The 57671-nt window shown below is 63.6% G+C and carries 51 protein-coding genes (1 of these 51 only partly in view); 26 read left to right on the top strand and 25 right to left on the bottom strand.

All coding sequences use genetic code 11. The features are described 5' to 3' along the window. Positions 1–1541, top strand: partial view of a methyl-accepting chemotaxis protein gene (locus GJ699_RS06550; RefSeq protein WP_154374339.1) — the 3' portion only. The gene continues 79 nt to the left of window position 1, outside the view; the window shows 1541 of its 1620 coding nt (coding positions 80–1620); the start codon falls outside the window, past its left edge; it ends in the stop codon at positions 1539–1541. Between the two features lie 44 nt (positions 1542–1585). Beyond that, complete coding sequence (locus GJ699_RS06545) at positions 1586–3178, top strand: tetratricopeptide repeat protein (protein ID WP_154374337.1); 1593 nt, start codon at positions 1586–1588, stop codon at positions 3176–3178. Between the two features lie 24 nt (positions 3179–3202). Here the strand turns inward: GJ699_RS06545 and GJ699_RS06540 are convergent, their stop codons facing one another. Both GJ699_RS06540 and GJ699_RS35270 read right to left on the bottom strand, forming a co-directional pair. Continuing rightward, complete coding sequence (locus tag GJ699_RS06540) at positions 3203–3682, bottom strand: hypothetical protein (RefSeq protein WP_154374335.1); 480 nt, start codon at positions 3680–3682, stop codon at positions 3203–3205. Continuing rightward, positions 3679–4068, bottom strand: coding sequence for a polymorphic toxin type 43 domain-containing protein (locus GJ699_RS35270; protein ID WP_195763475.1), 390 nt, complete (start codon positions 4066–4068; stop codon positions 3679–3681). The genes GJ699_RS06540 and GJ699_RS35270 overlap by 4 nt, the downstream gene beginning before the upstream one ends. Positions 4069–4187: 119 nt before the next feature. Here GJ699_RS35270 and GJ699_RS34115 point away from each other — a divergent pair, with 119 nt between their 5' ends. After that, positions 4188–4334, top strand: coding sequence for a hypothetical protein (locus GJ699_RS34115; protein ID WP_195763474.1), 147 nt, complete (start codon positions 4188–4190; stop codon positions 4332–4334). A 24-nt stretch (positions 4335–4358) separates the two neighbouring features. Here GJ699_RS34115 and GJ699_RS06530 read toward each other — a convergent pair whose 3' ends face one another. Next, positions 4359–8372 (bottom strand): EAL domain-containing protein, encoded by a 4014-nt coding sequence (locus GJ699_RS06530; protein WP_154374330.1) that lies wholly within the window; start codon positions 8370–8372, stop codon positions 4359–4361. A 203-nt stretch (positions 8373–8575) separates the two neighbouring features. Between GJ699_RS06530 and GJ699_RS06525 the strand changes: the two genes are divergently transcribed. Further along, the gene (locus tag GJ699_RS06525; protein ID WP_229261975.1) at positions 8576–9901 is read left to right on the top strand and encodes an MATE family efflux transporter; all 1326 of its coding nucleotides are present in this window, start codon (positions 8576–8578) and stop codon (positions 9899–9901) included. Here the strand turns inward: GJ699_RS06525 and GJ699_RS06520 are convergent. Beyond that, positions 9898–13002, bottom strand: coding sequence for a ligand-binding sensor domain-containing diguanylate cyclase (locus tag GJ699_RS06520; protein ID WP_154374326.1), 3105 nt, complete (start codon positions 13000–13002; stop codon positions 9898–9900). The two genes, GJ699_RS06525 and GJ699_RS06520, sit on opposite strands and share 4 nt — an antisense overlap. A 98-nt stretch (positions 13003–13100) precedes the next feature. Further along, on the bottom strand, positions 13101–16652 hold the full coding sequence (locus tag GJ699_RS06515; protein ID WP_229261974.1) for a CHASE domain-containing protein: 3552 nt from the start codon (positions 16650–16652) through the stop codon (positions 13101–13103). A 116-nt stretch (positions 16653–16768) separates the two neighbouring features. Between GJ699_RS06515 and GJ699_RS06510 the strand changes: the two genes are divergently transcribed. The 5 genes from GJ699_RS06510 (at position 16769) to GJ699_RS06490 (ending at position 22397) form a co-directional block, all read left to right on the top strand. Further along, positions 16769–18442, top strand: coding sequence for a PAS domain-containing sensor histidine kinase (locus tag GJ699_RS06510; protein WP_229261973.1), 1674 nt, complete (start codon positions 16769–16771; stop codon positions 18440–18442). 81 nt (positions 18443–18523) lie between these two features. Then, on the top strand, positions 18524–18943 hold the full coding sequence (locus tag GJ699_RS06505; protein WP_154374322.1) for a DUF2141 domain-containing protein: 420 nt from the start codon (positions 18524–18526) through the stop codon (positions 18941–18943). A 12-nt stretch (positions 18944–18955) separates the two neighbouring features. Next, positions 18956–20425, top strand: a complete 1470-nt coding sequence (locus GJ699_RS06500) for a carotenoid oxygenase family protein (RefSeq protein WP_154374320.1) — start codon at positions 18956–18958, stop codon at positions 20423–20425. A gap of 17 nt (positions 20426–20442) precedes the next feature. Continuing rightward, entirely contained in the window at positions 20443–21609 is a 1167-nt protein-coding gene (locus GJ699_RS06495) for a sensor histidine kinase (protein WP_229261972.1), read from the top strand. A 20-nt stretch (positions 21610–21629) separates the two neighbouring features. Continuing rightward, entirely contained in the window at positions 21630–22397 is a 768-nt protein-coding gene (locus GJ699_RS06490; RefSeq protein ID WP_229262003.1) for a LytR/AlgR family response regulator transcription factor, read from the top strand. A 2-nt stretch (positions 22398–22399) separates the two neighbouring features. Here GJ699_RS06490 and purT read toward each other — a convergent pair whose 3' ends face one another. Together purT and GJ699_RS06480 are read right to left on the bottom strand one after the other, a co-directional pair. Next, on the bottom strand, positions 22400–23611 hold the full coding sequence (purT, locus tag GJ699_RS06485; protein WP_154374313.1) for a formate-dependent phosphoribosylglycinamide formyltransferase: 1212 nt from the start codon (positions 23609–23611) through the stop codon (positions 22400–22402). 16 nt (positions 23612–23627) lie between these two features. Beyond that, on the bottom strand, positions 23628–24380 hold the full coding sequence (locus tag GJ699_RS06480; protein WP_154374311.1) for a DUF481 domain-containing protein: 753 nt from the start codon (positions 24378–24380) through the stop codon (positions 23628–23630). 169 nt (positions 24381–24549) lie between these two features. Here GJ699_RS06480 and GJ699_RS06475 point away from each other — a divergent pair, with 169 nt between their 5' ends. Beyond that, a complete protein-coding gene (locus GJ699_RS06475) occupies positions 24550–24897 on the top strand; it encodes a DUF4124 domain-containing protein (RefSeq protein WP_195763473.1) in 348 nt (115 codons plus the stop codon). A gap of 8 nt (positions 24898–24905) precedes the next feature. Here the strand turns inward: GJ699_RS06475 and GJ699_RS06470 are convergent, their stop codons facing one another. The 8 genes from GJ699_RS06470 to GJ699_RS06435 form a co-directional block, all read right to left on the bottom strand. After that, complete coding sequence (locus GJ699_RS06470; RefSeq protein WP_154374307.1) at positions 24906–25256, bottom strand: DUF3325 domain-containing protein; 351 nt, start codon at positions 25254–25256, stop codon at positions 24906–24908. After that, complete coding sequence (locus tag GJ699_RS06465) at positions 25253–26842, bottom strand: PepSY-associated TM helix domain-containing protein (RefSeq protein WP_154374305.1); 1590 nt, start codon at positions 26840–26842, stop codon at positions 25253–25255. The genes GJ699_RS06470 and GJ699_RS06465 overlap by 4 nt, the downstream gene beginning before the upstream one ends. After that, a complete protein-coding gene (locus GJ699_RS06460) occupies positions 26839–27087 on the bottom strand; it encodes a DUF3649 domain-containing protein (protein WP_154374303.1) in 249 nt (82 codons plus the stop codon). The genes GJ699_RS06465 and GJ699_RS06460 overlap by 4 nt, the downstream gene beginning before the upstream one ends. A gap of 13 nt (positions 27088–27100) precedes the next feature. Beyond that, entirely contained in the window at positions 27101–29551 is a 2451-nt protein-coding gene (locus GJ699_RS06455; RefSeq protein ID WP_154374301.1) for a TonB-dependent siderophore receptor, read from the bottom strand. 92 nt (positions 29552–29643) lie between these two features. Then, complete coding sequence (locus GJ699_RS06450; RefSeq protein WP_154374299.1) at positions 29644–30600, bottom strand: FecR domain-containing protein; 957 nt, start codon at positions 30598–30600, stop codon at positions 29644–29646. Next, the gene (locus GJ699_RS06445) at positions 30597–31106 is read right to left on the bottom strand and encodes a sigma-70 family RNA polymerase sigma factor (RefSeq protein WP_154374297.1); all 510 of its coding nucleotides are present in this window, start codon (positions 31104–31106) and stop codon (positions 30597–30599) included. The genes GJ699_RS06450 and GJ699_RS06445 overlap by 4 nt, the downstream gene beginning before the upstream one ends. Before the next feature lie 62 nt (positions 31107–31168). Then, positions 31169–31972 carry a beta/gamma crystallin-related protein gene (locus GJ699_RS06440; RefSeq protein ID WP_154374295.1) on the bottom strand — a complete coding sequence of 268 codons (804 nt, stop codon included), beginning with the start codon at positions 31970–31972 and terminating at the stop codon, positions 31169–31171. Between the two features lie 73 nt (positions 31973–32045). Continuing rightward, a complete protein-coding gene (locus tag GJ699_RS06435; protein WP_154374293.1) occupies positions 32046–32504 on the bottom strand; it encodes an Lrp/AsnC family transcriptional regulator in 459 nt (152 codons plus the stop codon). Between the two features lie 119 nt (positions 32505–32623). Between GJ699_RS06435 and GJ699_RS06430 the strand changes: the two genes are divergently transcribed. Continuing rightward, positions 32624–32908, top strand: a complete 285-nt coding sequence (locus tag GJ699_RS06430) for a hypothetical protein (RefSeq protein ID WP_154374291.1) — start codon at positions 32624–32626, stop codon at positions 32906–32908. Here GJ699_RS06430 and GJ699_RS06425 read toward each other — a convergent pair. After that, positions 32893–34191: an NCS2 family permease gene (locus GJ699_RS06425; protein ID WP_154374289.1), complete on the bottom strand. Its 1299-nt coding sequence runs from the start codon at positions 34189–34191 to the stop codon at positions 32893–32895. The genes GJ699_RS06430 and GJ699_RS06425 overlap by 16 nt on opposite strands. 129 nt (positions 34192–34320) lie before the next feature. Here GJ699_RS06425 and GJ699_RS06420 point away from each other — a divergent pair, with 129 nt between their 5' ends. From GJ699_RS06420 to GJ699_RS06410, 3 genes are read left to right on the top strand one after another with little or no spacing between them, the layout of a single operon-like run. Then, positions 34321–34668 (top strand): STAS domain-containing protein, encoded by a 348-nt coding sequence (locus GJ699_RS06420; protein WP_154374287.1) that lies wholly within the window; start codon positions 34321–34323, stop codon positions 34666–34668. Further along, positions 34665–35630 (top strand): MBL fold metallo-hydrolase, encoded by a 966-nt coding sequence (locus tag GJ699_RS06415; protein WP_154374285.1) that lies wholly within the window; start codon positions 34665–34667, stop codon positions 35628–35630. The genes GJ699_RS06420 and GJ699_RS06415 overlap by 4 nt, the downstream gene beginning before the upstream one ends. Before the next feature lie 8 nt (positions 35631–35638). Further along, positions 35639–37747 (top strand): CHASE2 domain-containing protein, encoded by a 2109-nt coding sequence (locus GJ699_RS06410; protein ID WP_154374283.1) that lies wholly within the window; start codon positions 35639–35641, stop codon positions 37745–37747. Between the two features lie 3 nt (positions 37748–37750). Here GJ699_RS06410 and GJ699_RS06405 read toward each other — a convergent pair whose 3' ends face one another. After that, the gene (locus GJ699_RS06405) at positions 37751–38344 is read right to left on the bottom strand and encodes an OmpA family protein (RefSeq protein ID WP_154374281.1); all 594 of its coding nucleotides are present in this window, start codon (positions 38342–38344) and stop codon (positions 37751–37753) included. 2 nt (positions 38345–38346) lie between these two features. Next, a complete protein-coding gene (locus GJ699_RS06400; RefSeq protein ID WP_371867477.1) occupies positions 38347–38808 on the bottom strand; it encodes a FecR family protein in 462 nt (153 codons plus the stop codon). Between the two features lie 40 nt (positions 38809–38848). On the opposite strand from GJ699_RS06400, the gene GJ699_RS06395 reads away from it, so the two are divergent. Then, a complete protein-coding gene (locus tag GJ699_RS06395) occupies positions 38849–39277 on the top strand; it encodes an ATP-binding protein (RefSeq protein ID WP_154374279.1) in 429 nt (142 codons plus the stop codon). Between the two features lie 32 nt (positions 39278–39309). Continuing rightward, the gene (locus GJ699_RS06390) at positions 39310–39948 is read left to right on the top strand and encodes an FABP family protein (protein WP_154374277.1); all 639 of its coding nucleotides are present in this window, start codon (positions 39310–39312) and stop codon (positions 39946–39948) included. Here the strand turns inward: GJ699_RS06390 and GJ699_RS06385 are convergent. Next, a complete protein-coding gene (locus GJ699_RS06385) occupies positions 39945–42674 on the bottom strand; it encodes a sensor domain-containing diguanylate cyclase (protein WP_154374275.1) in 2730 nt (909 codons plus the stop codon). The genes GJ699_RS06390 and GJ699_RS06385 overlap by 4 nt on opposite strands. Positions 42675–42798: 124 nt before the next feature. Between GJ699_RS06385 and GJ699_RS06380 the strand changes: the two genes are divergently transcribed. Further along, positions 42799–43455, top strand: coding sequence for an HAD family hydrolase (locus tag GJ699_RS06380; protein ID WP_154374274.1), 657 nt, complete (start codon positions 42799–42801; stop codon positions 43453–43455). Position 43456: 1 nt separating this feature from the next. Further along, the gene (locus GJ699_RS06375; RefSeq protein ID WP_154374272.1) at positions 43457–44635 is read left to right on the top strand and encodes a glycosyltransferase; all 1179 of its coding nucleotides are present in this window, start codon (positions 43457–43459) and stop codon (positions 44633–44635) included. Here GJ699_RS06375 and GJ699_RS35120 read toward each other — a convergent pair. Further along, positions 44577–46247: a methyl-accepting chemotaxis protein gene (locus GJ699_RS35120; protein WP_154374270.1), complete on the bottom strand. Its 1671-nt coding sequence runs from the start codon at positions 46245–46247 to the stop codon at positions 44577–44579. The two genes, GJ699_RS06375 and GJ699_RS35120, sit on opposite strands and share 59 nt — an antisense overlap. A gap of 252 nt (positions 46248–46499) precedes the next feature. Here GJ699_RS35120 and GJ699_RS06365 point away from each other — a divergent pair, with 252 nt between their 5' ends. From GJ699_RS06365 to GJ699_RS06355, 3 genes are read left to right on the top strand one after another with little or no spacing between them, the layout of a single operon-like run. Beyond that, on the top strand, positions 46500–47261 hold the full coding sequence (locus GJ699_RS06365; RefSeq protein ID WP_154374268.1) for a DNA/RNA non-specific endonuclease: 762 nt from the start codon (positions 46500–46502) through the stop codon (positions 47259–47261). Positions 47262–47272: 11 nt separating this feature from the next. Then, positions 47273–47521, top strand: coding sequence for a hypothetical protein (locus tag GJ699_RS06360; protein WP_154374266.1), 249 nt, complete (start codon positions 47273–47275; stop codon positions 47519–47521). Positions 47522–47581: 60 nt separating this feature from the next. Then, complete coding sequence (locus tag GJ699_RS06355) at positions 47582–49288, top strand: DUF4214 domain-containing protein (protein ID WP_154374264.1); 1707 nt, start codon at positions 47582–47584, stop codon at positions 49286–49288. Here GJ699_RS06355 and GJ699_RS06350 read toward each other — a convergent pair whose 3' ends face one another. Further along, positions 49289–50284 carry a sensor domain-containing diguanylate cyclase gene (locus tag GJ699_RS06350; protein WP_229261971.1) on the bottom strand — a complete coding sequence of 332 codons (996 nt, stop codon included), beginning with the start codon at positions 50282–50284 and terminating at the stop codon, positions 49289–49291. 17 nt (positions 50285–50301) lie between these two features. After that, positions 50302–51078 carry a sensor histidine kinase gene (locus GJ699_RS06345; RefSeq protein ID WP_154374263.1) on the bottom strand — a complete coding sequence of 259 codons (777 nt, stop codon included), beginning with the start codon at positions 51076–51078 and terminating at the stop codon, positions 50302–50304. Between the two features lie 143 nt (positions 51079–51221). Between GJ699_RS06345 and queE the strand changes: the two genes are divergently transcribed. The 5 genes from queE to ldcA all read left to right on the top strand — a co-directional run bounded on the left by queE (position 51222) and on the right by ldcA (position 54720). Beyond that, a complete protein-coding gene (queE, locus tag GJ699_RS06340; protein WP_371867476.1) occupies positions 51222–51857 on the top strand; it encodes a 7-carboxy-7-deazaguanine synthase in 636 nt (211 codons plus the stop codon). Beyond that, a complete protein-coding gene (gene queD, locus GJ699_RS06335; RefSeq protein WP_154374259.1) occupies positions 51858–52307 on the top strand; it encodes a 6-carboxytetrahydropterin synthase QueD in 450 nt (149 codons plus the stop codon). It begins immediately after the preceding gene. Beyond that, the gene (gene tadA / locus GJ699_RS06330; RefSeq protein ID WP_154374257.1) at positions 52297–52779 is read left to right on the top strand and encodes a tRNA adenosine(34) deaminase TadA; all 483 of its coding nucleotides are present in this window, start codon (positions 52297–52299) and stop codon (positions 52777–52779) included. Before queD ends, tadA begins: the two co-directional genes overlap by 11 nt. A gap of 65 nt (positions 52780–52844) precedes the next feature. Further along, the gene (locus GJ699_RS06325) at positions 52845–53789 is read left to right on the top strand and encodes an alpha/beta fold hydrolase (protein WP_154374255.1); all 945 of its coding nucleotides are present in this window, start codon (positions 52845–52847) and stop codon (positions 53787–53789) included. A gap of 10 nt (positions 53790–53799) precedes the next feature. Continuing rightward, entirely contained in the window at positions 53800–54720 is a 921-nt protein-coding gene (gene ldcA, locus GJ699_RS06320; protein ID WP_154374253.1) for a muramoyltetrapeptide carboxypeptidase, read from the top strand. Here ldcA and GJ699_RS06315 read toward each other — a convergent pair. From GJ699_RS06315 to GJ699_RS06305, 3 genes are all read right to left on the bottom strand, one after another. Beyond that, entirely contained in the window at positions 54698–55939 is a 1242-nt protein-coding gene (locus tag GJ699_RS06315; RefSeq protein WP_154374251.1) for a cytochrome-c peroxidase, read from the bottom strand. The genes ldcA and GJ699_RS06315 overlap by 23 nt on opposite strands. Then, on the bottom strand, positions 55939–57210 hold the full coding sequence (locus GJ699_RS06310; RefSeq protein WP_154374249.1) for an alkaline phosphatase family protein: 1272 nt from the start codon (positions 57208–57210) through the stop codon (positions 55939–55941). Before GJ699_RS06310 ends, GJ699_RS06315 begins: the two co-directional genes overlap by 1 nt. A gap of 84 nt (positions 57211–57294) precedes the next feature. Beyond that, positions 57295–57618 carry a CCDC90 family protein gene (locus GJ699_RS06305; protein ID WP_154374247.1) on the bottom strand — a complete coding sequence of 108 codons (324 nt, stop codon included), beginning with the start codon at positions 57616–57618 and terminating at the stop codon, positions 57295–57297. Positions 57619–57671 lie beyond the last annotated feature (53 nt).

The following is a 57671-nucleotide window of genomic DNA, read 5'->3' as shown; positions in this document are numbered from 1 at the left end:
CCGGCGTGTCGCTGTGGCGGCTGCAGTCGGCCAACGATACGGCCTCGAATCTGGTCAATGAAAAGCTGGCGCGGCAGCAGCTGACCTCGGAACTGCTGGGTGTGACCGAGTTGAATGGTTTGCGCGCGGTGTCGATCGGGCGCAGCGATAGTCTGGAAGTGTCGGATATCTTCCAGGCGCAGCTGACGGCGGGCGACAAGCTGGCTGCCGACACCGAGCGCAAGCTGGCAGCGTTGCCGGCATCCAGCGATGAAGCGGCGCTGCTAGTTGCGGTGGCGACGCGCAAGGCGGCCTTCATGGCCATGCGCGGCGAACTGTTCAAATTCAAGGACATGGGACGGGTGCAGGAAGTGGGCGATCTGCTGGATAACAAATGGCCGGGCGTATTCAAGGCTTACAGCGGCGCGCTGGAGCAGCTGCTGGCGTATCAGACGGCGCAGGCCAGGGCCTTGGCCGAACGCTCGGCCAGCCAGTACGCTGGCAGTCGCGCCTTGCTGATCGGACTGAGCGTGGCGACACTGGCGCTGGGCGCGCTGCTGGCATGGTTGCTGACGCGCAGCATCGTGCTTCCTTTAACGCAGGCGGTGACCTTGGCCGAACAGGTGGCCGGCGGCGAACTGCGGGTGGCGATCGCGCATGGCCGTAGTGACGAGATCGGCCAGTTATTCGATGCGCTCAGCCATATGACGGCGCGGCTGGCCGATACCGTCGGCCGGGTGCGCGATGGCGCGGTGGCGATCGACTCGGCCTCGCATGAGATCGCCAGTGGCAATATGGATTTGTCGCGTCGCACCGAGCATCAGGCCGGGGCGCTGGAAGAGACCGCGTCGGCCATGGATGAGCTGACCATGGCGGTGCGTCAGAACAGCGGCAATGCGCAGCAAGCGAATCAGCTGGCGATATCGGCGTCCGAGGTGGCGGGCAAGGGCGGCGCGGTGGTGGATGAGGTGGTGCGCACCATGGCCAGCATTAACGACTATGCGCACAGGATTGTCGACATCACCAGCGTGATCGACGGCATCGCGTTCCAGACCAATATCCTGGCCTTGAACGCGGCGGTGGAGGCGGCCCGCGCCGGCGAACAAGGGCGTGGCTTTGCCGTGGTGGCGGGTGAGGTGCGTAACCTGGCGTCGCGCTCGGCGGAGGCGGCGAAAGAAATCAAAAAGCTGATCAACGATTCGGCCGAGCGGGTGGCCAGCGGTAGCGAGCTGGCCGAGACGGCCGGCGCGACCATGCAGGAGATCGTGGCCAGCGTGCAGAAAGTCACGGCCATCATCGTCGCGATCAGCACCGCCAGCGCGGAGCAGGAGCGCGGCATCGAACAAGTCAACAGCGCGATCAGCGAGATGGACGACGTGACGCAGCAAAACGCGGCACTGGTCGAGGAAGCGGCGGCGGCCGCAGCGGCGATGCAGGCGCAGGCGCGCGAGTTGGCCGAACTGGTCGGCGCCTTCAAGCTGGATGCCGCCAGCGTGCAGCCGCTGCCGGTGCGAGTGGCGCTGCCCATGGCCACGAATTCAGAATTGCGTCGCGTGGCCTGAGTGTTATAGTTAGCGTAACTAATAACAGGGAGAGGCTGCGACGATTGGATAACGCGACCCAAGGCCAGTTTGACGAGAGCGAGGCAGCATACTATTTGCTGGAGCAACGGCAGGCATTTTCCAGCTCGAAGTTATGGGACATGCAGCGCGCTTACTTTGCCGAGCGTGGCGCTGCCGCGTGGCAATCTGGCGAAGTGCCGCACTACGTCACCAGCAATCCGACCATCGCGCAAACCTACGCGGACATCGTATTTGCCTTTTATCAGGACCGGCAGCGCCTGCAGCCGAGCGAGCAGGCAATGGTAATCGCGGAGCTGGGCGCGGGATCGGGCCGTTTCGCGTTTCACTTCCTGCTGCGCCTGGAACAACTGTGTGCTGACCACGAGACGCCCATTTCCGCCTTTTGTTATGTGCTGACCGATTTTACCCAGGCGAATCTGGATGCCTGGCAGTTGCATCCACGCTTCAAGCCGTGGTTTGAAAGCGGTCTGCTGGATTGTGCGTTGTTCGATGTGACGGACTCCGATCGCTTGCATTTGCAGCGCAGCGACGAGCTGATCGAGGTCGGCACTTTGCAGCATCCGATCGTGGTGATTGCGAATTATGTGTTCGACGGCGTGCCGCAGGATCTGTTTTTCCTGCGCGATCAGGTCATGCAGGAATGTCTGATTTCGCTGGCGACCAAGCAGCCGCCGCAGGAAGTGGATGTGGCAAGCTTGTTGCGGCAACTGTATATTCGCTACGACTATGTGCCCTTGACGGCCGCCGTCTACAGCGAACCGGTGTTGCAGGAGCTATTGGACCGCTATCGGCAGCAGTTGCCAGAAGCCCATATGCTGTTCCCCGCATGCGCGCTGCGTTGTCTGACACGTCTGCAAGCGTTGTCTCATCACGGCATGCTGTTGCTGTCGGCAGATAAAGGCACCCATGATTTGCAGTCGGTTGCGCTGTCCGAGGCGCCACAGCTCTCGCATCACGGATCGTTCTCGCTCAGTGTCAACTACCATGCTTTTGTGGCCTGGAGTGAATTGCAGGGTGGGATGGCGCTGGTGCCGGAAAACCGGCATCGCAGCATCGCGGTGATCGCTTTGTTGATGCTGGCGCAACCGCAGCAGCATGTGCGCACCTGTCAGGCATACCGGCAACGGATTTCCGTGTGCGGGCCGGATGACTTTTATACGTTGACCAAATGTTTGCAGCCGCAAATGCCGGAAATGCAGTTTGTCGAGATACTGGCGTATCTGCGTTGGACCCGCGCGGATGCCCATCAGTTGTGCGCGGCGATACCACGCCTGGCGGCGCTGGCGCCGACCTTGAGCGCCGGCGAGGTGGCGGAGCTGAAGCGGATGCTGGATCGGGTCTGGGATGCCTACTTCCCCTTGGGCGAGGAGCGCGACCTTGCCTTCGATATTGGTTGCCTGCTGTATGAAGTGGGCGATTATCGCCATGCGCTACATTACTTCGACTGGTCGGTCGCGATCTATGGGGAGCATGGCGGCACGATGTTCAATATCGCAGCCTGTTACGACCAGCTAGGCCAGTTCCCCGCAGCGCGCACTGTGCTTGAGAAACTGATGGCTTCCGAGCCGGAAAATGAGGAGGCACGGGCCTTATTCGCTGCATTGCCCGCAGTGTGACAATGCCGGACACGGCATCCAGCTTCAAGTCGTCAATTCAGCGGTACGTTGCAAGTTGCGGAACATCCGGCGAGCGCGGTGGCGCAGCGATTGAGACATCGCCTTGTTGTTCACCAAATGTTCAAACTCAGCCAGAAGGAGTGGCTGTACTTCGGGATTAGCGTCGAGCCAGTCAATTGCCTTGTCGGGCCAGTAGTCGGACACGGAACTATGAAACGCATGGCGCAGCAGCAGTGCTAGCGGAAACCGCTGTATGCTGGCGGCATATTCCGGTGCAGCTTCGCAGACAGTGTCCAAGTGTTTTTTGAACTCAGCGAACTCGATCTCCAACAAAATAAGGAGAACCATGCATTTGCTTTCGGTGTCGAAATAAATGGGAGTTTCGCTTCTGAGTCGAGTGCACCAGCCGAGCGTTTCATGTACGCCAATTACCCGCTCGTCTTTTTCAAATATCCAGAAAAATACTTGATCGGGCAACGGTGGTTGCAAGAAATGTGCTTTCATGGCTGTTCCTCGTAGTAGTGAATTACCGGTAAGCCTGTACGAGCCATCAGCCAGATCGTGAATTGAATACGAATGACTGGTGTCCATTTGTCTCCATAGTGACCGCTTTGTTCGCTAGTCAAAAGTGCTCCTGTTGCATCTCGCGAAAGCGTTCCTCCCACCAGTACCGAGTTTGGAGTCGCCTTTATGGATGCCGCTAGTTGCTGATGTGTTGATCCACATAGCTGCACATGCCTTCTAGGCTTTCCCGCTGCCAGTCTGTTGTTTTTGGGCGCGTAAACAAATTCTACTCCCCCGCGCGGAAAGTAGTTTTTCAGCGCCGCGACGGAGCTGGTGTCTGTAATTCCAATGACGCCAGCTACTGGGCCGGATGTGCGTTGACGCAAGCACAACGCTTTGCCAGGCAAAGCAGAAGGAAGCTGTCCAATGTGTGGCTGTTCGCTGTATCAAAGGGCGGGGGAAGAGCGGAAGATAGCCTGGTCGTATCTGGATTCAGGAGGCCGCCATGCAGCCACCCCGCACGCAAACTACACATCCCAGCAAGGAAGCGGTCCGCCGCCATTTGCAGCAGCGCCGTGATGAACACACGCCGCCACCCACGCCCGAACGTATAAGGGAGGAGCTGGGCTGGCGACTGCTGAAAAGCCTGTAAGACGGTCTCGCTGGCGGCATCGCCTCAAATGGCGGTCGCCACTGTTTTTATCGATTTCTTCACCAGCGCCTGGAATTGATCGGCCGGTACTGCTGGGCTGAGGCGGTAGCCTTGCATCAGATCGCAGCCGCGATCGGCCAGGAAGGCCAGTTGCTGATCGGTCTCCACGCCCTCGGCCACCACTTCCAGCCGCAGGCTGTGCGCCAGCGCGATGATGGTGCTGACGATCGACGCGTCGTCCTGATCCTGCGGCAGGTCTTGCACAAAGGAGCGGTCGATCTTGATGATGTCGATCGGGAAGCGCTTGAGGTAGGACAGCGATGAATAGCCGGTGCCGAAATCGTCGATCGACAGACGCACGCCCAATTCACGCAAGCGGTGCAGCGCGGCCAGCGTGTCGTGCGCATTTTCCATCAGCGTGCTTTCGGTGATTTCCAGTTCCAGCAGATGCGGCGGCAGCTGGGTTTCGGCCAGCACCGCTTCCACCGAGGCGGCGAAGTCTTTCTGCAGCAGCTGGCGCACCGACAGGTTGACCGCCACCCGCATCTCCGGCAAGCCGGCGCGCAGGAACTGCTGCAATTGCGCGCAGGCGGTGCGCAGCACCCATTCGCCCAGTTGGTTGATGATGCCGGTTTCTTCGGCCAGCGGAATGAATTCCACCGGCGCGATCATGCCACGGCTTGGATGGCGCCAGCGCACCAGCGCTTCCATGCCGATGATGCGGCCGCTGTCCACGCAGGCCTGCGGCTGATAGTGCACTTCCAGCTGGTGCTGATGTTCCATGGCGCGCCGCAAATCGCTTTCCAGGCGCACGTGTTCGGAAATCGAGTGCTCCATCGACGGTTCGTAGAATTGGAAGCCGCTGTTGGTGCGCTTGGCGCGGTACATGGCGCTGTCGGCGTGCTTGACCAGGGTGGCGACGTCGCTGCCGTCGTGCGGGTACATGGCGATGCCGACGCTGGCGGTGACGAAGATCTCGTGGCCGTCGATGGGGAAGGGCGCGGACAGCGCGCGCACGATGTTGTGGGCGGCGGTGGCGGCAGCAGCCGGGCTATCCAGCTCGTGCAGCACGACGGTGAATTCGTCGCCGCCCAGGCGCGCCACCGAATCACCGGCGCGCACGGTATTGCGCACCCGTTGCGCCACCGCTTGCAGCAGGCGGTCGCCGATGCCGTGTCCCAGGTTGTCGTTGACGTATTTGAAGCGGTCCAGGTCCATGAACAGCACCGCGACTTGCTGGCCGTGGCCTTGCGCCTGGTCGATGCTGCTGGCCAGCAGTTCGAAAAACAGGGTGCGGTTGGGCAGGTTGGTCAGCACATCGTTATAGGCCAGGTGGCGGATGCGCTTCTCGGCGCGGTTGCCTTCGATGATGCGGCGCACGCGCTGTGACAGCACGGCGTAGTGGATCGGTTTGGGGATGTAGTCGCTGGCGCCGGCGGCGAAGGCGCGTTCGACCGAGGCGTTGTCTTGCAGGGCGGTGATCATCAGCACCGGGATGTCGGCGGCGTTGGGTAGTTCCTGCATGCGGGCGCAGGCGGTGAAGCCGTCCATCACCGGCATCATGGCGTCCATCAGGATGGCGTCTGGCTGGAGGTGGGCCAGCATGGTCAGCGCCTGTTGGCCGTCCGAGGCTTCGTCGACGCGGAAGCCGTCGCGCTGCAGGGTGTGGCGCAGGGTGCTGCGGGTGCTGCGATCGTCATCCACCACCAGCACGTGCGGGGTGTCGTCGCTGAGCTGCGGTTCATCGTTCGCTTCCTGCTGCAGTTCGGCGCGCAGGAAGGCGGCGACGGACAGGAACTGTTCGTGCAGCGGTTGCAGCAGCGGTTCGATGCGTTCGGGTTGGCCGGCGGCGGCGAGTAGTTCGGCTTGCAGTGCCAGTTGGGCCAGGGCGCCGGCGCCGAAATTGCCGGAAGAGCCTTTCAGGGCGTGGGCGCGGCTGCCGGCGGTTTGCAGGTCGCCGCTGCGGACCGCCTGCGCCAGTTCGTCCAGGCAGATCGGCGTGTCTTCCAGGTAGGGCGTGATGGCGTGCGGCAGGGCGTCGCCCAGCACCTCGCGCAGCTTGTCGAAGACGTCCAGGTCGACCGGGGCGCCGGCCGGGCGCGATGGACGCTGCGATGGCCGGCTACTGTCGCCGGCGCGCAGGGCGATATCGGCGGCGCCATGGGGTAGCCACTTCTCCAGCTTGCGGCGCAGTTCGACCAGTGTGATCGGCTTGGCCAGGTAATCGTCCATGCCGGCGGCCAGGCATTTCTCTGCGTCGCCGCTTTGGGTGTTGGCGGTCATCGCCAGCAGCGGCGTGCGCCGGCCCAGCGCCAGTTCGGCCAGGCGGATGTGGGCGGTGGCTTCGTAGCCGTCCATTTCGGGCATGCTGCAATCCATCAGGATCAGGTCGAAGCGGTCGCGCTGGGCGGCGCGCACGGCTTCCACGCCGTCGGCGGCGAATTCGCATATGCAGCCGTTCATGGCCAGCATGCCGGCCGCCACCATCTGATTGGTGCGATTGTCTTCCGCCACCAGCACGCGGAACTGGCGTACCGGCAGCGCGCGCGGCGCGGCTGTTTGTGGGGCCGCCGCTGGTTGCCGCTCGCCGGCGCGACAGGCGATCGAGAAGGTAAACGTGGTGCCGCTATTGGCCACGCTCTGCACACTGATCTCGCCACCCAGCAGCTCGACCAGCTGTTTGCAGATGGCCAGACCCAGTCCGGTGCCGCCATAACGGCGGGTGGTGCTCGGATCCGGCTGCGCATACGCCTGGAACAGGCCGCGCTGGACCTCATCGTTCATGCCGATGCCGCTATCGCGCACTTCAAAGCTGAGCGTCAGTTCGGCGGCCGAGGCCAGCCGCACCACGCCGATGCTGACCTGGCCACGTTCGGTGAATTTGACGGCATTGCCGGTCAGGTTAATCAGGATCTGGCGCAGGCGCAGCGCGTCGCTGACGATGCAGTCCGGGACGTCCGGCGCCACGTCCCAGCTCAGGCCCACGCCTTTTTGCTGCGCCGGACGGGCCACCAGCTCGGTCACCTCGGCCAGCAAGGCGGACAGGCTGAACTCCGCTTCCTCCAGCGTCAGTTTGCCGGCCTCCATCTTGGAGAAGTCGAGGATGTTGTTAATCAGCGCGATCAGCGTGCGCGATGAATTCCACGCCACGTCGACGAATTCCTGCTGGCGCTGGGTCAGGCGGGTTTCCTTCAGCATGTCCAGCATGCCGACCACGCCGTTGAGCGGGGTGCGTACCTCATGGCTGACGGTGGCGGCAAACTGCGCTTTCATGCGCGCCATGTTGACGGCGGCGTCACGCGATTCCTTGAGTTCCGTCTCACGCTGGTCCAGCACATTCATCATCTGGTTGAAGGCCTGACCCATTTCGATCAGATCGCGCGGACCGGCCGGGCGCACGCGCATGCCCGATTGGCCGGCTTCGGCGCGCCGCATCTGACGCGACAGATGGTTTAGTGGTGTCAGCATGTGGCGCGTCAGCAGCCGCGCCAGCATCAGCAGGATCACGGCAAACGACAGCGTCAGACCCAGATTCCCGAGCAGCAGTGACCAGGTCAGATTCTTCAGCGTGTCCTTGCTGAGGTGGACCTGTACGTGGCCCAGCAACTGCCGCTGATGCTCGCGCAGCTCGACCGGCGCGGCGAATAACCAACCGTCCTCGTTCTCGGCGACCAGGCCGGCGTGGGCCGGTGCTGTGCGATTGGACAGTGCCTTCAGTTTTTCGCCCTGCACCCGCGACAGCAGCAGGTGGTCTTGCGCATCCAGGATTTGCAGGCCGGCGACGTCCGGAAAGGCCAGCGTGGAATTGACTACGTCGCGCGCGTTCTCCGGCGCGTGGGACAGCAGCGCCGATGTGCTTTGACGCGCCAGATTGTCGGCGATGCGCTGGCCCTGGCCGATGAAGTGGTCGCGCATGCGGGAGTTGGCTTCCCAGGCGTTCATCAATGCCGAGAATACGGCCAGTCCTAGAATGGCGGCTGAGACGATGATGGTGAGCTGACGCTGAAATCCGGTACGACGTAAAAAATTGCGAAACATGTTCATCGTGTTCAGGGCTGGGGAAGGACGTAGTCGTGACTGCGCTGCTTGAAACAAAAATAGTGTTTTTATATTATATCGATGCAAGCGCTACCACATGGTGTAAAGTAAGACTAATTAGCAATATTTTTAACATTCCTTTCTCCATGCCCGTCCTCAGAACGCCGATTCGCACGCCTCCCATGTTCAACCTGGCGTGGCCTTTGCTCGTCGAACTGGGGTTGGGCATCGCCTCCAACGTAGTCGGCACCGCGCTGGCGTCGCGCATCTCCGACGAGAATGGCGGCGCGTTCGCGATCGCCAGCCAGGTGTCGGCTACCTTGTTCATCCTGTTCCGCATCATTGGCGCCGGCGTCAGCGTGGTGGTGACGCAGAATCTGGGCGGTGGCCAGCGCGACGCGGCCGACCAGGTGGCGCGCGCGGTGGTTGGCGCCAGCACCTGGCTGGGCGTATTGACCGCGGTGCTGGCCCTGTTCGGCGCGCACGGCCTGCTGCATTTGCTGAACGCGCCGGCGCAGGTGTTCCCGATCGCCGCACCGTTTCTGATGGCGCTGGCCCCGGCCATGCTGCTCGACGCCTGGAACGCCTCCATGGCCAGTGTGATGCGCGCTCATTTGCGCACCCGCGATACGCTGGTGGTGCTGATCATCATGCACGTGTCGCATCTGGTGATGGCGATACCGCTGATGTACGGCTGGGGGCCGCTGCCCGCGCTTGGACTGCCCGGTTACGCGCTGGCGCTGGCCTTGAGCCGCGCGATCGGCCTGGCCTTGCATCTGATGATGTGGCGCGTGCATCTGCAGCTGACGGTGTCGCGCGACGACTGGTGGCGTCTGCCGCGCCGCGAGCTGGCAGCGGTATTGCATATCGGTTTGCCGGGAGCGGCGGAGAATATCGCATGGCGGCTGGCCTTCATGGTCAGCGTGGCGACGGCGGCGGAACTGGGCGCCAAGGCGCTGGCCACGCAAGCCTACGTGCTGCAGCTGATGGGCGGCGTGATGATGTTCAGTATCGCCACCGGGCTGGCGGTGGAAATCGTGGTCGGTTATCTGATCGGTGCTGGCCAGTTGCGCGAGGCGCACCGCGTGGTGAAGCGTTCCTTGGCACGTGGCTTGATCGTCAGCCTGCTGACCGCCGCCTGTGCGGCGCTGGCCGGACACTGGTTGCTCGGCTGGTTCACGCAGGATGCCGACATTCTGGCCGCCGGTGCCGCGTTGTTGTGGATTACCGTGGTGCTGGAGCCGGGCCGCACCTTCAACCTGGTGGTGATCAACGCGCTGCGCGCCGCCGGCGACGCGCGCTTCCCAGTGATGGCGGGCGCGTTCTCGATGCTGTTCGTGCTGGCCGGCGGCAGCTGGCTGCTGGGCGTGGTGCTGGGCTGGGGCTTGCCCGGCGTGTGGATCGCCTACGCCGCCGACGAATGGATCCGTGGCCTGATCATGTGGCGCCGTTGGCAGACCCACGCCTGGGTACCGCACGCGCGCAGCTCGCGCAAGCGCCTGCGGCCGGCGATTGTGGTGGAAGGCTAAAGCGCGTCCGCCAGGCCGATGCTGGGGCGGGGCTGGGTGAGCTGGGTTTGCATCACGCAGTTGCGGCCATTTTCCTTGGCGCGGTATAGCGCCTGGTCGGCCGCTTGCAATAGCATTTCCGGTTCCTGCTTTTCGCCGGGGATGATGGCGGCGACACCGATGCTGATGGTGACGCAGCCCAGCGCCGAACGCTGGTGCGGCATGGCCAGCGCCTGTAGCGCGGCGCGGATTTTTTCGGCCATCTCGGCAGCCTGGCTGGCGTTGTTGAGTGGCGCGATAAATGCAAATTCCTCGCCACCGTAGCGCGCCGCGACGTCGGTGGCGCGGTGTACGCCGGCGGCCAGCACGCGCGCCACTTCGCGCAGGCAGTTGTCGCCGGCCTGGTGACCGTAGCTGTCGTTGTACAGCTTGAAGAAATCGACATCCAGCATGGCCAGCGCCAGTGGTTCGCCGGCGCGCTGGGCGCGGCCCCATTCGCGCGCCAGCGCGGCGTCGAAACTGCGGCGGTTGGCCAGGCCGGTCAGGCCATCGGTGGCGGATAGCGCGGTCAGCTTGCGGTTGGATTCCTGTAGTTCGTGAGTGCGCTGGTCCACCAGCGCTTTCAGGCGCGCGGCGTGCCGGGTCAGTACCCGTACACGTGCCCGGTACAGTGTGATCACCACCGCGCACACCAGCACAATTGCACCGGTACGGAACCACCAGGTGCTCCAGAACGGTGGCGTCACAGTGATCGGCAACAGCAGCTCTTCGCTGGCCAGCCCCTTGTGGGTGTAGGCGCGCAGGTGGAACAGATAGGTGCCGGGATTGAGGTTGGTGTAGGTGGCGCTGGGCTGGTTGGCGTCGCTCTGCACCCATTGACGGTCGAAGCCTTCCAGCCAAAAGGCGTAGCTGTTGCGGCGCGGCGCCGCGTAGTGCAGGGCGGCGAATTCCAGCGTCAGCGCGTCGACGGTCCACGGGATGCTCAGCGCGCGCGGCGCTGTCACCGGTCCGTCCATGCTCACGCCCTCTGGCAGCGGACGGTGCGCCAGCGAAGTGTCGTAGATGCGGATGTCGCTGATGGCGACTTGCGGTACGGTGAGTTTGCGCAGCGGTAGTCCCGGATAGACGGCGGTGATGCCGGTGGTTCCGCCGAAGTACAGCGCGCCGCCGCTGACACGCGCGGACGAGGCGCGGAACAGGCCATCACTGACGCCGTCGTCGGCCGAATAGTGGACGAAATCACCGGTGTTGGGATCGAGCCGCGACAGGCCACGCACGGTGCTAATCCATAGCATGCCGGAACGGTCGCTCTGGATCGACTCGATCAGTATCGGTCCCGGATCGTGCGGTCCGGTGTAGCGCTGGAACGTCGGCGTGCCATCCGGCCCGGGCACCATGCGATTCAGGCCACGCGCGGTGCCGATCCAGATGGTGCCATACATGTCTTCGTGCAGGCAGCTGATCTTTTCGCTGCTGATACTGGCCGGCTGCTGCGGGTCGTGACGGAAGTGCTGGAAGCGGCCATCGTCGCGGGCCATCATGTCCAGGCCACCACGGAAGAACTCTCCGACCCATACCCGGCCCTGCGAATCCTGCAACACGATGCTGGCTTCGTTGATGCTGCGCGAGGCCGGGTCGGCGTCGTCGTGGAAGTAGCGCCGCATGTCGCCGCTGGCGCTGTCGTAGCGTATCAGGCTGGCGCCGGTGCCTATCCACAGCATCTTGCCGCGTCCGGGGGCGACAGTGTAGACGAAGCTGTCCTGCGGTGTCGGCAAGCGCACCGCGCTGAAACGGCCGCTCGCTTCATCCAGCTTATCCAGCCCGCGCGCGCTGGCGATCCACAGCGGCCCGCCGCTTTGCTGATAGATGGTGAACACGCTGGCGAAGATGGGCGCGCCGGGTTTGGCCTCGCTGCTGGTGTAGCTCCGCACGATGCGCTTTTGTTCCGGGTCGAGCAGCGCCAGGCTGTCGTCGGCGGCCAGCCAGATGCGGCCGCGGTCATCGGCCGACATGCTGCGCACGAAATTCCCGGACGGGAAAACCTCGGGCGCGATATCGCGCGGGACGATGCGCTCCAGTCCATAGTTGCCAAGGTTGGCGCGCGCCACGCCGTCGGTGAAGGTGCCGGCCCACAGTGTGCCGTTACGGTCTTCCATCGCCACGGTGACGAAGTTACTCGGCAGGCTATGATTATCTTCGGCGCGGTGGGTGTAGACCTGCACATGCTGCAAATCGCGCGACCAGCGCATCAGTCCCTCGGTGCGGGTGCTGATCCAGGCGTTGTCGTGGTTGTCGAACGTAATGTTGTTGATACGGCCACGGGCGCCGCTCAGGCGCTGGCGCGCGCTCCACGGCGTGCCTTTTTGCGAAATCACCAGGCCGGCGTCGGTGCCGATCCACAGATCGCCATCGACGCTGTAGCGCACCATGCGCACGTCGTTCAGTTTGGGCTCCGGCTGCTGTGCACTGTCCACCCGCAGGCGGGTGAAGCCCTGGGCGGAAGGCTCCAGGTAACTGAGTCCGGCCGGTGAGGTGGCGACCCACAGGCCGCCGTCGGCGTCCAGCGTGACCGAGGTGACGTCGTCGGAGGCGAGGGAGTCGGCGCGCGCCGGGTCGGCCCGATACTGTTTGAACTTGCCGCTGAGCGGATCGAAGTGCTGCAGCCCACCCCAGGTGGCCAGCCACATGCCCTGTTTGCCGTCGCTGGCGATGTCGCGCACGATCAGCGCGTTACGGTGCGCGCTGTCGGGTTGAAAGCGGGTGAAGCTGTTGGTGTCGGGCTCAAAGCGCGCCAGCCCCTCATCGCTGCCTATCCAGATGCGGCCTTGCTGGTCGCTGTAGAGGGCATTGATGCGGCCCGCCGGCAGGCTGTCCGGGCGCAGCGGGTCGTTGGCGTAGCGGGTGGCGCGGCGGCCGTTGTAGCGCATCAGCCCACCGTCCATGGTGCCGATCCAGATGTAGCCCTGGCGGTCCTGCAATAGCGACAGCACCGACTGCGCATCCGGGCCGGCCGACTCGATCGATTCAAAGGTCAGCGGCAGCCTGGCCGGCGGGGCCGCGCTGGCGGGCGACAGCAGGCAAACCAGCAGACAACAGCAAAGTGACAGTCCTGGCAGTCGCATGGATTCGGATAGTTTTTGTGAGTATTCCGCGCTAATTTGAATATCTGCGCCTGGCCGTCAAACGTCAACATATTTCTGGCGGCTGTGGCGTGGCCGCACTAGTGACCGGAGGCGGCGCGGCGGGTGGCGGGCAGATTGCGCGCAATCGCCAGCAGCATTTCCTCGACGTCGATCGGCTTGGCGATGAAATCGTTCATGCCGCAGGCCAGGCAGTGTTCGCGCTCGGACGCCATCACGCCGGCGGTCATGGCCAGTACCGGCAGGTGCAGCGCCAGCTCCTGGCGGATTTTGGTGGTGGCCTCAAAACCGTCCATTTCCGGCATCTGCACGTCCATCAACACCAGATCGTAGCGTTGCGATTGCGTGCGCAGGCGCTCGACGGCGGCGCGGCCGTTGTCCACCGCATCGATTTCGGCGCCAGCGTGGGCCAGCATGGTGCTGGCCACCAGCTGGTTGACCGGATTGTCTTCCACCAGCAGGATGCGCACGCCGTCCAGGCGCAGCACGTCGGCATCGGCAGGCGAGATGCCGCTGGCTGCGGCGCCGGCGCCCATGCCATCACGCGCCGCAGCCTGCGCCTGCTGCAATGTCTCGGCCAGGCGGCCGCCGGTGACAGGCTTGAGCAGCACCGCGTCCGCGGCCTGGGCGCCATCGGTGTGCAGCAGCTTGCCCTGGCCGAAGGCGCTGATCATCAAGATCACCGGCGCGCGCGCGATGGCGCTGTCGGCGCGCATGGCTTGCATGGTGGCCAGGCCGTTCATGCCGGGCATATTCCAGTCCACCAGCACGCCGTCGTAACGCACGCCGGCGGTGCGCAGCAGGTCCAGCGCCTGTTCGCCGCTGGCGGCGCTATCGCAACTCCAGCCGCGCGCGCGGATGCTGCGGCACAGGTAGTCGGCGCTGGTGTCGTCGTCGTCCACCACCAGCAAGTGCTGAACCTGGCCGATACGCTCGTGCGGCGCCTCGACACCCAGCTGCAAGGGCACGCTGACGATAAAATCACTGCCGGCGCCGGGCATGCTGCGCACCTCGATGGCGCCGCCCATCAGCGCCACGATGCGGCGCGAAATGGCCAGTCCCAGGCCGGTACCGCCGAAACGGCGCGTCATCGAGGCGTCGGCTTGCGAGAATGGCGCAAATAGCTGCGCCACCCGGTCGGCTGGAATGCCGATGCCGCTGTCGCTGACCGTGAAGCGCAGCGTGGCCGGCGCCGCCGCCAGTTCCACCAGCACCGAGACCGCGCCTTTTTCGGTGAACTTGATGGCGTTGCCGACCAGGTTGACCAGCACCTGCTGCAGCCGGTGGCCATCGCCGACCAGCGCTTGCGGCACCCCCGGTTCGACGCCGATCGCCAGTTCCAGATCCTTTTCGCCGGCGTTGACGGTCATGATGTTGGCGATCGCCTCCAGCATCAGCGACAGCTGGAATGGCACCGGCGCCAGCTCCATGCGTCCGGCCTCGATCTTGGAGAAGTCCAGCACGTCGTTCAGGATGCCGAGCAGCGAATGGCCGGACGACCGTATCATGTCGACGTACTTCAGCTGCTCCGCCGACAGCGCGGTATTGTTCAGCAAATGCGCCATGCCCAGCACCGCATTGAGCGGGGTGCGGATTTCGTGGCTCATGTTGGCCACGAATTCGCTCTTGGCGCGGCTGGCCGCTTCGGCCTGGTCGCGGGCGGCGATCAGCGAGCGTTCTGATTCGCGCAGCGCGCCGGTCATCTGCCGCGCCAGCGCGGTCGCATACGCCTGGCGCGCGGTCAGGGCGCGCACCACGCCGAAGAACAACAGGCTGATAATCACCCCGGCCAGCAGCACGATGTGCGACTTCTGGCGGTCGATGGCGTTTTCAAATGCGGGCTGCGAGGTAAAGCTCAGGGTCCACTGGTGATGCAGCAGGTCCAGCGGCATGGTCAGCAGGTAGGGGTTAGGATACTGCTGCGGATCGGTCGGCGGCCGCTCGCTGGCGAACAGCTGCGCCGATGGCGTAATACTGGCGCCGTCGAAGATCTCCAGCCGCACCGTGCGGTCGCCGGGACCGAGCAAGTCCTGCATGAATTCGTCGGCGCGGATCGGGCTGTAGGCGAAGCCCTGCAGGGCCGCCATGCGCTGCGCCGGGGTGGAGTCCGGCCCCAGTCTGGCGTCTTTGTGGTAGATCGGGAAGTACATCAGGAAGCCGGGCAGGCCGGTTTGTTTTTCATCCTGCACCAGCACTACCTTGGCAGTCAGCGCCGGGGTGCCGCTGCGCGCGGCCTGCAGCAGCGCCACGCGGCGCGCCGGCTCGGACATCATGTCGTAGCCGAAGGCGCGCAGATTACGGCCGGCGAACGGTTCCAGATACATCACCACCACCGAGTCGCCGCTATCGACGCCCTGGTTGTTGTTCCAGATGCGGAAGTCCTCGTAGCCCTGGTTGCGCAGATCGGCCTCGGTGGCGGCGCGCTGGTCGGCGCGCAGATACTGGCCATAGCCCAGTCCCATCACGCCGGGGAAGTTGTCGTGCAGGTCCATGCCGGCCACGAAATCGCGCCACTGGTCGCGGCTGGGATCTTGCTGTGCCTTGAACAGCGCCTGGGCGCCGCGCAGGCCGGATTCGTACAGCGTGACGCGGCGGGCGATGCGCTTGGCGATGTCCTGGGATTCAACCTCGAACTGTTCCTGGGCGCGGCGCTCGGTACCGGCCGCCAGCAGGTGCCACACCACGAAGGTCAGGCCGACCCCAATCAGCAACACGCCCCACTGGGCGGCGCTGTAGCGGGCCGCGTCGCCGGCGCGTTTGCGTTCGCTGACGTCGGCGCTAAGCACCATCGCGATCAGGCTGCACAGCATGGTGTAGCTGGACAGCGCGATCAAGGCGTCGTTCAGGGTGCCGACCGCGAACGGCCCGTGCCCCTTGATGGTGCCCAGCACCGCGCCGCCGGCCGCCACCATGCAGACAATGCTGGCGCCGCGCAGGCCATGGCGGTAGGACGACCAGGCGATCGCCAGCACGAACAAATAGGGCAGCCATCCGAGGCCGTCATCGTAGGCGTAGTCGCGCCCAAACACGAAATAGCTCAGCGCCAGCAACGCCGCCAGCGACAGCGCCAGTTCCATCGCACCGCGCCAGCTCCAGGGCGGCGCGCGCCGCAATGCCCAGACAATGATGGCGGGGCCGAACAGCAGCACGCCGGCGGTATCGCCCACCCACCAGGTCAAGGCCACGGTGCTATAGGCGGCGGCCGGCGCCAGTCCGCTCACTACCAGGGTGCTGCTGCCGATGCCGGCGCTGACCGCGCTCATGGCCATCGCCACCAGCGCGAATTTGTAGACGTTTTGCTGCTGGCCCATCGGCTGCTTGACATCGAAGTAGCGCCGTACCAGCCAGGCGCCGGTCAGCGCCTCCAGCGTATTGCCGCCTGCGATCAGCGAGGAGGCCAGCCATACGCCGCCATGCAGTGGCAGGCCGTTGGCATAAAATGTGGCGAGGTTGGCGGCGAGCGCGCCGATGAAAATCGCCGGCCAGGCGCGATAACCCATCAGCAGCAGCGCCGCAAAAGCGATGCCCGAGGGAGGCCATACCGGGGTGGCATTGGTGTGTGCGAACGCCAGCAGCAGGCTGGCATGGGCAATCAGGGCATAGCATAGCGTCAGCAAGGTAAGCTTGCGCATGATATGTTCCATAGGTTGTCGACGATGAACACTATAACTGAATAATTGTCATAATGGTTTGGCATTCTGTTCATCTGCGGGTACTATTTTGACATCATGTCTTTAGCGAGCCAACCTTGTCCCTGCCTCCGAATGATACGCTGATCGTTGCCGCGTCAGTGATCTTTGCCGCGCTGGCCGGACTGGCCTCCCTGGTTAACAACGCGCGCCAGCAGGCCAGACGCGAAGCCGCGCAATTGCGCACCCAGGAAAGCGAGCGGCGCACGCGCGTGCTGGCCGACATGCTGCCGCTGCTGATCGCCTATCTGGATCGCGACCTGCGCTACCGTTTCGCCAACGCGCATTACCGCACGCAGTGGGGCATCGAGCCGCAGACCATGCTGGGCAAGACCGTCAGCGATGTCTTCGGCCCCGCCGCCGCGCCCTGGCTGGATGAACTGCGGGCGGCCCTGGCCGGGCGTCGCTTGCATTTCGAACGCGACTTTGAGAGCGCGGACGGTTTGCGCCACTTCCTGGTGGACCTGGTGCCGGACGTTGGCGCCGACGGCAAGGTGCTGGGGCTTTATCTGACAGCCATGAATATCACCGACCGCAAGAACGGCGAACAGCGCGCCGAGGCGGCCAGCCGCGCCAAGAGCGAGTTCGTGGCCAACATGAGCCACGAGATCCGCACGCCGATGAATGCGGTGCTGGGCGTGGCTTATCTGCTGGAGAACACGGCGCTGAGTCCCGCGCAAAAGGAGTACGTGGGCATGATACGGTCGTCGGGCCAGGGCTTGTTGAACATCTTGAATGACGTGCTGGATTTTTCCAAGATCGAGGCCGGGCGCATGGAACTGCTGCCGCAACCGTTCCGCGTGCGCGAGTTGCTGGATTCGGTCGCCACCGTGATGATGCTGAACGCCAGCATGCGTGGCATCACACTGGAGATCCACGCCGACGAGGAGGTGCCGCCGGTGCTGGTGGGAGATGGCATGCGGCTGCAGCAAATCCTCATCAACCTGGTGGGCAATGCGGTCAAGTTCACCGAGCAGGGCGGCGTGTCGGTGCGGGCGGCGCTGGATCAGGTGGGGCCGGATGGCGTGCGTGTCAGGTTCTCGGTGCGCGACACCGGCATCGGCATCGACAAGGAGCAGCAGGAGCGCTTGTTCCGCGCCTTCGACCAGGGCGACGCCTCGACCACACGCCGTTTCGGCGGCACCGGGCTGGGTCTGGCGATTTGCCGCCGGCTGACGGCGCTGATGGGCGGCGACATCGGCGTAAGCAGCGCGCCGGGCGAAGGCAGCGAATTTGTGGTCACACTGCCGTTTGTGGTGGCCGATGCCGATCCGGGGCAGGCATTGCCGGTGCCGGCAGCATCGACGCCAGCCGAGACGGTGCCGCCGGCGCCCGAGTCACGCCGCTTGCAAGGTTTGCGCCTGCTGCTGGTGGAAGATCATCCGCTGAACCAGGTGGTGGCGCGCGGCATGCTGGAACACGCCGGCGCCAGTGTGGATGTGGCGGAAAACGGTCAACTGGCGGTAGACCGCCTGCGCGACGCCGCCGAGGACTATGACATGGTGCTGATGGATGTGCAGATGCCGGTGATGGACGGCTACGAGGCCACCCGGCATATCCGTCACACGCTGGGCCTGACGCTGCCGGTACTGGCGATGACGGCCGGCGTGATGCAATCGGAGCAGGATCTGTGCATCGCCGCCGGCATGAATGATTTTATCGCCAAGCCGGTGGACGTCGAGCAGATGCTGGACACCATTTCGCGCCATTGGCGCGCAGTTCGCGCCGGCTAGGCGCATTCCGTCGCATCGCGGCTGGCGGCACTCGGGCAGTGGATAAAGTGGCATCACACTTCATCCACCCAGGAGCCCAACATGACCAAGCTGATAATCGCCGCGCTGTTCACCGCGCTCTTCACCGCCGCCTTGCCCGCCTTCGCCGCTGACCTCACCATCCAGGTTGATGGTGTGGCCAGCGATCAGGGCCAGGTCATGGTCGCCGTGTTTAATTCGGCCGACACCTTTCCTTCCAAAGCGCTGCGCGCGGTGACGGTGCCGGCACGCAGCGGCAAGGTGCAATTGCGGATTGACGGCTTGCCGGCCGGCGAGTATGCACTGGCGGTTTACCACGACGCCAACGGCAACGGCAAGCTGGATCGCAATCTGATGGGCATGCCGACCGAGGACTACGGCTTCAGTAACAACGCCTTGGGCAAGCGCGGTGCGCCCAGCTATGCGGATGCGCGCATTGTGCTGCCGGACGGCGGCGCCACCACCAGCGTCAACCTGCACTGAGCGGAGGACAGCATGAGCAATCGCCGCCAATTCCTCAGCTTCGCCGCGCTGAGCCTCGCTTCCTCGTCCGCACTGGCGGACAGCCTGACCTACCGCAGCTTCCACGCCGCGCTGGCGCAGAACGCACAGTTGTCGGTGTATGCGGACAGCAGCGGTGACCTGTCCGGTCAGGCGACGGTACTGGGCCAGCTGCCGCGCGACCTGAATGGTGTGTTCTTCCGCAACGGGCCGGGGCGCTTTGAACTGGGTGGCGAGCGCTATCACCACTGGTTTGATGGCGACGGTTTTGCGCAGCGCTGGCATATCGCCGACGGTAAGGTCAGCCACGCCGGCCGCTTCGTCGCCACGCAGAAGTTCGTTGAAGAGAGCGCGGCGGGCCAGTTCCTGTATCCGGCCTTCGGCACTTTCGTTGATCGCAAGCGCGTGAAGGGCAATGACACGGTCAATGTCGCCAATACCAATCTGCTGCCGTTGAACGGCCGTGTGTACGCGCTGTGGGAAGGCGGCTCCGCCACCGAGCTGGATCCGCAAACGCTGGCCACGCGGGGCATCAAGACCTGGCGCGAAGATTTGAAGGCGATGCCGTTTTCCGCCCATCCGAAGGCTGATTCGGACGGCGGCTTGTGGAACTTCGGTACCTCGCCAGGCGCGGACCGTCTGATGATCTATCGCCTGAACGCCGCCGGCGAAGTCACGCGCACCGCGATGCTAACAGTGCCGCAACTGAATATGGTGCACGACTTCGTGGTCAGCGGCCGGCATCTGATCTTTCTGGTGTCGCCCTACGATTGGGAGCTCGGCCCTGATCACAGCCTGGCCGGCAGCATGCACTGGAACGCAGGCCGTCCGTTGCGGGCGGTTGTCATCAGCAAGGATACGCTGGCGCTGCGCCAGGTGTTCGAACTGCCGGCGCGTGCTGTCTTCCATCTGGGGAATGCCTACGAGGACGGCGCGTGCACGCGGCTGGACGCGGTGCTGCATGAAGGCGACGCGCTGCGCAAAACCGCTCTGCCGATGCGCGGCGAGAGCCGCATGACCGCCGATCATCCCAGCGCCACGGTGCAGATCACACTGGATTATGCCAGCGGCCAGGCGCGCGAGGCGCGGTTGTTCGGCGTTAGCGAATTCCCGCGCGTGATGCCGCAGGTGGTGTCGGCGCGCCATCGCAAACTGATGGTGCTGGGCGCCAGTGGGCGCGAGCTGATACTGGATAGCGTCAATCTGATCGACACTGACAGCGGTAAAGTCGACGGCTACGCCTTCGGGCCGGGCTGGCAGGTGGAAGAGCATGTACTGGTGCCGCGCCGTGGCGCGCGCTCGGAGACCGATGGCTATGTGGTCGGCGTCGCGCAGGACACGCGCCGCGCACAAAGCGTGTTGACGGTGTTCGATGCGCACAACATCAAGGCCGGTCCGATGGCGTTAGCGCGCTTGCCCTATCGCGCACCGGTTTGCTTTCATGGTAACTTTCTGGCGGCATGAATCAAATGAAGGCAACCATGACGCAACAAGAACGTACACCACCGCCGGCGCATCCGCTGGAGATGATCCCGCTGTTCCGGCGCTGGCCGGCTTCGATGCCGCGTAATCTGCTGTACACGCTGATCTGGAGTTCGCTGATGGGCGTGGTGCTGACTGCCGGCGTGCGCCTGCTGACAAACGACAGCGTGGCCTTTTCGGCCCGGCTGTGGTCCATGCTGCTGATGTCGAACCTGATCGGCATCATGGTGCATGGCGGCTCGCTGGTGGCCAGCCGGCTGTTGAACGGCTGGCCGCGCCGCGCGCGCGGGCTTCCGCGCCTGCTATTCAGCATGGGCCTGATGGCGGCCAGTGTGCTGGCGGGCGTCGGCCTTGGGAATATGCTGCTGGCAGGCGTTAGTCCGTTCCAGCTGTTGAGCAATCGCGCGGTGGTGCTGCAATGCCTGGTGATCGCGGCGTTTGTGGCGCTGTTGATGTACATGGTGCGCAATGCCACCGAGCGGCGCGTGGCCCGCGCCACCGAGGAGGCGCGGCAGCGGGAGTTCCTGGCGTCCAGCGCGCGCATGCTGGCCGAGGCGCGCCTGAAGGCGCTGCAGGCGCAGATCGAGCCGCACTTTTTGTATAACACGCTGGCCAATGTGGTCAGCCTGATTGGCCCGCAGCCGGCGCAGGCGCAGCACATGCTGGAGCGCTTCATCGATTATCTGCGCGCCAGCCTGGCGGCCAGTCGCAGTGAGGAGGCCACGCTGGCGTCGGAGGCGAAGCTGATCGCGGCCTATCTCGATGTGCTGGCGGTGCGCATGGGTGAGCGGCTGCGCTACCGCATCGAAGTGCCGGATGAGCTGTCGCAGTTCCGCATCGCGCCGATGCTGCTGCAGCCGGTGGTAGAAAACGCCATCGCCCATGGCCTGGAACCGAAAGTGGAGGGCGGCGAGATCGTACTCAGCGCGCGGGTCGAAGGAGAGCAGGTGGCGCTGTGCATCAGCGATACCGGTGTGGGGCTGAACGAACACGCGCCGCGCAAGCCAGGTGGCGGGGTAGGCTTGAGTAATCTGCGCGAACGCCTGCGCAGTTTGTACGGCAGCGGCGCTAAGGTAGAATTATTGGAAAATCAACCCTGCGGCATGACGGTGCGCCTGATGCTGCCTTTAAATGTGAGTCCGACATCGATACCATCCGTGCCCTGATCGCAGATGATGAAGCCCATCTGCGCGACTATCTGGAAAGCCAGCTAAAAACCGTCTGGCCGGAATTGCGCGTGGTTGCCCATGCCGCCAACGGACTGGAAGCACTACGCATGACGGACGAGGAAGCGCCGGACGTGGTGTTCCTCGATATTCGCATGCCCGGCCTCACCGGGCTGGATGTGGCGGCGCGACTGGTGGATGGCCCCAAGCCGCCGCACATTGTGTTTGTCACCGCCTATGACCAATACGCGGTGGACGCGTTTGAACATTCGGCAGTCGATTATCTGCTGAAGCCCGCGAGCCTGGAGCGGTTGGAAAAGACTGTAGCCAAATTGAAGGCGCGGCTCAAGCCTGCCGCCGCTGCTGAAGGGGCGGTGCCGGCGGCGGCGCTGCAAGCCTTGTTGGCGCAGCTGGCGGCCGGCGGCGTGGCTGCGGCGGTTCCTGCGCCAGCGCCTGCGGCAGCGCCGCTGCAATGGATACGCGCCTCGCACGGCGAGGAAACGCGACTGATCCCGATCGATGAAGTGATCTACTTCCAGAGTAACGACAAATACACCAGCGTGTTCGTGGCGGAGGGCGAGAGTTTGATACGCACGCCGATCAGCAAGCTGCGCGAACAGCTCGATGAGCAGCAGTTCTGGCAGATACACCGCAGCGTGATCGTCGCCGCGCGCCATGTGGCGGGCACGCGGCAGGACTTTCGCGGACGCTTGATGGTGCAGCTGAAAGGCCGCCCGGAACAGCTGGTCGTCAGCCGTAACTACGTCGATCTGTTCCGGGGGATGTAGCTTTATTTAGCCAGTACTGGCTTGACGCGCGACGCGGCTTCCTTGGCGTTGACGCGCGCGGTTTCCACATCATCGGCGGTGGCCAGCGCCACGCCCATGCGGCGGCGGGCGAACGATTCCGGCTTGCCGAACAGGCGGATGTCGCTGTTCGGTACGCGCAGCGCGTCGGCCACACCTTCAAAGGCGATGCCGGCGGCTTCGTGCTGGCCGTAGATCACGGCCGAAGCGCCCGGTGCCTTCAGTGCCACATTGACCGGCAGGCCGAGGATGGCCTTGGCGTGCAGTTCGAATTCGCTTTGCACCTGGGTGGCCATGGTCACCATGCCGGTATCGTGCGGACGCGGGCTGACTTCCGAGAACCACACCATGTCTTCCTTGACGAACAGCTCGACGCCGAACAGGCCCAGGCCACCGAGATCGCCGGTGACTTTGGCGGCGATGTCGCGGGCGCGCTCCAGCGCCACCGGGTCCATGCGGCATGGCTGCCACGATTCCACGTAGTCGCCTTGCACCTGCACGTGGCCGATCGGATCGCAGAACTGCGTCACCACCTGGCCATCGGCGCCCAGCGAGCGCACGGTCAGCAGGGTGATTTCGTAGTCGAAGTCGATGAAGCCTTCAACGATCACACGGCCGGAGTCGACGCGGCTGCCGGCGGCGGCGTAATCCCACGCGGCCTTGACGTCGGCGGCGGAATCCACTTTCGACTGGCCTTTGCCCGACGACGACATCACCGGCTTGACCACGCACGGGAAGCCGACAGCGTCGGCACCAGCTTGCAGCTCTTCCAGGCTGCTGGCGAAGCGGTATGGCGACGTGGCCAGGCTCAGCGTCTCGGCGGCCAGGCGGCGGATGCCTTCGCGGTTCATGGTCAGCTGCGCGGCGCGCGCGGTTGGGATGCAGGTGATCTTGCCGGCTTGTTCCAGCTCCGCCAGCTTGTCGGTGGCGATGGCTTCGATCTCCGGCACCACCAGGTCAGGTTTTTCCTGTTCGATCAGCGCGGCCAGCGCGGCACCATCGGTCATGTTGATGACGTGGGCGCGGTGCGCGACCTGATGGCCAGGCGCGTTCGGGTAGCGGTCAACGGCGATCACTTCCACGCCCAGGCGCTGCAGCGCGATGATGACTTCCTTGCCGAGTTCACCGGAGCCCAGCAGCATGACTTTGGTGGCGGTTGGGGACAGGGGCGTGCCGAGAGTACGTGGAGTATTCATAGCTTGGTATCTAAGTTTAGAAGGAGTAAACCAGGGTCACCGAAGTTTGGGTATCGGTGTTTTTCTTGTCGGCCGCGACGTTGGTGTCGTTGCGGATGTTGAAGGCGGCCTTCATCTGCATGGTGCTGTTGATTTTGGTGCGCAGCGAGGTCTCGGCTTGCGAGTGAACGTTGTCGGTGCCGCGTTCCACGGTCAGGTTCTGCGCGAACTGCGCGCTGTCGCTCAGCTTCCATTTCAGATTGGCCGCGCCACGGATGGTCGGGCCGCTTTCGGTATAGCCTTCCGAGCGCACGCCGCGGAAGTAGCCAGGACCGATTTCCACGTCCAGCGTGTGGGTGTCGGACTGGTAGGTCTGGGTGCCGTAACCGACGCCGATGGTGGAGTAGCGGGTGTAGGCGCCGAAGCGGTCGTCGACGTGGGTAGCCAGCGCGAACAGCTTGCCGTGGTCGTCGTGCAGCAGTTTGTAGCCCGCCTTGGCGGACAGCGAATAGCGCTGCGCCGAACGCTCGCGCACTTTTTCGCCTTCGTCGTTGGTGACTTCCTCGTCCTTGAAGTAGCCCGACAGGACATACTCATTGGTCCACTTGTCGGTTTCATGCTTGGCGTCGACTTTACCGGTGACCGAAGTACCGACCGTGTTACCGGAGGTGGAGATCGCGCCCAGTTCAGCGGAGGTGTTCCAGCCATGGGCATTGACCGGATCCAGCGAATCGGCTGCGGCATAGCCGTGGGCCAGCGCAAGCGCAGAAATAATCAAAAGAGATTTCATAAGCGTGGGAGCGATGCCGTGCAACGACATCACGGTATCGTGATACGGAAGAAGGCGGTATTGTAACCGACATAGAGCGGAATTGCCGTTTTTTGGGGTGTGCGAGGCCGCACAGACTGGCGTCGCGCGCAGGGAGATGATGGAGGCTCTTATCAAAGGGGCATCGATCATGAAATTCATTCTGTGCGCGGCACTGGCCGCAATGTGTGGCCTGGCCGGCGCCAGTGTGAACAAGTGCGTTGATTCGGAGGGACACGTGCTGCTGACGGACGCCGACTGCCCCGAAGGCAGCGTGGCGGAGCCTTACGTGGAGCGGGTTGCGGCCGGAACCTGGGCGGCGCCCGGCGTGACGCCGGTGCCGGCGGTGCAGGCGCCACGCAGCCGCTGGGCCGATCTGCCGCGTCCTGCGGTGCGTAAAACCGTCACCATCGACGGTGCGACGCTGAAGACCGCGCATCAAAACCTGTTGATGCAGGACGAGCTGCACAAGCAGCGTCGCCTGCTCAGCTCCCGATGAGGGGAATCTCAGGTCAGGGCCAGGCCAGCCAGGCTGGCGAGACTAAGTGATGCGCTGACGACGGCCAATGGCGCCACGCGGCGCGGCCAGTACGGCAGCAGCAGGGCGGACAGCAGCGCGCCGATGGTCAGCATCCCCAGCCATGCGACCAAGCCGGCGCCAGCGCCCCACAGCAGCATGCACGGCGCGAGGGCCATGGCCAGCAGCAGTGCGCCCGCCGCGCGCAGCAGCCGGCGTTTGCGCGGTGGTGTGTCGTCGCCGTATGCCTGACGATGATGACGGTCGATGGCCAGCGACAGCGCCGCCATGCCGGCGTGGCATAGTCCCAGCGCGGTCAATACGATGATGGCATAACTCATGATGCGGCCTTTCTCATGCCCGGCACGGTGGCGCGCGCACGCCGCCCGCTGCGGATGGCGGCGATAGCCAGCAGCGCGCCCAGTGCGATGGCGGTCAGTTCGACGGCTGCGCGCTCCAGGTCACGCTGCGCCAGGTAAACCAGCAGGTGCTGGCCGGTGGTCGCCGCGTTTAGCAGTGGTAGCAGCATGCAGAGCGCGGCGCCGGCCCATAGCTGTTCGCGCCAGGCGCGCGCCACTGGCCGTAGTGTGGCGTGAACCAGCGCCGCCAGCCACACGGCGAAGAATGCGCTCACTTCCAGCTCGTGCCGTTCCGGCAGGTCCAGCGGCAACAGGCGGTTGGACCACAGGAAGCCGATGCAGGCCAGCGACAGGCCAGCAATCGTGGCCACGTTCAGCACATCGATCATATGGTAGACGCGGGTGGTAGCGGCACCAAATTCGTTCAGTGATTTCTGGCGGCGCTTCACCATGAACAGGATCGCGCCGGTGGCCATCATCGCGGTACCGGCCATGCCGGCCACGAAATAGATCCAGCGGATTACCGCGCCGGCAAAGTGCAGCCGGTGCAGTTCGTCCAGCGTGGCCATGGTGGCGCGTGCGCCGTTGGGCGGCGCGCGGTGTGGCATCTCGGTTTCCAGCAGCGCGCCGCTGATGCCGTCGAATTTCATCATGCCGCGTTTGCTCAGTAGCTGTCCTTCCTGGGTGTCCGGCGAGGTGGTGCTATAGACCTGCACCGACATGGCTGCGTCGCCCGGATGGTTGACCACCACCGCGTAGGCTGGCGTGTGGAAGGTCGCTTCCGCCGTCGCCACCAGCGGATCGAGTGGCGTCAATGTGCCGTGCCGGCCGGATGGCTTGCTTTCCGGGCCGTACTCGCGCAGGTGCGCGGCCTCGCCGGTGCGCAGTTCCTGCACCCACGGAATCGCGGGCATGTAGGTGCCCCAGCTGATCGCCAGCCCGCTGTACACAATTATGAACAGGAACGGCAGCGTCAACACGCCGGCCAGATTGTGCGCGTCCAGCCACGAACGCTGGCCTTTGCCGGGACGGAAGGTGAAGAAGTCCTGGAAGATGCGCTTGTGGGTGATGACGCCGGAAATCAGCGCCACCAGCATCGCCGCCGATGCCGCGCCGACGATCCACAGGCCGGTGCTGCCGGCGTGCAGCGCGTGGTGGAATTCAACGAAGTGCGTGCCGCCCAAGGTGTCACGCACCTTGCCTGTCGCTTCCGGCACCAGTTCGCCAGTGCTGGACGACAGCTGTGCGTCTTGATAGTAGCCCTGCTCGTTGAGCCAGAACACGCGGAACAGGTCTTCGCCGGCACGCGGCCACAGCTCCCACATCTTGCTGTCGGCGGCGTGCCGTTCAAGATAGCGCAGTCCATGCTTGATCTGCTGCGCATGATCCAGCGGCTCAGTAAACACCGCCTGTGCCGGCTCCTGGGTTAGTTCCGGCCGCATCCAGTCCGAGATTGGATGCACGAAGACGCTCAGGGTACCGGTCAGGAAAATGGCGAACGCCAGCCAGCATACCCAGAGCCCTGCCCAGGTGTGCAGCCATGCCATGCGTGGACGCAGCGCACTCATGACGATGCTCCCGCTACGGCGGTGAGCACGGCAAAACTGAGGCTGGCGCCCAGCAGGCCGGCCCACGCGCGCGCGGCGCTGCTGGTGGCAAAGGCCCAGACGATGGCGGGTGCGTACAGCGCCAGTCCAAGCAGAGCACCGCCCAGTATGGCGTCGCTGCCTGGGCCGTTCAATGTCGACAGCAGCGCGCCGGCGCTGGAGGCGAACAGGTAGCCGCCAAAGATGGCGGCGGCAATGCGATTCATCGCGGATCTCCTGTCAGCGGAAGCGGTAGTTCAGCGCCACCTGCAGGTTGCGCGGATCGCCGTAGAAATTGCCGTTTGCGGACGAATAGTACTTCTTGTCCAGCGCGTTGTTGACGTTGACTGTGGCTGACAGCTGTTTACTGACGCGATAGCGCGCCATCAAGGCCAGCAGGGCGTAGCTGCGCTGGGTGAAGCGTTCGCCGTTCGGCCCCAGGCCGTCAGTATAGACGTCGCCTTGCCAGTTGATGCCGCCGCCCAGTGTCAGTTCATTGGCGAGGTCGTAGCTGGTCCACAGTTTGAAGTTGTTGAGCGGTTGACCGGTCTGCAGGCGATTGCCTTGCGCGTCTTCGATGCGCGAACGCGCATAGCCCGCGGTCAGCTGCCAGCCGCGCTGGATCTGTCCCGATACTTCTGCCTCGAAGCCGCGCGCGGTCGCGCCTTTGACGGTGTGATAGGCGTTGCTCCCATCCGGCAGCACCAGCAGGTCGGCATCCAGTTCGGCCAGATTATCCTGGCGCATCTGGAACAGCGAGAAGCTGCCGCTCAGCAGACCATCCAGAAAATCGCCCTTGACGCCGACTTCGGCGTTGTTGCCTTCCAGCGGATCGATCAGGCGGTTGTTGCGATCGCGGTAGGTCTGCGGCGAGAAGATGCTGGTGTAGCTGGCGTAGGCCGACCATTGCTGGTTGAACGCATAAACCACGCCTGCATAGGGCGTCAGCTTGCCGTTCTTTTCGAATTGGTCGGTCACGGTGGCCTCGCCGTAGCTTGCGCTTTCCGTGTTGCGCTTCCAGTTGGAGACGCGCGTGCCGAGGATGACCGACAGCGCGTCGCTGGGCCGCAGTCGGATCGAGCCATAGCCGGCCAATTGTTTTTCCTTTTCGGTGTAGCTACCGCTGATGGTGCCGACGTAATTCGGCGTTGGCGAGTTGCCGTTCCAGGTGTAGAAGTTGGCGACACTGGCGTCATAGCCGGGCAGTATCCAGGACGGATAGCTGGGGCCAGTGTTCTTCAAGTCGGAAGCGCTCATGCCGACCACCAGTTCGTGCTTGCGGCCGAAGGCGGTGAACGGACCGCTGGCGTAGGCGTCGACGGTCAACTGTTCCGGCTTGCTATCCCATTTGGTCTGCCACAGCGACAGGCCGGCGCCGGTTTGCCGGTCCAGCGATCCGCGTGCCGCATAGCCTTGTACCGCATCGTAGTGGTTGGATGCATAGTTGAGCGCGACCTTGGCGCTCCATTCGTTATCGAAGTAGTGCTCCAGCGTGACGAAGGCCAGGCTTTGCTTGCGGATGTAGTAGGTTGAGCTGGAGGCGCTGTTGGTCGAACGCGCGAAGTCGGTCTTGGTGCCGTCGCTGTAAAACACCGCGAAGCCGCGGCTGGCATTGTCCAGCTTTTCGTTCTGATAGCTGAGGCCAGCGCTGAGCAGCGTGGATGGGCCGAGGTCCGCTTCTACGATCCCGTAGAACAGTTCCTTGTCCTGGTGATAGCGGTCGATAAAGGAATTGGCGTTCTGCTGCGCCACCACCACGCGGCCGCGTACGTGCTTGTCGTCGCTCAGTGGGGCGGAGACGTCGGCCTGGCCGCGATATTTATCCCAGCTGCCGGCGGCTACTTCGAATTCCGCATGCAGTTCGCGCGATGGGCGCTTGCGTACCAGATTGACTGCGGCGGCAGGGCTGCCGGTGCCGCCCATCAGACCCGCCGCACCGCGTACCACCTCAATGCGCTCGTAGATGCCGGCGTCGAAGCCGGCCGGCTCCACCAGTTTGGTGGTGGGGATGCCGTCGAACAGATAGGTGTCGATGGCGAAGCCGCGCGAATACATCTGGTCTGTTTCGCGGCTGGCCGAGGAGTGGTCCAGCGTGATGCCGGTGGTTTGGGCAACCACGTCCTGCAGCGTTTCCAGTCCCTGATCGTCGATGCGCTGGCGGTTCATGACGCTGATCGCTTGCGGCGTCTCGCGGATCGACAGTTCCAGCCCGGTAGCGCCGCTGCTGCGGATCTGGCCCGGCGAGGTCTCGGCTTCGCCATGTACTTCCACCTGTGCCAGCGTGGCCGGCGCGGCTGCGGTTGCGTTGGATTGCGCCGGCGTAGCGGCCTGCTTTTGCAGCGTCAGCGTGCCATCGGTGCGGCTGACCAAGGTCAGGCCGCTGCCGGCCAGCAGGCGTTCCAGCGCGGTGCGTGGCGTGAAGCTGCCCTGCAGCGCGGGGCTGGTCAGGCCGTCCACCAGCGCCGGATCGAACGACAGCGACAGGCCGGCGACCACCGCCACGCTGGACAGGGTGCGGCCCAGCGGGCCGGCCGCAAGATGGTAGTTCTGCTGCGCGCTGGCCGGCGCTTCGGCAGCCGTGGCATCGATGGCGGTGGCGGCATGGCCGGCCGCCAGCGTCATGCTGATCAGGGCGATGCGAACGGCGCGCGCCAGACGGCGCTCGGATGATGGAGAACGGGTGTTCGGCATTGCGGCGACTTCCTTTTCGGTGGCAGATGGTTGGTTTCTGCCTGTATGCCAGCCAAGCCGCGAAAAAGTATCAGCAAAATCCAAAAATCTTTTCAACCGCGCGGGACTAGCGTGACCCAGTAGCCGCGCAGGCGCTGCACCGCGTCCACCGGATAGGTGGAGACCAGCATGTCCAGCGTGCGTTCGCTGTCCGCGATGGGGAAGGCGCCGGAGACACGCAGCGTGGCCAGCGCGGGATCGACGCGGACCAAACCATGCCGGTAGCGCGACAGTTCGGCCACCAGTTGGTCCAACCGCATGCGGTCGGCCAGTAGCATGCCAGTGGTCCAGGCCGTCATGGCGGGTTCGGTGGCGCGCAGCGGGGCGATGTGGCGGGTGTTGAAGCGGGTCTGGCTGCCGGCGTTGACGATCTGCGGCTGGCCTTGGGCTGGCGTCACCAGTACCGCGCCTTCCAGTACAGCCAGGTCGGTGCTGCCGCAATCGTAATGGCGCACGTTGAACAGGGTGCCAAGCGGCTGCAGCATGCCTTCGGCCGACGCTACGCGCAGCGGGCGCGGATCGCCCGTATGGCCGCTGCGGACCAGAATCTCGCCATTGCGCAGCACGATTAGTCGCTCGGTGGCGCTGAAACGGACGTCGACGGCGCTGGCGGTGTTCAGCGTGACGCTGGTGCCATCGGCCAGCGTGACAGTGCGATGCTCACCCACTGCGGTGTGCAGGTCGGCGCTCCACGGCTGGTTTTGAGCGTAGCGCCAGGCGCCCCAGCCGGCCGGTACAGCCAGCAATCCGGCCACGATGCGGGCGATGGCAGCGCGCCGTTGCGCAGTTGTCCGGGATGGCCGGCCTAGCACTGGCTTGGCCAGTTCCGGCGGCAGCGTGCCCAGTTTATGCATTAGCCGTTCGGCGCGGTCCCAGGCCAGCGCGTGCTGCGGGTCGCTGCTGCGCCAGCGCTCGCAGGCAGCATGATCTTCATGACTGGCGCCGTCCTGCAGCCGCACCAGCCATTCCGCCGCTTGTTCCAGTGCCGTGGACGAGATGGCGGCGCTCATGCGACGCTGTCCATGGTCAGCAGGCATTGCAGGAACGCCTGTTTCATATAGCGTTTGACGGTGATCAGTGACAGTTCCAGCTGCGCGGCGATGTCGGCGTAGAGCATGCCGTCCAGCTGCGCCATCAGGAAGGCTTGCTTGACCTTGGGCGGCAGCGCGTCCAGCATGGCGTCGATTTCGTGCAGGGTTTCCAGCACCAGCAGGCGCTGTTCCGGCGAAATGGCGGTGGGCTCGGGCAGGGCGGCCAGTGCTTCCAGATAGGCGCGCTCCAGTGCCTGGCGCTGATACCAGTTGACCAGAATGCCTTTGGCGACGGTGGTCAGGAAGGCGCGCGGCTCCTGCAGTGCGCCCAGGTCGGGGCGGCCGATGATGCGAGTGAAGGTATCCTGCGCGAGGTCGGCGGCGTCGCTGGCATTCCCTAGCCGTACACTGAGCCAGCGTTGTAGCCAACTGTGATGGTCGCTGTACAGTACAGTGAAGTGGGGATGCGGAACGGCGGCTGTCATAATATGAGAATGGGAATTATTCTCATTCATTTTACATGAGGCGTACAGCCGCCGCAACCCGCTTACATGCGTGGCTCGCCCGTTTTGGCGTTGACAGTGACGGTGCGGCCTGGCGGCTGGCTCATTTGCACGTGATGAGTTACGCCGCGATAGTCGTAGCTGACATCCCAGTATTCCGGTTTGGGATTGCTGACATTTTCGCAGCGCCGCACGTCGCGGGTGGAGGTGTTGTTCTGGTTGGCGACGTTGTTGCCGATGGCCGCGCCGGCAATCGCGCCGCCGGCCGTGGCCACATCGCGTCCGGTGCCGCCGCCGACCTGGTGACCAAGGATGCCGCCGATCAGCGCGCCGGCGATCACGCCGCCGGGATTGGCACGCGGTGCTTCCTGCACCTGTTGGCGTTCGACCCAGCAGCGCTGCTCTGGCGTGCCCACCACCGCATGGACGTCGCGCACAGGCACGTCGATCAGGCGTTCGCTGGGACGGCGGCGCCATTCATAGGACGGCTGGGCGATGGGTGGTGGCGGCGCTTCGTTGTCGTAGCGGTCGCGCGCTTTGGCCGGACGCACCGACGAGATGCGGTCGTTCATGCCCATCTGGCTCAGGGATTCGTAGCTGCCGCGCCGTAGCACCATGCAGCGGCCGCGAAAGCCGGCGTCGGAGCAGACTTCCCATTGGCCGCGTTCCACCACCACCGACGAGGCGCGGTCGTTGTAGCCGGTGCGCGCGAGATCGCGCACCGGGCCGTTGGCCGAGTACACGCGGCCGCGCCAGCCATCGTGCTCGTACAGGGAAATTTGCGCAAACGCTTGCGAGGCCAGGCCCATGGCGGCTGCGGCCACGGCCAGTTTGATCGTCTTGTTCATTGTCTTCTCCTGATTGGATGAAGCTTGAGCATGAACTATTCAGACGCTAGCCTCTGTACGCAAGCGCACCAAGTCACGGCTCGACCGAGTGGGCGCGCTTCAGGCAGCGCAGCACGAAGGTGGAGCGGCTGTGTTTCAGGCCGGGCAGTTTATATAGTTTCTTGCGCAGGAATTCTTCGTAGCCGGCGGTGCCGGCCACCGCCACTTTGATCAGGTAGTCGTAATCCCCGGTGAGCAGGTAGGCTTCCATTACTTCCGGTAGCGTGGCCAAGGCCTGGCCGAACTTGTCGAAGATATCGTCGTCGTGGCGGTCCAGCGTGACTTCGATGATGACGGTGTCCGGATAACCCAGCGCGGTCTGGCTGAGCAGCGCCGTATAACCTTCGATCATGCCGCCTTCTTCCAGCGCGCGCACGCGGTTCCAGCACGGGGTGGTGGAGAGGCCGACTTTCTCGGCCAGTTTGGTGTTGCTAAGCCGTCCGTCCGCGCGCAACTCACGCAGGATGCGGCGATCCATGTCGTCGATTTCCATAGTTTGAAAAGATGATTATTCCATCTATTTTACTATGAAGAGGATAGTCTGCTGAGGATTTGGCAAATCGGCGTAAATTCAGGAAGCCTATTTTCGGCGTTTCTGGCTATGCTATCAGCATGGATACCACACAAAAAAGCTACCGCTTCAGCATCGAGCCCGATGCGCCTATCGCCACGCTGGAAGCGGCCTTGCAGGTCGTTCGGCGCCTGGATATTGAGTTGCGCAGCCTGCGCACCACTGTCACGCCGCACGGCATGGAGGTGCAGATGCGGCTGGCGGCGCCGGAGGAAGATATTCTTACGCTATGCCGCATGCGGCTGCACAACCTGATCGGCATCCTGCCTATCCGCGAGATGCCGACCCTGGTGGTGTCCAATACACTACGTCAGGCGGCGACGTAACTGTACTTGATGAGGAAAACGATGGCGATTACCCATACCACCGGCTTGACCTGGCGCGCCTGGCCGGTCAGCAGTTTGAGGCCGGCGTAGGTGATGAAGCCAAAGGCGATGCCGTGCGCGATCGAGTAGGTGAAGGGGATCACCAGCGCGGTAATCGCGGCCGGCACGCTTTCCGTGGTGTCGCTCCAGTCGACGTCGACCAGGTCGCGCAGCATCAGGCAGGCCACAAACAACAGCGCCGGCGCGGTGGCGTAGGCTGGCACCACGCCAGCAATCGGGGCGAAGAACAGCGCCGCCAGGAACAGTAACGCCACCACCAGCGCGGTGAGGCCGGTGCGGCCACCCGCTTGTACGCCGGCGGCGCTTTCCAGATAGGCGGTGGTGCTGGAAGTGCCCAGCACCGAACCGGCGACGATGGCGCAGCTGTCGGCCAGCAGCGCCTTGTTCAGACGCTCCATGCGCCCGTTGACCAACAGGCCGGCGCGGCTGGCCACGCCCATCAGGGTGCCGGTGGCGTCGAACAGTTCGACCAGGAAGAACACCAGCACCACGTTGAACAGGCCCATATGCATGGCGCCCGGCAGGTCCAGATGCAGCAAGGTCGGCGAAATCGATGGCGGCAGCGACATGAAGCCGTGGAAGGTATTCCCGCCGAAGAAGAAGCTCAGAGCCGTCACCGCGACGATGCCGATCAACAGCGCACCCGGTACTTTGAGGCGATCCAGCGTGACGATCAGCAGGAAACCGAAGATGGCCATGATGGTATGCGGATTGTGCATATCGCCCACGCGCACCAGCGTTTCCGGGTTGGCGACCACCAGGCCGGCGCTTTTCATGGCGATCAGCGCCAGGAACAGTCCAAGGCCGACGGTGATCGCCACCCGCAGCGAGTGTGGTATGCCGTTAACGATATGTTCACGCACCTTGAACAGGCTGACCACGACGAACAGACAGCCCGAAATGAACACCGCGCCGAGCGCGGACTGCCACGGCACGCCCATGCCCAGCACCACCGCGTAGGCAAAGTAGGCGTTCAGGCCCATGCCGGGCGCCATGCCGATCGGGTAGTTGGCGTACAGGCCCATGATCATGGTGCCCAGCGCCGCAGCCAGGCAGGTGGCGACGAAGACGGCGTCCTTGGGCACGCCGGCGTCGCCCAGAATGGCGGGATTGACGAAGATAATATAGGCCATCGTCAGGAAAGTGGTGACACCCGCGACCACTTCGGTGCGGACGTTGGTGCCGTGCTCGGGGAGCTTAAAGAATTGGTTTAGTGACGGCATACGCGCGCTCCTGCAAATACATCAAGGGGCGAAGGATACCATGTTCACTCGCAGCAAACGGTGGTGTCAAAAGCACATAAAAATGTGATAATGCAAAAATGGTTATCTAACGTACCGCAGGGCACCGCTATGGAACTACAGCCAATACAAGAGGGCCGCACGATTGTGCTGAGCCCCACCGGCCGCATCGATCATACCCATGCCGATGCCTTTAAACTGGCGCTGGACCCGCACCTGGCCGACTGCCGCAAGGACGGCGCGCCGCTGGTGCTGGATTTTTCCGGCGTCGACTACATCAGTAGCATTGGCCTGCGCGCGCTGATGGTCGCGGTCAAGCAGGTCAAGGCGCAGGGCGGCCGCATGGTGCTGGCGGCCTTGCAGCCGCTGGTGCACGAGGTATTCACCATCAGCCGCTTCGATCTGCTGTTCGAGATTTTCCCGGACCGCGTATCGGCATTGGCGGCGGTAGCCGCATGAAGGCCCGCATCTGGGGCGCGCGTGGCTCGCTGCCGGTGGCGCTGAACCACAAACAAATCCGCAGCAAGCTGGTGACCGCGCTGGAAGGCGCGATCGGCCTTGGGCTGGATACGCCGGAAAAGGTGGCGGCCTATGTGGACGATTTGCCGTTCGAGCTGCGCGGCACCTATGGCGGCAATTCCAGTTGCGTCGAGGTCGAGGCCTGGGATACCGACGCGGTGCATGAGCACATCATCATGGATCTGGGCTCCGGCGTGCGCGCGCTGGCCGGCGCCAAGCTGGCCAAATACGGGCCGGGCAAGCCGCAGACCTATCATGTGTTCATGTCGCATCTGCACTGGGACCACATCATGGGCTTCCCGTTTTTCACACCGGCCTACATTCCGGGCAACCGCATTGTGATCTATGGTTGTCACCAGGAGCTGGAGACGGCGTTCCGCCGCCAGCAGGAGCCGATCAGCTTCCCGGTGGGCTTTCATCAGTTGGGCGCCACCATCGAGTTTGTGCCGATGGAGCCGGGCGTGCCGCTGCAGCTGCGCGACGTGACGGTGACCGCCAAGCTGCAACTGCACGCCGGTGATTCGTATGGCTACCGGCTGGAGCAGGGTGGCAAGACGCTGATTTACAGCACCGACTCCGAGCACAAGCTGGATAACGCCGCCGAGCGGGTGGCCTTCGTCGACTTCTTCCGCGACGCGGATCTGGTGATTTTCGACGCCATGTATTCGTTGGCCGATTCGATTTCGGTGAAGGCTGACTGGGGGCATTCCAGCAATGTGGTGGGCGTGGAGCTGTGCCAGCTGGCCGGCGTGCGTCAGCTTTGCCTGTTCCATCACGAACCTATCTACGACGACGCGCAGATCTCGCGCGTGCTGGCCGAGACCCGACGCTATGCCGAGATTACCGGCGAGGCGCCGCTGGACATCGTCTCCGCCTACGACGGCATGGAAATCGCGCTGTAAGCGCCGCCATGCCGCGACGCTTGCTCATCCGCGCCTGGGGCGGCGTGCGCGCCGGCCAAGGCAGGCCAATGGCCTTGCTGCTGCTGATGGCGTTGGCACTGCTGCTGGCGCGCGGCGGCGACGGTCCTTTGCCGGCTTTGCGTCTCGCGCTGTTCGACGCTTATCAGGTGCACATGCCGCGCCAGCGGCAATCCGGTCCGGTGCAGGTGGTGGCGATCGACGAGGCGGCGCTGGCGGAGTACGGTCAGTGGCCCTGGCCGCGCACGGTGCTGACCGAGCTGATAGGCCGCATCGCTGAACAGCGTCCGCTGGCGATCGGTCTCGATATCCTGATGCCGGAGCCAGACAATACCTCGCCCGAAGCGCTGGCCGCTCGTCTGCCGGACGGCCGGCTGCGCGCCGATCTCGCCAAACTGCCGTCCCACGATGCCTTGCTGGCGGAACGCATGCGCACAGCGCCGGTGGTGCTGGGCACGGCGGGCTTCATGCACGAGGAAGCTGGCACCAGCGCGGCGCTGCGGGTCTGGCCGCTGCGCTTGCACGGCGCCCACGATGCGGCGGCGCTGCCAGTGATGCGCTTTCCGCAGGCGATGTCCAGCCTTCCGGTGCTGCAGGCGGCCGCGCGCGGGCAGGGGCTGTTGTCGGCCAATCTGGAAAAGGGCATCGTTCGCCGTGCGCCGCTGGTGGGTGCGGTGGGGGATACGCTGGTGCCGTCGTTGTCGATGGAGCTGCTGCGGGTGGCGACCGGCGTGCCGGCGCTGGAGATCGAGGCTGATGCGGATGGCGTGCACAGTGTGTCGGTGGGCGATCTGCGCGTACCCACCTTGCCGGATGGCGCGGTGTGGGTCAATTTCTCGGCGCCGGCCATGGACCGCTATGTGTCGGCGCTGGACGTGATGCGCGGCCGCACGGCGCCTGGCATTTTGCAGGACAAGCTGGTGATCGTCGCCATGACCGGGCTGGGACTCAGCGACTACAAGACCAACGCGCGCGGCGACCTGATGCCCGGCGTGGATACGCATGCGCAGATGATAGAAAGCTTCTTCGATGGCGCCTTCCTGCGCCGGCCGGCATGGATGCGCTGGACCGAGGTAGCGGCGTTCGCGGCGATCGGCCTGGCAACCATCTGGCTGCTGCCCCGGCTGCGACTGCGCAGCGGTGTGCCGATGGCGGTGGCGCTGGGCGCTGCGCTGTTTATCGCTGGCGCCGCGCTGTTCGCGCACGCCGGCCTGCTGTTCGATGCGGCGGGGCCGGCGGTTGCCTACGCCGCTGTTTGTCTTAGCCTGTTAACCAGCATGCTGTCGGCGGCGGTACGTGACCGCAAACTGTCCGAGCGTGCCTTGCAGGCTGCACGCGAGGCGGCAGCTCGCACCGCCGGTGAATTGAATGCGGCGCGACGGATACAGATGGCGTCCCTGCCGCAAGCGGCTACGGCCTTCCCCGGCGAGCGGCGTTTTGCGTTGGATGCGTTGCTGGAACCGGCGCGCGAAGTGGGCGGCGATTTGTATGACTTCTTCATGTTGGACCCCGATCGGGTGTTCTTCATGGTGGGCGATGTCTCCGGCAAGGGGCTGCCGGCCAGCTTGTTCATGGTGGTGGCCAAGGCACTGGCACGCAGCATCGCGCTGCGCGGCGCTGGCGATATGGCCGCCATCATGAATAGCGCCAACCGTGAGCTGGTGCGCGAAAATCCGGAGATGCTGTTTGTGACCAGCGTGGCCGGCATCCTCGACGCGTCCAGCGGGCAGGTCCTGCTCTGCAATGCCGGCCACGATGCGCCACGGCGGCTGACGGTCGGTGGCCGCGTTGAGCTGCTGCGGCCCGCCGATGGGCCGCCGTTGTGTGTGATTGATGATTTCGAATATCCGGTTCAGCACTATCAGCTGGCGCCGGGCGAGTGCCTGTGCCTGATCACTGATGGTATCACCGAGGCGATGAACCCGGCCGGCGAGTTGTATGGCCATAAACGGCTGGACCGGCTGCTGGGCGACGCCAACGCCTCGCCGTCCGCCATCGTGCAGGCGGTACGCGACGATGTGCGCCGCCACGTGGACGGCGCCGAGGCTTCAGACGATCTGACCTTGCTGGTGCTGCGCTGGGATGGCGCGAGCAATTAGGCTTTAGCGCACGCGGATTTCAACGCGGCGGTTGCGCGGTTCGTCGACACCGTCGCCGGTCGGCACCAGCAGTTCGCGTTCGCCGCGTGCCTGCACGCTGATTTGGTCGGCGGGAATGCCGACTTCCACCAGCATGCGCTTGACGGTTTCGGCCCGGCGCAACGACAGTTCATCGTTATAAGCGCGGCGGGCCACGGTGTCGGTATGGCCGATGACGATCACTTCGGGCGCCGGCCGCGCCGCCAGTTGTGCCTTGATGTCGGCCAGCTGCGCGGCGGATTCCGGCGTCAGCTCGTCGGTATCGGTGATGAAGTAGACGATGAACACGGCGGCGCGCTGCGGCAGGGTTTCGAGCAGGGCGCCGTAGCGGTTTTTGATATCCTTGCTGTCGCCGGCGCTGGCCACCGCGCCGGCACTACCGACGGCCGCAGTCTGATAGGGCTGGTTCAGCACCGTCTCTTTGCCGGCGGTGGTGATGATGACGGCACTCGGCCTGCCATCCTGGTTAGGCAGCAGCGTGATTTGCTCGTTGGGTGCGCGTTGCAGTTGCGCGACAGCGGCCGCCAGGCAGGCGACCCAGATCAGGAAGACGGGCATGCTTACTCTCCGTCCTTGACGTCAATGACAAATTCGGTGCCGCGCACGCCCAGGATGGAAGTCGGGGTGCGGAACTGCACCGCGCCCGGCGACTGCTTGGACAGTTTGCCGGAGATGACGCCCAGCGTGCCTTTCTTGACCGTCGCATCCAGCTTGCCCTCGTGCGAGGTTGGATCGAAGGCGTACTTCTCCAGCCATACATTGCTGTTCGGGCCTACCGCCAGCAAGGTTTCGTCGCGCAGCGTGATGCCCACGCTGCCGTCGGCGCCAGTCACCACGCGGTCGCTGGCCATCAACGCGGCGCCGGCTTGTGCCGGTTTGCGGGCGCCGGCGCGTTCAATGGCGGCGCTGCCTTTGGCGGATTTGATCATGCCGGCCGGGAGTTCGTCGGCGCAGGCATTGATGGAGGCGACGGCAGTCAATGCCGCGAATGCGGCCGCCATCATCGTTATTATTGTTTTCACGGTGCTTCTCCTTACATGAGCATTCCGATAATATGCTCGAATGGACGAAAAAGAAACCGGTATCGCGCATCTGCTGCGTTTTCCGGCACGCCTGGACGCGGTTCCCGGCGCCATGGCCTTCGCCGCCATGGCGTTGACGCAGGCCGGCCTGGCGCCGGGCATTGTGGCGCGTGCCGAATTGATACTGGAAGAACTGCTCCGCAACAGCATCCTGCACGGCTACGGCGGCCAGGCCGACGATGGCACGCACGCGGTGTGGGTGGGCGTGCGCGGACAGGTGTTGTGTTATGCCGACGCCGCGCCACCGTTCAATCCACTGACCGAAGGACCGCCGGCGCCCGATCCCACGCTGCCGGTCGAACAGCTGGCGGTGGGCGGGCTTGGCCTGCTGCTGATACGCCAGTTGGGCAGCGCGGTCGCCTATACCTATAGCGGAGGTCACAACCGCATCGAGATCACCTTACAATAACGGCCGTTACATCATCAACCACAGGACCCCGCATGACCGAGTTTTCGCACGATATCTATACCGAGCCACATCCGATTGACGTCAACACCCTCAACAACCTCGGACCGCTGGCGCCGATGGCGGGTATCTGGAAGGGCGAGCGCGGGCTGGATATCAAACCCAAGGCGGATGGTGCGCGCAAGCAGGCTTACGTCGAGCGCATCGAGCTGTATCCGATCGATCCGGTCACCAACGGCCCGCAGCTGTTCTACGGTCTGCGCTATCTGATCATCGTCAACAAGCCGGATAACGTGAAGACCTATCACGAGCAGGTTGGCTACTGGCTGTGGGAACCCAAGACCAAAACCGTGATCCAGACGCTGGGCATCCCGCGCGGTCAGATCGCGATGGCGTCCGCCGTGGTGGAGCCGGACGCCAAACAGTTCGAGCTGGTGGCGCGGCTGGATTCGGATACCTATGGCATCCGCTCCAATCCTTTCCTGGAATTCGGCTTCAAGACTACCGAGTATCGCATCAAGGTCACCATCAATGACGACGGTACCTGGGGCTACGAGGAAGACACTGTAATGCTGCTGCGCGGCGAGGAAGAGTTCCATCACGTCGACCGCAATCTGCTGCATCGTGTGGCTGAACCGGTGCCGAATCCGCTGGCTAGCGGCGTAGCGGCTTAATCGGCCAGCGCGTAGCCGTCGCGGCCCTTGCGTTTGGCTTCGTAAAGGGCGCTGTCGGCGCGCGCCAGCAGGCTGGTGGCCGATTCGTCATCGCCGTTGTGCATGGCGAGGCCCACGCTGGTGGTGACGTGGCGCAGCGCGCCGCCCAGGTCGAACGGATTTCGCATCGCTTCCACGATCTTGGCCGCCAGCGGCGCCGCTTCTTCCCGGCTGCCCACCTGTTCGAACACGATGACGAATTCGTCGCCGGCCAGGCGCGCCACGGTATCCACCGCGCGCACGCTGGCCACCAGCCGCGCGGCAAACTCTTTCAGCACCAGGTCGCCGGCGCCGTGTCCCAGGCTGTCGTTGATCTGCTTGAAGTAGTCGATGTCCAGATAGGCCAGCGCCAACGGCACCCGGTTGCGGCGCGCACGCACGATAGCCGCTTGCAGAATCTCTTCGAACATCAGGCGGTTGGCGATGCCAGTCAAGGAGTCGACGCGTGCCAGTTGCTTGAGACGTTCCTCAATCTCCTTCATGTGCGTGGTGTCGTGCGTCAGCGAATAGAGGCCGGCCACGCTGCCGTCTTCCGCCAGTTCCGGCACATAGGTGGTTTCCAGCGTGCGTTCGGTGCCGGCGATGGTGACCTTGATTTCATAGGTGACGACCTCGCCGCCGTAGGCGCGGTCCAGATGCGGCTCCGCGGTGTAATACATATCGTTGCTGACCCCAGCCGCGACGTGCTGTCCGATCAGGCTTTGCGGATCGACGCCGACCCATTGCTGGTAGGTCGCGTTCAGGAATTGGATGCGGCGCTCCTTGTCCAGGTAGGAAATCAGCACAGGCAAATTGTCGGTCAATAGTTTGAGACGTTTTTCGCTGGCGGCCTGGCGCAGTTCGGCGTTCTTGCGCTCGGTGATGTCCAGCACCATCAGATAAAAGCCGATTACTTTGCCGTCCGGGCCAATGTCCGGCACCAGATCGCCCATCATCTGGCGATGCTGGCCGTTGTGGAAGCCTTCACGCTCGTAGTGCACGCGCTGGCCGCGCAACACGGCGTCGTTGAAGTGGGCGATGCTGCTGGCGAAGTCCTCGCCCAGCACCTCGGCGATGGTCCGGCCCAGCATCTTGCGTGGATCGGTGCCCATCACCGCGCGGAAATGCTCGTTGGTGAAGTGGTAGCGCAGGTCGCGGTCAATGTAGGCGATCAGCGCCGGGATGCTGTCGGCCACGGTGCGCAGCCGTTTTTCGCTGGCGGCGATCTGCTGTTCGTACCGGACCTGTGCGGTGATGTCGTGCAGGAAGGCGGTGGCGTGCCAGGCACCCTTGTGCTTCAGCGCGCCGAGCGACAGTTCGATCGGAATTTCACGGCCATCCTTGTGTATCGCCGGCACCCGCACGCGGGTGTTGATCAGCGGCCCGCCGCCGCCGAGCGCAAAGAACATCATGCCGGTGCGGTGGGCGTCGCGCTGAGCCTGGGGAACGATCAGCTCCGCGATGTCCTGGCCGACGGCTTCCTCGCGGGTCCAGCCGAAGGTGCGCTCGGCAGCGGCGTTCCACATGGTGACGATGCCGTTGCCGGCACAGGTGACGAAAGCGTCCGGCGCCCGTTCGAGGATGGTGCTGATCAGGGATTCGCTGTCGCGGATGGCGATCTGCGCGGCTTCGCGCTCGGCCATCAGTTCGTGGAAGGCGTCGCCCAGTTCACCGATTTCATCGCTGCGGCCACCTTGCAATACGTCGATGCCGGCCGCGCCGCTGCGGATCTCGCTGACGTTGCGCCGCAACTGCTCCAGTGGCCGCATCAGGCGGCGGATAGCAACCCATGCAACGACGCCGGCGATGGCGGCCAGCGCGCCTGCGAGCAGCAACGCATCACGGCGCATCGCTATCATCGGCGCGAAGGCTTCGTCGATCGGGAAGCGGGCGCCGATGATCCAGTCGGTGGTGACCAGATGCTTGTACGAGTAGATGCCTTCGCTGCCTTGCTTGTTGGCCGCCTCGGTCCAGCCCTGGAAGCCGCGCAGCGCCATTTCGGTGGCGCGGTTGTAGCCGGGACGGGCGTTGATGTGCTCCAGCAGTCGGCTGCTTTCCGGATGATGCAGCAGGATACCTTCTTTGGTCATGATGAACAGATAACCGGTCTTGCCCGGCTTGTGTGCCGCCACGTCGGCCATGAAGTTGCTGCCGCTGAGGTCTATGCTGCCACCCAACAGCATCACGGTGCGCCCCTGGCCGTCGCGTACCGGCTGCAGCAGCATGATCGAGGGCAGGCCGGTTTGCACGCTTTTGTACGGCGGCGAGATCACCGGTTTGCCGGCGGCCAGCGCATTTTCCAGAAAAGCGCGGCTGCGCGGATTCAGCGCCAGCGTCTCGGCGGCGTGATCGCCCTCGGTGTGCAGCAGCGTGCCTTGCCGGTTGAATAGATGCAGGTTGAGGAATTCCTTGCGTGCGGCGGGATGGCGTTCGACAAAAGCCTGCATGATCGCGGCGCCGGCATCCGGCGGCATGGTGTCGGCCAGGCTGGCCAGCAGCACCTGGCGCGAGTTGATTTGGGCGTCGATGTGGGCTGCGGCGGAAGAGAGCAGCGCGTATTGCTGGTCGCCGATCACGCTTTTCATGTCGCGTTCCGCCAGCAGCAGCGACATCAGCGTGACGATCAGGGTCGCCGTCAGCACCAGCAGGATCACCACACCGGTCATACGGAGCTTGAAGCTGTGTGGTAGCGTTGCGAAAACAGCCATGTTGCTTGCAGTAGTTGTATTTTGGGGGCAGTATGTCACACCCTGATGCGCCAGACCAGCGGGTACAATGCGCGCTGCGGTAACGCCACACTTGGCGTGCCGTTCTTTACAAGGAAAGCGGATTATGCTGCGGGCGATTTTGTGGGATAACGACGGTGTGCTGGTCGACACTGAACAGCTGTTTTATGAGGCCAATCGGGAGTTGTTCCTGCCCCTGGGCCTGGAGCTGAGCGCGCAGCATTTCTTTGACTGGTATCTGGCCGATAACTGCGGTGCATGGCATCTGCTGCGGCCGCAGCTCACCAAAGAGCAGATCGAGGCCGAGCGCAGCGCGCGCAATGTGCGTTACGCGGCACGGCTGGCATCCGAGCATATTCCGGCGATCGATGGCGTGGGTGCCGTGCTGGCGGCGCTGACGCCGCGCCTGCGCATGGGCGTGGTCACCAGTTCGAATTGCGACCATTTTGAGATCATCCATCAGCGGCTGGACCTGTTGCCTTACTTTGAGTTCGTGCTGACGCATGAATCGTACACGCATAGCAAACCGTCGCCGGAGCCGTATTTGCTTGGACTGCAGCGCATGGGCGTGCGTGCCGACGAGGCGCTGGTGGTCGAGGATTCGCCACGCGGCCTGCAGGCCGCCACTGCGGCGGGTATCCGCTGCATCATCCTGCGCAATGCGTTGACGCGGCATCATGACTTCCCGGGCGCCTGGCGCGTGGTGGACACCATGGCGCAGGTGCAGGCCGAAGTCGAGGCGCTGCTCGCAGTGGAAGCCTGAGATGGCGCACATTCATCTGTGCTGGGAGCTGGGCGGCGGGCTGGGACATGCGGGCCGCCTGAAGATGCTGGCGCAGGCGCTGCTGGCGCGCGGCCATCGCGTCAGCCTCGGCCTGCGCGATCTGGTGGCGACTCATGCGCTGCTGGCGGATTTGGACGTGCCGAAGCTGCAGGCGCCGGTGTGGCTGCACAGCGCTGCCGGCTTGCCGCCGGCAGCCAATCTGGCGGAAGTGCTGTTCCATTGCGGTTATCTGGAGCCGGCCGCGCTGCGCGGCATGGTAGCCGGCTGGCGCGCGCTGTTCACGCTACTGCAACCGGATCTGGTGGTGGGCGATTTTGCGCCGACCGCGTTGCTGGCCGCGCGCGCCATGGGCCTGCGCAGTGCGGCGATCGGCAATGGTTTCAGCATGCCGCCGCCGGCGCGGCCTTTGCCGGCGTTCCGCGATGCGCCTGCCGCGCGGCTGGCCGCGTCGGAGCAGCGCATGCTGGCCACTGCCAACGTCATGCTGAACGGCGCAACGCCGTACCGGCATGCGGCCAATGTCTTCCAGGGCGATCTGTCTTTGCTGTGCAGCTGGCCGGAACTGGACTATTACCGGCGCGCGACTGATGGCGCGCAGTGGCTTGGCCCCAGCTTCGTCAGCGGCGGCGGCATTGCGCCATGCTGGCCGGCGGGCGAGGGCGCCAGGGTGTATGCGTATTTGAAGGCGTCGCATCCGGCGCATGGCGCGCTGCTGCGGGCGCTGGCGGACGAAGGCTGCCGCGTGCTGGCTTATATCCCCGAGGTGGCGGCCGGCGCGGCGCCGCCGCTCATCAGCGAGCAAATCCTGTATGCGGAAGCGCCGCTGGATTTGTCGCTGACGCTGGCGCAGGCCGATTTATGCGTCTGTCATGCCGGCGAGGGCACGCTGGCGCAATCACTGCTGGCCGGTGTTCCCTTGTTGATGCTGCCGACGCACGCCGAGCAGTTACTGACTGCGCGCAGCGTCGCCAGCTCCGGTGCCGGCTACAACGCCGCGCCGCTGGCGCCAGACGCGGACTGGCGCGCCATCGTGCGGCAGTTGCTGGCCGATGACGCGTATCGCGCTGCGGCGCGGGCATTCGCCACGCGCCATGCCAGCTTTAGCCAGCGGCAGATGAACGAGACGATGGCAAAGCAGTTGGAGTGTCTGCTGGCTTAGCGCCACGGCGGCCGGCGCGGATCGACGCTACGCTGCCACGACCGTCGCCGGTCAGCTTGAATACGCTGACCGCCTGCACCAGATTCGATGCCTGCTCCTGCATGGTGACGGCGGCGGCGGAAGCCTCTTCCACCAGCGCCGCATTCTGCTGCGTGCTCTTGTCCATTTCGGTGATGGCGCCGTTGATATGCTCGATGCCCGACAGCTGCTCCTGGCTGGCGAAGGCAATCTCGCTCATGATGTCGGTGACGCGACGCACACTGGTGACGATTTCCTCCATCGTGGCGCCGGCCTGGTCGACCAGGCGCGCGCCGGCATCGACTTTGTCGACCGAATCGCCAATCAATGCCTTGATTTCCTTGGCCGCCGCAGCGGAACGCTGCGCCAAGCTGCGTACCTCGCTGGCGACGACGGCGAAGCCGCGTCCTTGTTCGCCGGCGCGCGCCGCTTCCACCGCCGCGTTCAGGGCCAGGATATTGGTCTGGAAGGCGATACCGTCAATCACGGCGATGATGTCGACGATCTTGCGCGCCGAGGCGTTGATCGAAGCCATGGTGTCCACCACCTGCGCCACCACCTCGCCACCTTTGCCGGCGACATCGGAGGCCGACATCGCCAACTGGTTGGCCTGACTGGCGTTGGCGGCGTTTTGCTTGACGGTGGAAGTCAGCTGTTCCATCGACGATGCGGTTTCCTCCAGCGAGCCGGCCTGGCGTTCGGTCCGCTCGGACAGATCAAGATTACCGGCGGCGATTTCGGCCGAGGCGGTGCCGATCGAATCGGTGCCCTTGCGTACCTCCGAGACGATGGCGATCAGACTGGTGTTCATTTCCTTCAGCGCCGCCGACAATTGGCCCACCTCGTCGCGGGTGCGGATCTGGATTTGGGAACTGAGGTCGCCACTTGCCACAGTGCGCGCTACCCGCACCGCGTGGCCGATCGGGCGCACGATGCTGCGGGTGACGAACCAGCCGAAAAACAACCCCAGCGCGGCGCCGGCCACGCCCAAGCCGATCATCAGCATGCTGGTATTGATGGCACTGCGCTGGGCAGCGTCGCCGGAGTCGCGCATCAACTGCTCCTGGAACTCGACCAGCTTGTCCAGCGCCGCCACATAGGCAGTTTGCGCGGGTCGTACTTTCTGCATCAGCAGCGTGGTGGCGGTTTCCTTGTCGCCAGCCTTGACGGCGGCCACCATCTGGTCTCGCAGCGGCGAGTAGGCGGCGCGCGCTTCATTGACTTCCTTCAGCAGCAGCAGCGCCTCGGGGCGACGCAGCACGGTGCCCAGTTTGTCCAGGCGGGTGCGGATTTGCTGGCTGCGCTGTTCTATGGTCGCGTATTCGGCACCGGCTTCGGCGGCGTCGAGCAGCAGCAAATCGCGCAGGCTGCGGGCCTGCTGGGAGACATGATCTTTGACTTCGCTCAGTAACTCGATTTTCATGTAGCGGTCTTGGATGGTCAGCTCGATTTCGTTGCTGGTGGTGCGTAGCCCCAGTGCGCCGACAATCACCACCACCGCCAGCAGCAGTGTGGTCAGCGAAAAAGCGATGGTGAGTCTGTGCCCGATTCTCAGGTTGGCGATGTTCATGTAGGTGGTTTTTATAGTTGCCATAGGAACACAAAGTGTAACCTTAACAGCATGGTCGTACAGTAATATTTCTTAACAAAAGACACAGAAAATGTACTTGTTCCTGTTACATTTTCAATGTATAATTTTAATCAGTATTGCCGCAATTGAAATAGCTAAAACATTGCCTTGGTAGGGCTGGATGTTTGAGAGGGCTGGCACGTTCAATCGTGTCAGCCCTTTTTGTTTCCGGGGCGCTCCGCTAGAATGCCGCCACCCTTAACTGTCCAGGCAACTATGCATTTGATACAACGTACCGTGGCCGCGGTTGCACTGCTGTGCAGCGCGCTGGCCAGCGCCGGCGAATGTCCTACCCATTACGTCGACGGCCGTCTGCCTGAAATCCGCAATCCCAAAATGAATGCCGCCACCACCGAGCTGTGCTACGGCGTGTTTGGTGTGATGCATTCCGGGATTACCCGCACGCCGCTGTGGTCTGCCGAGCATCTGACCGCGCAGCACGTCGATGCGGCCAAGACGCTGTCGCGCGAAAACTCCTTCCACCCGGAATCGCGCTTGCCGGACAACCAGCGCGCCGAGCTGTCCGACTATGCGCGCAGCGGTTACGACCGTGGCCACATGGCGCCGAATGGCGATATGCCGGACCGCGATAGCCAGCATGACAGCTTCACGCTGGCCAATATGGTGCCGCAGGATTCCGATGTGAACCGTCATATCTGGGCCGGCATCGAAGGCGTGGTGCGCAAGATGGCGCAGAAGGAGGGCGATTTGTACGTGTTGACCGGCCCGGCTTTCATCGGTGGCAATCTGCAAAAAGTGGGCAATGTGCTGGTGCCGACCCATTTGTATAAACTGGTGTACAGCCCGCGCCAGCGCGCCGGCGCCGCCTTTTTCATCGAAAACCGCGCCGATGCGCAGTACCAGACGCTGAGCATTGCGCAGCTGGAGGAGAAGGTGGGCATCAACCTGCTGCCGTCGCTGTCGCCAGCGCAAAAAGCGGTGATGCTGCGTCTGCCCAACGTCCGGCAGCGTAAATAAGGAGCACATGCATGAGCAAATTCGTACCCTATAAAAATGAGGCCGACGTGTTGCACATCGGCGGCCTGACCATTGAAAACCGGCTGGACCGTATCACCATCAGTGGCGACATCGACCTGACCGCCGATCAGGCCGGTCTGGCGGATGCGCACGCGCTGCACCGGTTGCTGGTGGATGTGGTGGCCAAGCTGGAGGCGCAACAATTGCCGGCCAAGCTGCCGCCACCCGCCAATACCACTGTGGCCAATCCCTTTGAGTAGATTGTTTCCTGCATGCAGGAAGTGATATGCTCAGGGAATTACCCCTGATCTGATCGCACCATGGCTAGCCTGACCACTGGAATCAATTCGATAGACGCGCTGGTATCCAGCAGTTGGGCGGCGCAGCCGGGGCAAGCGGAGGTGCTGACCTACAGTTTCCTGACCACCGTGCCGGATGGTGCCACGTTGCAGGATGCCAACGGCTTCGCGCCCATGACCGACACCCAGCAGCAGGGCGTGCGGCAGGCGCTGGCGGCGTGGGCGGCGGTGGCGAATATCACGTTTCAGGAAGTCTCGGCCGACGGCAATATCCAGCTGGGCACCAACAACCAGGGCAACACCAGCAGCGGTTATGCCTATCTGCCGGACGGCAATGAGCCGGTCACGCTGTACACCAACAATCAGGATAGCTACAACTTCAGCTTTGCCGATGGCGATTACGGCATCTCGGTGCTGATCCACGAAATTGGCCATACGCTGGGCTTGAAGCATCCGGGTAACTACGATTCCGGCGGCGCGTCCATCAAAGGCCCGTTTCTGCCGACCGCCACCGATACGCTCGACTATTCGCAAATGTCGTACAACGTCGGCGCCGGCTACGCGCTGAATCACAATTACGGCATCACGGCGATGCTGTATGACATACAGGCGATTCAGTACCTGTACGGCGCCAACATGAGCTATCACACCGGCGCTGACACCTACAGCTTTGCCAAGGATGCGGCGCTGCAGTGCATCTGGGATGCCGGCGGCACCGATACCTTCGATTTTTCCGCCTGCCGCGACGCCACCGTCATCAATCTGAATGCGGGCAGCTTCAGCTCCACCGCGCCGGGTTACAACAATATTTCGATTGCCTACAACGTGACCATTGAGCGGGCCGTTGCCGGCAGCGGCGGTTCTACGATATACGGCAATGCGGCTGGCAACGTGATCATCGGCGGTGCCGGTAATGATGTGATTTACCAGGGCGGCGGCAGCGACCAGATCAGCGGCGGTGGCGGCAGCGATACGGTGGTGTTCACCAAGGCGGTGTCGGCCTACGATCTGGCCGGCAGTGTGTCGCAGTTGACGGTCAGTGGCGATGGCGTCGACACGCTGAGCAATATCGCGCGGCTGCAGTTCAGCGATACCGTCATCCAGCTGTCGAATTACTCGGCGCTGATGGCCGGGACCAGTGGCAACGATACCTTGCAGGCTGGCGCCGGCAACCAGCTGGTGACCGGTGGCGCGGGCATCGACACGTTGCTGGTTGATGGCAGCCGGGGCAGCTATCAGCTGTCCGCCAGCAGCGCCACGGTCACGCTCAGCGGCGCCAGCGGCAGCGACTTGCTGGTCGGCGTCGAGCGGCTGCAATTTGCTGACGGCGCGCTGGCGCTGGACACGGCTGGTTCGGCCGGTCAGCTATACCGGCTGTATGGCGCCATGTTCAACCGCACGCCGGACGCGGAAGGTTTCGGTTTCTGGCTGGATGCGCGCGATCTCGGCGTCAGCATGGTGTCGATCGCGGATAGTTTTGTGACCAGTGAGGAATTCGCCAATATCTACGGCGCCAATGCCAGCGACCAGACTTTCCTCACCGCGCTGTATAGCAACGTGCTGCATCGCACGCCAGACGCCGATGGTTACAGCTGGTGGCTCAATGCCTTGCACGACGGCGCCACCCGCGCCAGCGTGCTGGTCGGCTTCTCGGATTCGGTCGAGAATGTGGCCTTGATGAGCCAGATCATGCCGGTCGGCGTGGCCTACACGCAGTGGACCGGCTAATCAGCTTTCTTCCGCACCTGGCAGGCTGATACGGTTACGGCCCATGTGCTTGGCGCGGTACAGCGCTGAATCGGCGGTGGCGACCAACTGGCTGGGATCGTTTTCCGGTGCCGCCAGCGCCGTCGCCGCGCCGATACTGACCGTCACCACATGCTGCTTGCTGCCCAGGTTGGGCAGGCGCAGCTGCTCGACGCGGCAGCGGATGCGCTCGGCCACGATGGCCGCGCCTTTCAGCGACTGATTCGGCAGGATCACCGCGAACTCCTCGCCGCCGTAGCGCGCCACCAGGTCGTTGGCGCGCATTTCGCTGGAGACGGCGCTGGCGATGCGTTGCAGGCATTCGTCGCCGCCCAGGTGGCCGTAGGCGTCGTTGTATTGCTTGAAGTTGTCGACGTCGACCATCAGCAGTGACAGCGGCTGCTGGTGGCGCAGCGCGCGCTGCCATTCGGCGCTGAGGGTATCGTCGAAGCAGCGTCGATTGGCCAGGCCAGTCAGGCCGTCGCGTGTGGCCAGCTGTTCTAGCGCCACCTGGGCCTTTTTTTCATCAGTGACGTCGCGCAGGGTTTCCACCACCGCCACCAGCTTGCCGTCGCCGTCGAAGATCGGGCTGGCGTCGGCGGCCAGATAGCGGCGGCGGCCGACGCGCGGCATGTCGCACCAGTTTTCCGCGCACAGATTGTGGTCGGTGTCGTTACGGCGTGCATGTTGGCGGTACAGCCGGTGCAGCTCGGCGCTGCGGCCCTGGATCACCAGGTCGGCCAGGGTAGGGCGCTGCTCCTGGTAAAAGCTCTTCCAGTGATCGGAGGTGCCCAGCACTTCCCAGGCGGCGACGCCGGTCAGCCGCTCGCAGGCGCGGTTCCAGATGATGACCTTGCAGTTGGTGTCGATGACGAAGGTGGGGATCACCAGCAGTTCCATCAGCTTGAGGGCAAAACCGTGCTGTTGATCCGCTTGCGAAAACTCCATCAGATGCTGGATTTTGTGGGTTCCGTTCATGGCGCGCCTTGGTGTTTTTATGGAATGGGAAAGGACATGGTGAGCGCGGTGCCGGCGCCGGGCATGCTGGCGACGTCGAAGCGGCCGCCGGCTTCGGCCACGCGTTGAGCGATGCCGCGCAGACCATGGCCGCGCCTGCCGCCCACGGTCGCCGTCTGCGGCAGGCCGACGCCGTTGTCGCGCACGGTCAGGCTCAGGCTGTGCTCCTGGCGGCACAAGCCAACGCACACTTCGGAGGCTTGCGCGTGGCGCACAATGTTGCTGAGCGATTCCTGCAGCACGCGGTAGAGCAGCTTGTCCATGCCGTCGCCGCCATTGCCGCAGGCGAACGCCGACGGCTCGGCGTCCAGCCGGCAGGCAATGCCGCTCAGGCGTGAAAACTGATCGATCTGTTGCTGAACCGCGCATTCCAGCCCCGATTCCAGCGCTTCCGCCTGCAGATCGTGGACAATGGCATGCATGGCGCGGGTAGCGTGCTGGATGCGGTCGTCCAGCCGGCTTGCCGGTTGGCGCAGCGCGGGATGCTGGTGCGTCAGCGTGGCGAGGTCCAGGCCGAGCGCCAGCAGATGTTGGCCGAGATCGTCATGCAGATCACGCGCAATGCGGCGACGCTCGGCATCGCGCAGCGACTGTTGACTGGCGGCCAGGCGCAGGATCTGGCGGCGCGCTTCGGCCAACAGGCGCAGGCTGTCGCGGCGCTGGCGCCACCACAGCAGCAGACAGGTCAGTGCCGCCAGCAAGAAAATGCCGGCGGTAACCATATCGATTTGAAGCAGGGGCGGCGCGGAGCTCATGATGTCGTCCTTTGAGTGATGCCACAGGGAACAACATAGCCCGCTTGCCCGTCGGAACCATTGTGAAATGTCAACATCTGGTGCCGCTACCCGGGAAACTGTGGTGTGGGATATAATTGAGGGTTGTCCTACCAGGAACTATCGTGACTTACAGCATCAAAGAGATTTTCTACACGTTGCAGGGTGAAGGCGCCCACGCCGGTCGTCCGGCCGTGTTCTGCCGTTTTTCCGGCTGCAACCTGTGGACCGGCCGCGAAAGCGACCGCGCCAGCGCCATCTGCCAGTTCTGCGATACCGATTTTGTCGGCACCGACGGCGAGGGCGGCGGCAAGTTCAAGACGCCGGAAGAGCTGGCCGCCACCATCAACGCGCTGTGGCCGGAAACTTATGCTGCCAGCAAATACGTGGTGTTCACCGGCGGCGAGCCGCTGCTGCAACTGGACCCACCGCTGATCGCCGCCATGCACGCGGCCGGCTTTACCATCGCGATTGAAACCAATGGCACGCTGCCGGTGCCCGAGGGCGTGGACTGGATCTGCGTCAGCCCGAAAATGGGCTCGGAACTGGTGGTGAAGAAGGGCAGCGAAATCAAGGTGGTGATACCGCAGGCCAATCAGAATCTGTCCGCTTACGAGCAGCTGGACTTTGAGCATTTCTACCTGCAGGCCATGGACGGTCTGCTGGCCGCTGACAATATCAAGCTGGCGATTGAAACCTGCAAGCGCAATCCAAAATGGAAGCTGAGCTTGCAAACCCATAAACTTTTACAGATTCCCTAAATGTTAACCATCACCCGCAAGCTGGAATTCGATGCCGGCCACCGCATTCCCGATCACAAGAGCCAGTGCCGCAATCTGCATGGCCACCGCTACACGCTGGAAATCACGCTGACCGGCAACATCATCGACGTTGAAGGTAATTCCGACAACGGCATGATCATGGATTTCTCCGACATCAAGGCGCTGGCCAAGGAGCATCTGGTTGACGTTTGGGATCACGCCTTCCTGGTCTATGAAAAAGACACGGCCGTGCACGACTTCCTGGCTTCGCTGCCGGGCCACAAAACGGTGGTGATCGATCGTATTCCGACCGTGGAAAACCTGGCCCATGTGGCCTGGAATATCCTGAAAGCGGCTTACAAAGACCACTTCGGTACCGGCCTGCACCTGCACAAGCTGGTGCTGCACGAAACCCCGAACTGCTGGGCCGAGATCGTCGATGGCGTCTGACGCCTACATGCGCCTGGCATTAGAACAGGCGCAGCAAGCGTGGAACCTCGGTGAGGTGCCGGTGGGCGCGGTGGTGGTGCGCGACGGCGAGGTAATCGCTGTCGGCTGCAACCAGCCGATCGGCAAGCATGATCCGACCGCGCACGCGGAAATCGTCGCGCTGCGGGCGGCTGCTGAAAAACTGGGCAATTACCGGCTGCCGGGCTGCGAGCTGTACGTGACGCTGGAGCCGTGCGTAATGTGCTCCGGCGCCATGATGCATGCGCGTCTGGCCAAGGTGGTGTACGGCGCAGCCGATCCCAAAACTGGCGCCTGCGGTTCGGTGGTCAATCTGTTCGAGCAGGAACAGTTGAACCATCACACCGAAATCGAAGGCGGCGTGCTGGCGGAAGAATGCGGCGCCATGCTGAAGAATTTCTTTGCCGCCCGTCGCGCGGCAGCGGCGGCAGCCAAACGCGCCACACCCGAGTAACAGCAAGTTTCACCGCTGCGGCAAAAATGGTATGCTGAATCCCAAGCACGCTTTGGGAGAAAGCCTTGGCTACCGCGCAATCAAACGGCCTTACGATAGCCTACGAAACCAGTGGCAATCCACTCGATCCTCCGGTGCTGCTGATTATGGGGCTGGGCATGCAGCTGATCGCCTGGCCGCAGGATCTGGTCGATGGGCTGGTCGAGCAGGGTTACTATGTGATCCGCTTCGATAACCGCGACATCGGCCTGTCCTCCAAACTGCATCAACACAAAAAGCCCAATCTGGTCTTGGCTTATCTGAAATCGCTGGTGGGCTGGAAGCAGAGTGCCGCCTACACCCTCAACGATATGGCTGACGATGCGCTTGGGCTGCTCGATGCGCTGGGCGTCACGCGCGCGCATCTGGTGGGCGTGTCGATGGGTGGCATGATCGCGCAGATTTTTGCCGCGCGCTTCCCCGACCGTACTCTGAGCCTTACGTCCATCATGTCCAGCAGCGGCAAGCGCAGCTTGCCCGGCCCCACGGCCACGGTGCGCAATGCGCTGATGCGGCCGGCGCCGCCCGGTTCGACTCGCAAGGAGATGGTGGAACATAGCGTGGCCACCTTCCAGTTGATCGGCAGTCCGTCGTTCCCGACGCCGGACCGCATGCTGCGTGCTTACGTCGAACGCGCGATGGAGCGTGGTACCAGCCCGGCAGGCATGGCGCGGCAGTTGGTGGCGGTGGTGGCTTCGGGCGATCGCACCCCGCTGTTGCGCAAGATCCGCTGTCCGGCGCTGGTGATCCATGGCGCCGCCGATCCGCTGATTCCGGCCGCCTGCGGCGTCGATACGGCGCGGGAAATTCCCGGCGCGCGGCTGCATGTCATCGAAGGCATGGGCCACGATTTGCCGCAGCAGTTGATCGAGCGTCTGCTTGCCTTGCTGGACCAGCACCTGCGCGGTAATATGACGGCGGATCTTCCTCCGCTGGCCACGCATCGTGCAGGCAGCGGCACCCATCAATGACAGAGATATTTTGAGCACATCGAAAATCGGCATCGCGATCGCGGCGCCCAGCGGGCGGCCGCCTGACAATGACGCTTTGCTGCAGGGCGTGCAGCGCCTGGAGCAGCAGGGCTACCTGGTTCACAATTACTACGACGACGATAAGAAATTTCAGCGCTTCGGCGGCACTGATGAATGGCGACTGGCGCAGCTGAACGCGGCGGCATCGGACCCTGAGGTGCAGATTGTGGTGGCGCTGCGCGGCTCGTACGGCATGTCGCGCTTGCTGCCCGTGATCGACTTTCAGCGCATGGCGGATAGTGGCAAGCTGTTTGTCGGCTACAGCGATTTCACCGCGTTTCAGATGCCGCTGCTGAAGCAGACTGGCCGCATCAGCTTTGGCGGCCCGATGATGTGCGATGACTTCATTCGTCCCGAGCCGGTGGCTTACACGCTGCAGCAGTTCTGGGACTGTCTGCGCGGCCCGGTGCACACGGTGCGCGGTGTGGTGGCCGATGGAGCGGCTGACAATCCGGTGCTGGATGTCAGCGGAAAGCTGTGGGGCGGCAATCTGGCGATGTTGGTGAGCCTGCTCGGCACGCCGTACTTCCAGGCGCTGGAGCAGGGCATTTGCTTCATCGAGGATATCAGTGAACATCCGTATCGTGTCGAGCGCATGGTGCTGCAGATGTTTTACGCTGGTGCGCTGGATGGTCAGCGTGCGCTGGTGCTGGGTGACTTCTCAGGTTACAAGCTTGGTCCGATGGACAACGGCTATGACTTTGAGAGCATGGTGGCTTACCTGCGTTCGCGGCTGCCGATTCCGGTGCTGACCGGACTGCCATTCGGCCATATCAAGGAACGCGCCACGCTGCCGTATGGCGGCATGGCGCATCTGGTATCCACGGAGCGCGGCTTCGATTTGACGATCAGCGACTATCCGACACTTTGACGTCGGCATCGGTCAGCGTGCGCAGGAATTGCACGATGTCCTGGACTTCGGCTTCGCTCAGGGCCGGTTTGTCGCCGGTTTTGCGGTTCATCGGCGCGTCGATGACGTCGACGTTGTCGCGCATGGCGGCCGGCATGTCATTGTAGGGACGTCCCTTGCCATACCAGTGCTTGCGGTCCGATTCGCGCGTGGCGTAGAAGCGTACCGCGTCGGCCAGATCGGTGAACACGCCGTTGTGCATGAACACCTGGCGTGAGGCGACATTGCGCAGCGTTGGCGTCTTGAACATGCCGCAGTATTTGGTCATGTTGGCCTGGTCCTTGCGATCGGGGCCGCACAGGCCGAGATCATAGAACTTCGGGTCGGCGTTGGCGGTGATGTTGGGATTGCGCGGCAGCCCGAGGTTGGCGAAGGTGTAGTCGGTGAACAGCGGGGCCGAGCCGTCCGCGCCGGGTGATGCGATGTGGCAGGCGGCGCAGTTTCCTTTATTTGGATCCGCGAACAGCAGCAGGCCGCGTTGTTCGGCGGCGCTTAGCTGTGCTTTACCTTGCAGGTATTGATCGAACTTGCTGGTGTAGGGATGGAAGGAAGCGTCGTCCAGCTGGAAGCGTTCCAGCGCTTCCAGCATCTTGTTGAATGCCAGCTCTGGTTGGTCGAACACCTTGTCGCCAAACACGCGGCGGAATTCGCTGGCGTAGTTGGCCTGTCGCAGTTTGGCGATGATAGCCGTGTTGCCGATGTTGGCCATTTCGTTGGCCGCCGTCAGTGGCGCCAGCGCTTGTTCGTGTAGCGTGTTGAAGCGACCGTCGCGAGTCAGGCCGCCGGTGGGGACGCTGTCGGTTTCGGTGATGCGTTCCAGTTCATTGGCCTGGAATTCCTTGAACCAGCGAGGGGTGCGGTTTAATGCGTAGCGCAGCGAGGGCACGGCGCGCGTGCCCGGCTGGTCCAACTTTGCGCCGCCCAGTTGCGCGGCCAGACCGTTGGCTGGCGCGTAGGCGTGCTGCGGATCGTGACAGGTGGCGCAGGCCATCTTGCCGGAGGCCGACAGCGAGGGGTCGAAGAAAATCTGGCGACCCAGTTGGGCCACGTCGGCCGGCGAGGGCGCCGGAGCCGTGGCCACAGGCGCGGCGTGCTGGCCGCAGGCGGCCAGCAGCACTGTTGCCAGAGCGGCCGCAACCGGCCAGATAAAGGTAAGCCGATTGCGGCTGCTGCTGTTCATCAGTTTGCGGTGTAGATATCGGAGCCGAAGGCCACCAAACCGGCCTGGTTGGCGTAGCCCAGATACTGGCCCGGCACGAAGATGTCTTCCAGGGACTTCAGCAGCGAGTAATGGTTGTACTGCACATTAGACACGGTGCCGCCTTTGATGAATGGCGAAATCAGGATCGCGCCGGTGCGGTCGCCACCAAAGCTCTCGAACACCAGGTTGTATTCCATCGATGCGCTGATCGGATAGTTCATGGTGAGCGGACGGGTGATGTTCGGCCCCATTTGCTGGCCGCAGCAGGTTTCGCCTTTGTACACGGCGTTGATGGTGACTTTGCCGGTGCTGGAGTTGACCGCCGTGGTCATCGAGGAGTTCGCGCTTTCGTCGAAGTTGATGATCAGCAGACCGTCTTGTTTATAGGCCGGCGAGGCCAGGATTTTCGGCACCCAGGTTTTCAGGAAGGCGTCGGCCGAGGTCAGGCCGCCTGCTTTGCCGTCCACGCAGCCCTTGCCGGCGGCGCCGGTGCCGTCACCATCGTGACCGTCGTTGCAGACGTTAGGCGTGATGAAGGTGAAGTTGGCGGTGGTCGATACACTGGCCAGATCGGCTTCCAGCTTGCTCAGCGCGACCACGTTGCTGTTGCAATCGGTCGAGTCGGTAATCGAGTGGAAATACACGAACGGGTTGTGGCGAGTGGCGTACTGGTCGCCGGCCGGTACAGCCGCGCTGCCAGCCATCGGTGTATTGGTCTTGTCGGTGGCGCCGATGACCGGGTGGGCACAGGTGGTGGCTTCACGGGTTGGATCGTTGCCCATGTCTTCCATATAGCCTTTCCAGCTGTAGCCGGCGGCTTTCAGCTGGTCTGGCAGCGTCTTGACGGTGGAAGGGTAGACGCAGCCGTTGCCGATAGCGATCTTGTTGCCGTCGGTGGTGGTGCCGGTCTGGACGAATTCGCTGTAGGTGGTGCAATCCATCTCAGTTTCAGTGTTCGAAGGCTGACCGCTGATCATGGCGATGTAGTTGTCCAGGCTGACGTGGCCAGTGCCGTAGTACTGGGTCAGGTGGGCGCCCATCGGCTTCAGCGTACCGGTCATGTACGGGTTCTGCGTGCTCGTGCCGAAGGTGTCGTCGTAGTTCTTGTTTTCCAGCGTGATGACGAATACGTGCTTGATCTTTTGCTGGGGAGTGAGCGGGTCGGCCTTGTCGGCGCCACAAGCAGACAGCAGCGCAGCCAGCGCTGCCGTACCGGCGAGCGCGAGCAACTTCAGGTGCTTCAATCTCATTATTAATCCTGGCTAGTAGTTATTAGAAACGCGCAAGCTTGCGCGGCGCGTAGTCTAATGAACTAATGTTACGTTGCCGTGACATTAATGTTGTTGAAGAGTTGGGCGTGGCGGCAAGGCGGCGCGCACTTCCTGCGCCAGCGCCTCGATGCGGTTCAGAGTGGAGGAGTAGAGGTAAGCGGAGACCGAAATGTTAATCGTCATTCCGGCGAAGATGATGCCGACACACCATTTGATCATTTCCGCCATCCCGCGCGACAGGCGGGCGTCCATGTCGGCAAGGCGGGTGTTCAGGCGGGCATCCATTTCCGTCAGGCGCGCCTCGACGACGGCTTGAAATTCCTTGGTGCCGGCGCTGATGGCCTGGTCCCGGGCATCAATATACTCTTTGAGGGGCGTCGTATACATTGGTTCAGCATGCGCGCCGCGAAAGGTACAGTCAATCCACGCGCGGGTTTGAC

The organism is Duganella guangzhouensis (genome assembly GCF_009674535.1).
Classification (GTDB): Bacteria; Pseudomonadota; Gammaproteobacteria; order Burkholderiales; family Burkholderiaceae_D; genus Rugamonas; species Rugamonas guangzhouensis.
This window is presented reverse-complemented; position numbering and strand designations above follow the sequence as displayed.

Bases quoted from the DNA above. Each gene is read 5' to 3' on its own strand.
- GJ699_RS06540 (WP_154374335.1), bottom strand. From the start codon at position 3,682: ATGAAAGCACATTTCTTGCAACCACCGTTGCCCGATCAAGTATTTTTC.
- GJ699_RS34115 (WP_195763474.1), top strand. From the start codon at position 4,188: ATGCAGCCACCCCGCACGCAAACTACACATCCCAGCAAGGAAGCGGTC.
- GJ699_RS06530 (WP_154374330.1), bottom strand. From the start codon at position 8,372: ATGTTTCGCAATTTTTTACGTCGTACCGGATTTCAGCGTCAGCTCACC.
- GJ699_RS06520 (WP_154374326.1), bottom strand. From the start codon at position 13,002: ATGCGACTGCCAGGACTGTCACTTTGCTGTTGTCTGCTGGTTTGCCTG.
- GJ699_RS06515 (WP_229261974.1), bottom strand. From the start codon at position 16,652: ATGCGCAAGCTTACCTTGCTGACGCTATGCTATGCCCTGATTGCCCAT.
- GJ699_RS06505 (WP_154374322.1), top strand. From the start codon at position 18,524: ATGACCAAGCTGATAATCGCCGCGCTGTTCACCGCGCTCTTCACCGCC.
- GJ699_RS06500 (WP_154374320.1), top strand. From the start codon at position 18,956: ATGAGCAATCGCCGCCAATTCCTCAGCTTCGCCGCGCTGAGCCTCGCT.
- GJ699_RS06495 (WP_229261972.1), top strand. From the start codon at position 20,443: ATGACGCAACAAGAACGTACACCACCGCCGGCGCATCCGCTGGAGATG.
- purT (WP_154374313.1), bottom strand. From the start codon at position 23,611: ATGAATACTCCACGTACTCTCGGCACGCCCCTGTCCCCAACCGCCACC.
- GJ699_RS06480 (WP_154374311.1), bottom strand. From the start codon at position 24,380: ATGAAATCTCTTTTGATTATTTCTGCGCTTGCGCTGGCCCACGGCTAT.
- GJ699_RS06475 (WP_195763473.1), top strand. From the start codon at position 24,550: ATGAAATTCATTCTGTGCGCGGCACTGGCCGCAATGTGTGGCCTGGCC.
- GJ699_RS06470 (WP_154374307.1), bottom strand. From the start codon at position 25,256: ATGAGTTATGCCATCATCGTATTGACCGCGCTGGGACTATGCCACGCC.
- GJ699_RS06465 (WP_154374305.1), bottom strand. From the start codon at position 26,842: ATGAGTGCGCTGCGTCCACGCATGGCATGGCTGCACACCTGGGCAGGG.
- GJ699_RS06460 (WP_154374303.1), bottom strand. From the start codon at position 27,087: ATGAATCGCATTGCCGCCGCCATCTTTGGCGGCTACCTGTTCGCCTCC.
- GJ699_RS06455 (WP_154374301.1), bottom strand. From the start codon at position 29,551: ATGCCGAACACCCGTTCTCCATCATCCGAGCGCCGTCTGGCGCGCGCC.
- GJ699_RS06450 (WP_154374299.1), bottom strand. From the start codon at position 30,600: ATGAGCGCCGCCATCTCGTCCACGGCACTGGAACAAGCGGCGGAATGG.
- GJ699_RS06445 (WP_154374297.1), bottom strand. From the start codon at position 31,106: ATGACAGCCGCCGTTCCGCATCCCCACTTCACTGTACTGTACAGCGAC.
- GJ699_RS06440 (WP_154374295.1), bottom strand. From the start codon at position 31,972: ATGAACAAGACGATCAAACTGGCCGTGGCCGCAGCCGCCATGGGCCTG.
- GJ699_RS06435 (WP_154374293.1), bottom strand. From the start codon at position 32,504: ATGGAAATCGACGACATGGATCGCCGCATCCTGCGTGAGTTGCGCGCG.
- GJ699_RS06430 (WP_154374291.1), top strand. From the start codon at position 32,624: ATGGATACCACACAAAAAAGCTACCGCTTCAGCATCGAGCCCGATGCG.
- GJ699_RS06425 (WP_154374289.1), bottom strand. From the start codon at position 34,191: ATGCCGTCACTAAACCAATTCTTTAAGCTCCCCGAGCACGGCACCAAC.
- GJ699_RS06420 (WP_154374287.1), top strand. From the start codon at position 34,321: ATGGAACTACAGCCAATACAAGAGGGCCGCACGATTGTGCTGAGCCCC.
- GJ699_RS06415 (WP_154374285.1), top strand. From the start codon at position 34,665: ATGAAGGCCCGCATCTGGGGCGCGCGTGGCTCGCTGCCGGTGGCGCTG.
- GJ699_RS06410 (WP_154374283.1), top strand. From the start codon at position 35,639: ATGCCGCGACGCTTGCTCATCCGCGCCTGGGGCGGCGTGCGCGCCGGC.
- GJ699_RS06405 (WP_154374281.1), bottom strand. From the start codon at position 38,344: ATGCCCGTCTTCCTGATCTGGGTCGCCTGCCTGGCGGCCGCTGTCGCG.
- GJ699_RS06395 (WP_154374279.1), top strand. From the start codon at position 38,849: ATGGACGAAAAAGAAACCGGTATCGCGCATCTGCTGCGTTTTCCGGCA.
- GJ699_RS06390 (WP_154374277.1), top strand. From the start codon at position 39,310: ATGACCGAGTTTTCGCACGATATCTATACCGAGCCACATCCGATTGAC.
- GJ699_RS06385 (WP_154374275.1), bottom strand. From the start codon at position 42,674: ATGGCTGTTTTCGCAACGCTACCACACAGCTTCAAGCTCCGTATGACC.
- GJ699_RS06380 (WP_154374274.1), top strand. From the start codon at position 42,799: ATGCTGCGGGCGATTTTGTGGGATAACGACGGTGTGCTGGTCGACACT.
- GJ699_RS06375 (WP_154374272.1), top strand. From the start codon at position 43,457: ATGGCGCACATTCATCTGTGCTGGGAGCTGGGCGGCGGGCTGGGACAT.
- GJ699_RS35120 (WP_154374270.1), bottom strand. From the start codon at position 46,247: ATGGCAACTATAAAAACCACCTACATGAACATCGCCAACCTGAGAATC.
- GJ699_RS06365 (WP_154374268.1), top strand. From the start codon at position 46,500: ATGCATTTGATACAACGTACCGTGGCCGCGGTTGCACTGCTGTGCAGC.
- GJ699_RS06360 (WP_154374266.1), top strand. From the start codon at position 47,273: ATGAGCAAATTCGTACCCTATAAAAATGAGGCCGACGTGTTGCACATC.
- GJ699_RS06355 (WP_154374264.1), top strand. From the start codon at position 47,582: ATGGCTAGCCTGACCACTGGAATCAATTCGATAGACGCGCTGGTATCC.
- GJ699_RS06350 (WP_229261971.1), bottom strand. From the start codon at position 50,284: ATGAACGGAACCCACAAAATCCAGCATCTGATGGAGTTTTCGCAAGCG.
- GJ699_RS06345 (WP_154374263.1), bottom strand. From the start codon at position 51,078: ATGAGCTCCGCGCCGCCCCTGCTTCAAATCGATATGGTTACCGCCGGC.
- queD (WP_154374259.1), top strand. From the start codon at position 51,858: ATGTTAACCATCACCCGCAAGCTGGAATTCGATGCCGGCCACCGCATT.
- tadA (WP_154374257.1), top strand. From the start codon at position 52,297: ATGGCGTCTGACGCCTACATGCGCCTGGCATTAGAACAGGCGCAGCAA.
- GJ699_RS06315 (WP_154374251.1), bottom strand. From the start codon at position 55,939: ATGAACAGCAGCAGCCGCAATCGGCTTACCTTTATCTGGCCGGTTGCG.
- GJ699_RS06310 (WP_154374249.1), bottom strand. From the start codon at position 57,210: ATGAGATTGAAGCACCTGAAGTTGCTCGCGCTCGCCGGTACGGCAGCG.
- GJ699_RS06305 (WP_154374247.1), bottom strand. From the start codon at position 57,618: ATGTATACGACGCCCCTCAAAGAGTATATTGATGCCCGGGACCAGGCC.